This window comes from Corallococcus sp. AB018 (genome assembly GCF_003986945.1).
Taxonomy (GTDB): Bacteria; Myxococcota; Myxococcia; order Myxococcales; family Myxococcaceae; genus Corallococcus; species Corallococcus exiguus.
Genome location: NZ_RAWR01000072.1, coordinates 1 through 42,654 on the forward strand (window position 1 = coordinate 1; position 42,654 = coordinate 42,654).

At 69.9% G+C, this 42,654-nt stretch carries 36 protein-coding genes; 12 read left to right on the forward strand and 24 right to left on the reverse strand.

Going from position 1 to position 42,654, the window contains the following annotated elements; all coding sequences use genetic code 11:
* Positions 1 to 1,121: dihydroxyacetone kinase subunit DhaL (dhaL, locus tag D7Y11_RS16795; RefSeq protein WP_126934195.1), on the forward strand; the 1,121-nt coding region annotated here is incomplete at its 5' end.
* 6 nt (positions 1,122 to 1,127) lie between these two features.
* Here dhaL and D7Y11_RS16800 read toward each other — a convergent pair.
* The 17 genes from D7Y11_RS16800 to D7Y11_RS16885 all read right to left on the reverse strand — a co-directional run bounded on the left by D7Y11_RS16800 (position 1,128) and on the right by D7Y11_RS16885 (position 20,547).
* Complete coding sequence (locus D7Y11_RS16800; protein ID WP_126934196.1) at positions 1,128 to 1,598, reverse strand: NUDIX hydrolase; 471 nt, start codon at positions 1,596 to 1,598, stop codon at positions 1,128 to 1,130.
* A complete protein-coding gene (locus D7Y11_RS16805; protein WP_126934197.1) occupies positions 1,595 to 3,016 on the reverse strand; it encodes a DUF2380 domain-containing protein in 1,422 nt (473 codons plus the stop codon). The genes D7Y11_RS16800 and D7Y11_RS16805 overlap by 4 nt, the downstream gene beginning before the upstream one ends.
* A gap of 21 nt (positions 3,017 to 3,037) precedes the next feature.
* The gene (locus D7Y11_RS16810; RefSeq protein ID WP_126934198.1) at positions 3,038 to 4,549 is read right to left on the reverse strand and encodes a PH domain-containing protein; all 1,512 of its coding nucleotides are present in this window, start codon (positions 4,547 to 4,549) and stop codon (positions 3,038 to 3,040) included.
* Positions 4,539 to 5,024, reverse strand: coding sequence for a PH domain-containing protein (locus tag D7Y11_RS16815; protein ID WP_120579581.1), 486 nt, complete (start codon positions 5,022 to 5,024; stop codon positions 4,539 to 4,541). The genes D7Y11_RS16810 and D7Y11_RS16815 overlap by 11 nt, the downstream gene beginning before the upstream one ends.
* 65 nt (positions 5,025 to 5,089) lie before the next feature.
* The gene (locus D7Y11_RS16820) at positions 5,090 to 5,782 is read right to left on the reverse strand and encodes a VOC family protein (protein WP_120579580.1); all 693 of its coding nucleotides are present in this window, start codon (positions 5,780 to 5,782) and stop codon (positions 5,090 to 5,092) included.
* Positions 5,783 to 5,826: 44 nt separating this feature from the next.
* Entirely contained in the window at positions 5,827 to 6,126 is a 300-nt protein-coding gene (locus tag D7Y11_RS16825; RefSeq protein WP_169820054.1) for a PRC-barrel domain containing protein, read from the reverse strand.
* Between the two features lie 138 nt (positions 6,127 to 6,264).
* Positions 6,265 to 7,956 carry an ATP-binding protein gene (locus D7Y11_RS16835; RefSeq protein WP_121754803.1) on the reverse strand — a complete coding sequence of 564 codons (1,692 nt, stop codon included), beginning with the start codon at positions 7,954 to 7,956 and terminating at the stop codon, positions 6,265 to 6,267.
* 199 nt (positions 7,957 to 8,155) lie between these two features.
* Positions 8,156 to 9,529: a multicopper oxidase family protein gene (locus tag D7Y11_RS16840; RefSeq protein ID WP_120579578.1), complete on the reverse strand. Its 1,374-nt coding sequence runs from the start codon at positions 9,527 to 9,529 to the stop codon at positions 8,156 to 8,158.
* On the reverse strand, positions 9,507 to 10,925 hold the full coding sequence (locus tag D7Y11_RS16845) for a TolC family protein (protein WP_233607314.1): 1,419 nt from the start codon (positions 10,923 to 10,925) through the stop codon (positions 9,507 to 9,509). The genes D7Y11_RS16840 and D7Y11_RS16845 overlap by 23 nt, the downstream gene beginning before the upstream one ends.
* A gap of 135 nt (positions 10,926 to 11,060) precedes the next feature.
* Entirely contained in the window at positions 11,061 to 11,714 is a 654-nt protein-coding gene (locus D7Y11_RS16850; protein ID WP_121754805.1) for an isoprenylcysteine carboxylmethyltransferase family protein, read from the reverse strand.
* A gap of 65 nt (positions 11,715 to 11,779) precedes the next feature.
* A complete protein-coding gene (locus tag D7Y11_RS16855) occupies positions 11,780 to 12,325 on the reverse strand; it encodes an RNA polymerase sigma factor (RefSeq protein WP_120579576.1) in 546 nt (181 codons plus the stop codon).
* Complete coding sequence (locus D7Y11_RS16860; RefSeq protein WP_126934199.1) at positions 12,322 to 15,450, reverse strand: efflux RND transporter permease subunit; 3,129 nt, start codon at positions 15,448 to 15,450, stop codon at positions 12,322 to 12,324. The genes D7Y11_RS16855 and D7Y11_RS16860 overlap by 4 nt, the downstream gene beginning before the upstream one ends.
* Complete coding sequence (locus D7Y11_RS16865; RefSeq protein WP_126934200.1) at positions 15,440 to 16,630, reverse strand: efflux RND transporter periplasmic adaptor subunit; 1,191 nt, start codon at positions 16,628 to 16,630, stop codon at positions 15,440 to 15,442. Before D7Y11_RS16865 ends, D7Y11_RS16860 begins: the two co-directional genes overlap by 11 nt.
* Complete coding sequence (locus D7Y11_RS16870; protein ID WP_121754807.1) at positions 16,627 to 17,856, reverse strand: TolC family protein; 1,230 nt, start codon at positions 17,854 to 17,856, stop codon at positions 16,627 to 16,629. The genes D7Y11_RS16865 and D7Y11_RS16870 overlap by 4 nt, the downstream gene beginning before the upstream one ends.
* Before the next feature lie 105 nt (positions 17,857 to 17,961).
* Positions 17,962 to 18,279 carry a hypothetical protein gene (locus D7Y11_RS16875; protein ID WP_120579573.1) on the reverse strand — a complete coding sequence of 106 codons (318 nt, stop codon included), beginning with the start codon at positions 18,277 to 18,279 and terminating at the stop codon, positions 17,962 to 17,964.
* A gap of 76 nt (positions 18,280 to 18,355) precedes the next feature.
* Entirely contained in the window at positions 18,356 to 19,225 is an 870-nt protein-coding gene (locus tag D7Y11_RS16880) for an N-acetylmuramoyl-L-alanine amidase (RefSeq protein WP_121754808.1), read from the reverse strand.
* 218 nt (positions 19,226 to 19,443) lie between these two features.
* Positions 19,444 to 20,547 carry an ornithine cyclodeaminase family protein gene (locus D7Y11_RS16885; protein ID WP_126934201.1) on the reverse strand — a complete coding sequence of 368 codons (1,104 nt, stop codon included), beginning with the start codon at positions 20,545 to 20,547 and terminating at the stop codon, positions 19,444 to 19,446.
* A 217-nt stretch (positions 20,548 to 20,764) separates the two neighbouring features.
* Here D7Y11_RS16885 and D7Y11_RS16890 point away from each other — a divergent pair, with 217 nt between their 5' ends.
* The 3 genes from D7Y11_RS16890 (at position 20,765) to D7Y11_RS16900 (ending at position 25,144) form a co-directional block, all read left to right on the forward strand.
* Positions 20,765 to 22,033, forward strand: a complete 1,269-nt coding sequence (locus D7Y11_RS16890) for a response regulator (protein ID WP_233596807.1) — start codon at positions 20,765 to 20,767, stop codon at positions 22,031 to 22,033.
* Between the two features lie 201 nt (positions 22,034 to 22,234).
* Entirely contained in the window at positions 22,235 to 23,422 is a 1,188-nt protein-coding gene (locus D7Y11_RS16895) for an alpha/beta fold hydrolase (RefSeq protein WP_167547961.1), read from the forward strand.
* A 189-nt stretch (positions 23,423 to 23,611) separates the two neighbouring features.
* Positions 23,612 to 25,144 (forward strand): methyl-accepting chemotaxis protein, encoded by a 1,533-nt coding sequence (locus D7Y11_RS16900; RefSeq protein ID WP_126934202.1) that lies wholly within the window; start codon positions 23,612 to 23,614, stop codon positions 25,142 to 25,144.
* On the opposite strand, the gene D7Y11_RS16905 is transcribed toward D7Y11_RS16900, so the two are convergent.
* Entirely contained in the window at positions 25,092 to 26,624 is a 1,533-nt protein-coding gene (locus D7Y11_RS16905) for an MFS transporter (protein WP_120576240.1), read from the reverse strand. The two genes, D7Y11_RS16900 and D7Y11_RS16905, sit on opposite strands and share 53 nt — an antisense overlap.
* 166 nt (positions 26,625 to 26,790) lie before the next feature.
* Between D7Y11_RS16905 and D7Y11_RS16910 the strand changes: the two genes are divergently transcribed.
* The 3 genes from D7Y11_RS16910 to D7Y11_RS16920 are packed head-to-tail and all read left to right on the forward strand — an operon-like array spanning position 26,791 to position 28,930.
* Positions 26,791 to 27,789, forward strand: coding sequence for a polyprenyl synthetase family protein (locus D7Y11_RS16910; RefSeq protein WP_120576239.1), 999 nt, complete (start codon positions 26,791 to 26,793; stop codon positions 27,787 to 27,789).
* Positions 27,786 to 28,385: a GbsR/MarR family transcriptional regulator gene (locus tag D7Y11_RS16915; RefSeq protein ID WP_120576238.1), complete on the forward strand. Its 600-nt coding sequence runs from the start codon at positions 27,786 to 27,788 to the stop codon at positions 28,383 to 28,385. The genes D7Y11_RS16910 and D7Y11_RS16915 overlap by 4 nt, the downstream gene beginning before the upstream one ends.
* A gap of 17 nt (positions 28,386 to 28,402) precedes the next feature.
* Positions 28,403 to 28,930, forward strand: coding sequence for a gamma-glutamylcyclotransferase (locus D7Y11_RS16920; RefSeq protein WP_120576237.1), 528 nt, complete (start codon positions 28,403 to 28,405; stop codon positions 28,928 to 28,930).
* A 16-nt stretch (positions 28,931 to 28,946) separates the two neighbouring features.
* On the opposite strand, the gene D7Y11_RS43325 is transcribed toward D7Y11_RS16920, so the two are convergent.
* A complete protein-coding gene (locus tag D7Y11_RS43325; protein WP_158629214.1) occupies positions 28,947 to 30,323 on the reverse strand; it encodes a sorbosone dehydrogenase family protein in 1,377 nt (458 codons plus the stop codon).
* Between the two features lie 369 nt (positions 30,324 to 30,692).
* Between D7Y11_RS43325 and D7Y11_RS16935 the strand changes: the two genes are divergently transcribed.
* The 3 genes from D7Y11_RS16935 (at position 30,693) to D7Y11_RS16945 (ending at position 32,199) form a co-directional block, all read left to right on the forward strand.
* Positions 30,693 to 30,956, forward strand: coding sequence for a hypothetical protein (locus tag D7Y11_RS16935; protein ID WP_120576236.1), 264 nt, complete (start codon positions 30,693 to 30,695; stop codon positions 30,954 to 30,956).
* The gene (locus tag D7Y11_RS16940; RefSeq protein ID WP_120576235.1) at positions 30,953 to 31,744 is read left to right on the forward strand and encodes a heme oxygenase (biliverdin-producing); all 792 of its coding nucleotides are present in this window, start codon (positions 30,953 to 30,955) and stop codon (positions 31,742 to 31,744) included. Before D7Y11_RS16935 ends, D7Y11_RS16940 begins: the two co-directional genes overlap by 4 nt.
* 104 nt (positions 31,745 to 31,848) lie before the next feature.
* Positions 31,849 to 32,199, forward strand: a complete 351-nt coding sequence (locus D7Y11_RS16945) for a PilZ domain-containing protein (protein ID WP_233596806.1) — start codon at positions 31,849 to 31,851, stop codon at positions 32,197 to 32,199.
* Positions 32,200 to 32,205: 6 nt separating this feature from the next.
* Here the strand turns inward: D7Y11_RS16945 and D7Y11_RS16950 are convergent, their stop codons facing one another.
* From D7Y11_RS16950 to D7Y11_RS16970, 5 genes are read right to left on the reverse strand one after another with little or no spacing between them, the layout of a single operon-like run.
* Positions 32,206 to 33,171: an aldo/keto reductase gene (locus tag D7Y11_RS16950; protein WP_121754432.1), complete on the reverse strand. Its 966-nt coding sequence runs from the start codon at positions 33,169 to 33,171 to the stop codon at positions 32,206 to 32,208.
* A gap of 32 nt (positions 33,172 to 33,203) precedes the next feature.
* Entirely contained in the window at positions 33,204 to 35,408 is a 2,205-nt protein-coding gene (glgB, locus tag D7Y11_RS16955) for a 1,4-alpha-glucan branching protein GlgB (RefSeq protein ID WP_126934204.1), read from the reverse strand.
* A complete protein-coding gene (locus tag D7Y11_RS16960) occupies positions 35,405 to 36,739 on the reverse strand; it encodes a phosphotransferase (RefSeq protein WP_120576231.1) in 1,335 nt (444 codons plus the stop codon). The genes glgB and D7Y11_RS16960 overlap by 4 nt, the downstream gene beginning before the upstream one ends.
* Positions 36,740 to 36,745: 6 nt before the next feature.
* Positions 36,746 to 38,395, reverse strand: a complete 1,650-nt coding sequence (treS, locus tag D7Y11_RS16965; protein WP_120576230.1) for a maltose alpha-D-glucosyltransferase — start codon at positions 38,393 to 38,395, stop codon at positions 36,746 to 36,748.
* 17 nt (positions 38,396 to 38,412) lie between these two features.
* Positions 38,413 to 40,407 carry an alpha-1,4-glucan--maltose-1-phosphate maltosyltransferase gene (locus D7Y11_RS16970; RefSeq protein WP_120576229.1) on the reverse strand — a complete coding sequence of 665 codons (1,995 nt, stop codon included), beginning with the start codon at positions 40,405 to 40,407 and terminating at the stop codon, positions 38,413 to 38,415.
* 211 nt (positions 40,408 to 40,618) lie between these two features.
* On the opposite strand from D7Y11_RS16970, the gene D7Y11_RS16975 reads away from it, so the two are divergent.
* Together D7Y11_RS16975 and D7Y11_RS16980 are read left to right on the forward strand one after the other, a co-directional pair.
* A complete protein-coding gene (locus D7Y11_RS16975) occupies positions 40,619 to 41,224 on the forward strand; it encodes a sigma-70 family RNA polymerase sigma factor (RefSeq protein WP_121754429.1) in 606 nt (201 codons plus the stop codon).
* A 128-nt stretch (positions 41,225 to 41,352) separates the two neighbouring features.
* Positions 41,353 to 41,946 carry a hypothetical protein gene (locus tag D7Y11_RS16980; protein WP_120576227.1) on the forward strand — a complete coding sequence of 198 codons (594 nt, stop codon included), beginning with the start codon at positions 41,353 to 41,355 and terminating at the stop codon, positions 41,944 to 41,946.
* Positions 41,947 to 42,654 lie beyond the last annotated feature (708 nt).

Consider the following 42,654-nt stretch of genomic DNA (forward strand, 5'->3'; position numbering starts at 1 on the left):
CGTTGGGGCCGTGCACGGTGCCGGCAGCGGGCCGGCCGGGCTTCACGTTGGGGGAGGGCGAGGTGGAGCTGGGGCTGGGCATCCACGGCGAGCAGGGCGTGCGCCGGGTGGCGTTGCAGCCCGCGGACGCGCTGGCGGACACGATGTTGTCGACCATCGTGGAGGACCGGAAGGTGGGCCGGGGCGACCGGGTGGCGTTGATGGTGAATGGGCTGGGAGGGACGCCGCCCATGGAGCTGGCCATCGTGACGCGCCGGGCGCTGGCGTTCCTGGCGGAGCGAGGCGTGACGGTGGAGCGCGCGTGGCAGGGCACGTTCCTATCGGCGTTGGAGATGCCGGGGTGTTCGCTGACGTTGCTGAAGGTGGATGACGCGCGGCTCGCGCGGTTGGACGCGCCGACGGAGGCGCCAGCGTGGCCGGGTCGGGGGCGGGTGGTGACGCGGCGCCAGGTGGTGCCCACGCGCGCCGCGCTGCCAACGGTGAAGGGGCATCCGAAGCCGCAGCCAGAGATGCCACAGGTGCGGGCGGCGGCGCTGGCGGTGGCGGACGCCTGGGACGCGGCCGAGGCTCGGCTGACGGAGCTGGACAGCAAGGCGGGGGACGGGGACCTGGGCTTGAGCCTGGCGCGTGGCGCGGCGGCGATCCGCGCGTTGCCGGAGGGGGCGTGGGCCACGCCGTCGGGTGCGTTGACGGAGCTGGGACAGGCGTTGCGCCGGAGCATCGGCGGCAGCTCCGGGCCGTTCTATGCGACGGCGCTGCTGCGAGCGGCGCGCTTCCTGGCGAGCAAGCCGTCGGACGCGGCGGCCTGGGCGAAGGCGTTCGAAGTGGGTGTGGAAGCGGTGTCGGAGCTGGGTGGGGCGCGGCCGGGAGACCGGACGATGGTGGATGCACTGCACCCGGCGGCGGTATCGCTCGTGCGCGCGGTCCGGGAGGGGAAGACGCTGGGGGAGGCGTGGGCGGAGGCGACGCACGCGGCGGAGCAGGGCGCGGAGGCGACCGCGAGCATGTCGCCGCGACTGGGCCGGGCCAGCTACCTGGGTGAGCGCGCGAAGGGGGTTCCGGACGCGGGGGCGGTGGCGGTCGTGATCTGGATGAAGGCGCTGGGTGCGCGCGCGGGGTGACGCAGGTCAGGCTTCGTTGTCGGGCAGGAGCGTGAGGAGGAGTTCGTCGTCGGGGCCAAGCGGGCGCCAGCCGGGCGGAGGTGGTGATGCGAGGAGTGAGTCTCCCGCGCGGCTGACACGCGCCTCATGGGTTTCTGGCGTGAAGGCGCCCAGTCGGGCAAGCAGCTTGATCACCTGGAACCGGGTCGCCTCATCCGTGATGACTGGCCAGCCCTCGGGAAAATCCCCTGCCAACTCGCGCGCGAAGACATCACGCAGGAGGCGAGTCACCTGCCGACGCTGCGCCGCCTCGGAGAGCAGACCGTGGAAGACCTGAATCGCGGCAACATCGTCCTTTCCGAGCTCCGCGGCGAGCTTCAGCAAGGGAACGGTGGGACGCGAGTTGGCGAAGTCCGTGAGCGAAGTGTGGCCGCGTTCGCGGACTCGCTCATACATTCGAACCTTCCAGTTTCCCTGCCACGAGCGTCCGTCGGTCATCGTCGTCTCGAGGGAACGAAGCGCACCGGAATGTCATAGATGTTCATGTACTGCGCCACGATGTCCAGGACCTCGTTTCGCGTCAACGTCCGGCCGAAACGGGTTTCCGCTTTGCGGAGTTCACTCATGATCAATTGGTTCCACTCCCTGGGCCACGTGCGTCCCAGTTTCCAGTCTCCGCCGCCGTGAATCGCCTCGTGGTGTGACTGCTCCAGACGGACGCAGAACTGGTCGATGCTCATCTCGCCCGTGAATCCGCGCTTCTCGAACCACTCGCGATGCTCCTGCGGCAGGACGTGGTGCTTCGGTGCGCTGGACATCCCGGCTCCGGCCCTGCCGGTCTCGTGCATGGCGCGAACTTCGGGGCTGTCTCCCAGCGCCTCGCGCACACCCTTGGGCAGGTCCTGCTTCGCCTGCGCCATCAGCACCTGACCCGCGTGGATCCGGACCGCCGCGCTGACGACAGGCGCGGAGATGACGCCCGCCTGCACCAGCCTGCGCATCCGCTCGACCCACTCAGCGGTGACGACGATGCGCGAGCCCAGCATCACGCCTCCCGAGCCCATCACGAGCCCGACACCGAGCGTGACGGGAGCGGCGGGGGGCGGCCTTGGCAGCGTCGCCTTCAGGGCTGAAACCAGCGTGAGCATTTCGAGGAACTGGGCCGCCGCGACGACCCGCCCGCCGCGCTCCATTGCTCCGCGTGCACCTTCTTGGATGGACTGAAACTCCCGGGTGAGTTGCCCCATCAGTTCGGGCATCGCGGTCGCAGTGGCCTGCACCTTGTCGGGGTCCATTGACGCGAGCGACGTCATGGCGGGCTCGATCCGTTTCCGCACACGGTCCAGGTCCACGAACAGCCGCTCGACTCCGTAAAAGGGGCACTCCCGTTGGATGACCTCCGCGAGCCGCAGGAAGTCGAGCCATGTGGCCAGCAGCATCGCTCCTGACATGACGGCCTCGATGCGCGGACCCGTCAGGCGGAGGATTCCTGCTCGCATGTCCTCGTCCTCGATCGTCTCCGATGCGTCCGCGAGCGAAGTGACTCTCGCCGTCGCGCCCCGCAGCCATGGCACCTGGATGGAGCCATAGTCGGTGTACCGGGTGAAGACGCCGTCGGAACCTCCCAGACCCTTCGTGTTAGCAGCGAGCCTGGGGAGCGTCCGGGCGACGCCATCCACGGTGTCCTGCACTTCCCCAAGGGCTTCGATGACTGCCTGATGGGTGAGCGGATCGAACGAATCCCCACCTGCTCGGGTCCGGGGGGCAGGGAAGCGCCGACGCTCCGGCGAGTCCGTTGGTGCGAAGGCCGCCCTCTGGCGAAGCACACGCGAACCGCTACGGCGCTCAGGCGCCTCCACGCCCGCGCATCCTGAGACAATCAACACCGCGCACAACGACAAAACCCAATCGCGCATGGGCCCTCCCTGTGTCGAGGCCTATCCGGGAAGCCGTACAGGCGACACGCGGCGCGCGGGACGCCGGGCCGGGAGCACGTCGATGAGCGACTGTGCTTCCTCCCAGCCCACTCCAGGCAGGATGACGTGCGAACCCGCCACGTCGATGCGCACGTGTCCGATGCCGTAGCCGCGCTCCAGCGGCCCCTGCCTCGCGCGCACGGACTGGATGCGAGAGCGCTGCACCACCGTCGTGCGCCTGCGCCAGAAGCCCTGGCGCACCACCACCAGGGCTTCCGTGAGGAGCCATCCCTGGAAGCGCCAGTCGAACCAGGCTCCCAGCAACTGCGCGGGCAGCAGCAGCCAGGCCACCGCGCCCCAGGCTCCCCAGAACCAGGTCGCTGGCGCCGCCACCAGCACGCTCAGGCCCACCGCGCGGACGCGTGCCCGCAGGAGTGCCTTGGGATGCGCTTGCTGGAATGGCATCGCATCAGGCAGCTCAGGCACGAACTCCCGCAGCAGCTCCGGCATGCGCGCCGTGGGCACCACCGGCACCAGCAGCTCCGCGCGGTCCGAGGCCTCCTTGCCCGTGCGAACGCCCGCTGTCTCCACCTCCACCGAGCCGAAGCCCAGCGTGCGGCGCAGGAACGGTTCATCCAGCACCACCTGCTGGATTCGCGCACGCCGCACCGTCACCTGCCGGCGGGTGATCAGCCCTCCCACCGCTCGCAGGTGCGTGCCCGTGTCCACCAGCCGGAAGCCGTGGAACCGCAACACGGCTCGCGCGCCACTCACCAGCCACAGGCCGAACAACCCCGCGAGCGCCGCCACCGTCGCGGCCAACCAGCCCATGCCCGGCGCCGCCACCGCGTCCCAGTGCGCCTCCATCCACGGCAGCAGCAGCTTGTGGAAGGTCTCGGTGATTTCGTGCAACGCGCCCATCACCACCGCGATGACGCCCAACCCCAGCGCGGTCGCGCCGTAGAGCAGCAGGCCTCCCAGGTGGGCTTCGGAGAGGACGCGTTCCTCCGGCGCGGCTTCGCCGGGCAGGAGCACCGTCGCCGTGCTTTCGCCTCGCACAGTCTGGAGCGCGTGGATCAGCGCCTGTGCATCCTCCGGCGTCAGTCCTCGAAGGTGGCCGTCCGCCTTGCCGCCGGAGGCGGTCTCCACCTTCACCTCCACCAGCCCGAGCAGCTTCGACACGAAGGGCTGCAAGACCTCCGTGTTCTGCACCCGCGCGGCTTCGATGAAACGTGAAGTGCGCGTGAAGACGCCGGATCGGATCTCCAACTGGGCATCCACCACGCGGTAGCTCGTCGTGGCCACTTCATAGAGCATGGTGGCGAGCAGCAGCACGGCCGCGCTCAGCACGATCACCCAGAGGACCACCGGCAGGCCGCGCTCACCCGCGAAGTACGTGGGCAGCAACGCGCCCAGGAGCATGCGGCCAATCGTCCCCGACAGGGGTACCAACGCCGCGAGCGGCGCCTTCGCGCTCAGCCGCTTCCAGGACACCTCCTCCGGCGTGGCCAGCGCCACCGGCTCAGACGACATCGTCGGCCTCGCGCCGCACCAACCGCTCGCGCAGGGCGTCCGCGGTCTCCCGCGTCAATCCGGGAATCTCTCCGTCCGCGCCACTGCCCGCAGCCGTGTAGATCTGCAGGCGCGCGAGCCCCAGTGACCGCTCGATGGGGCCCTGGTGCACGTCCACGTGCTGGATGCGCCCCGCCGGGATGGACACCACTTCGTGCAGGAGTACGCCGTGGGAGATGACCAGGTCGTGCTCACGCAGCGCCCAGCCCCAGCGCTCGTGCGCGCGTTGCGGATACCACGACGTCAACACGCTCAATCCCAGCACCACCGCGCACGGCAGCAGGAACGGCCAGTGCTCGTTGCCAGCGAAGCTCAACCCCAGAGCCACGGCGAACGCGATTCCACCGTAGATGCCCATGCGCAGGAGCGCCCGGATGCGGAACAACGTGAGCGCTCCACGAGGAAGGCGTTCCAGCGTCGGCAGAGGGGCGGTCATGGGGAGCCTCCGAGGGGACCGCGAATCTACTCCATCAAGCCTGTAAAGCTGAACAGGGCTTCATGTTACGGCGCCTGACGCAGGCCGAACGCGGCGCGGTGCGGGTCCTCACACGGCGCGACGCGTGCTCCATCGGGCATGACGTGCGTGCCGTTGGCCACGAGCCCTCCACCCTCGACGACCGCGGCGAGGGCGCGGTCCAGGTCGTCGACAGCGAAATAGAAGAGCCAGTGCGGATGGATGTGCGGGAGGCGCGCGGTGCTACAGGCCGCCCCCACGCTGCGCCCATCCTCATGCCAGGTGAACTGTTGATACGTCCCGACCTCGGGGGACAACTGGAGTGCTTCCGTCGGCCGCCAGCCGAACAGGCCGCTGTAGAGGCCCAGGGCGCGGGCATGGTCGGCCGTGTGCAGTTCGTGCCACGCCAATTCCGCGTGTGTGTTCCGCCCGGCCCGGGAGGTCATTGCGACCACCGCGCCCAGCGGATCCCGCAGCACGGTGGAGGCGATGCCTTCCGTGGACCGCCTCGGCGGCCCGAGACGCTCCGCGCCGAGCGCGACGAAGCGCTCCACGGAGGACTCCAGGTCGGAAACGTGGATGTGTCCCAGCCAGTGACTCGGAGCACCACGGGCGGCGGCGGCTTCGGGCAGCAGGGAGACTTCCCACGCGACGTCCATTCCCAGGACGTCCAGGTAGAAGCGCCGCGCCTCGCCGGGCCTGGGGGAGCGCAACTCGTACCAGCAGAAGCCGTTCTTCATCGGGCTTCTCGTAGTGGACGGGCCCGGAAGAAGTAAAGCCGTGCTCAGCTGGGGGCGCTGGCGGAGTCCTGGGAGAGCACCTCACGGAGTTCATCGATGCTGACGGAGAGGAGCACGGTGTCACTCACCGAATGCACCAGTCGCGTCGGCACGTAGATGCGCCCCGCGTGGAAGTAGTTCCAGTAGACGCCGAACTGCTCGGAAGCTTCCGAAGTCAACTTCACCTGGATGGTGTCGATCTTCCAGGTCTCGCTGTCGATGGACAGGGTCTCCACGTTCCCGAGCGCCTGACCTCCGGCCGTGACGACCATACGGCCCTGGGTGACGCTTTCCGCGAATTGCATGGGGGTTGTTCCTCCGTTCGCTCACAAAGGTGGGGATGCCGCGAGTGAAGTGCCGTCATCCATCCGCACGGGTGACGGACGGGGCTCCGCATGCCTGCCCAGCGAAGCAGGCGTGAGCCGGATGAGCTTCATCTCCTGTCAGGGGTGGCCCGAAGCCCGTCCGGCGAGCTCCGCCCCGTTCGGGTCCGCCTGGAACGGGCGGGCGTCCCAGGGCAGCATCAGGCGGAAGGTCGTTCCGGTGCCGGCGTCGCTCGTCAGCTCGACCCTTCCACCGTGCGCCTGGGCGCACCCCCACACCAGCGTCAGTCCCAGTCCCCAGCCCTTCGACGGCCCCGTCTTCGCGGAGCGGGTCCGGATGAAGGGCTTGAAGATGGCCTCCTGGTCGGCACGCGCGATCGCCGGCCCCTGGTTGTGCACGGAGGCTTGCGCATGCGCGCCGGTCGCCGTGACGGTGAAGGTGATGCGGCTGTCGGCCGCTCCGTACTTGAGGGCGTTGGTGCCCAGGTTCCACAAGGCTCGACGCAGCTCTTCGGCGCTCCAGATGCCCCGGACGTGCTCCTCCGCCTCGAGCACGAAGCGCCCTCCATGGAGCATCGTCAGCTCCTCGACGACGTCGTGGGCGATGCTCCCCAGGTCACACGTGTCGAGCCGGAGCGGCAGCCGTTGGCCCGCTTGGATGCGATTGGCGTCGAGCAGGTCCCGTACCATCTGGTCCGCCCGTTCGATGTTCCGGTCGATCCGCAGCGCCAGGTCGCGTCGCGCCTCCAGCTTCTCCGGATCCCGGAGGAGCGCGTGCGCCCCCATCTTCGCCGTCGACAAGGGGCCACGGAGATCATGGGCCAGGATGGTGACGAACTGCTCGCGGAGGCCGCGCTCGGTCTCGAGCGCTTCGACCTTCTCCTGGAGGTTCGTGTACAGCCGGGCGTTCTCCAGGTGGACGCTCAGGTGCTGGCCCAGCGTCTGGAGCCGCTGCTTCTCCCGGCCGGTGAACTCACGGGTGTTGGTCAGCCCGACGTAGAGCACGCCCGTCAGGGCCCGGTGGGCGGGCAGCCGGACCCCGAGCACGGAGTGGATCCCTCCCTGGCGGAGCGACTCGCTCACCTCGAGCGTCGTGGTCGTGGCGTCCCGGAGGGAGTAGGTCTCCTCGCCCGCCTCCACGATGCTCCCGGGAAAGGACTTGGGGTCCAGGGAGGTCGCGTAGTGTTCCAGTTGCTCGTTGCCGGCTCCCGCGGAGGCCGCGGTGACCAGGCGCTCGTCCTCTGGCGCGTACAGCAACAAGGCGCAGCTCTGGGCGCCCATGGCCTCCAGGATGATTTCGAGCAGCTCCTTCAATTGGCTCCGGCTGCGCGGTTCGTCCAGCCTGAGCGCCTCACTGGCCACCTTCTGGAGGAGCCGCAGGTAGCGCTTCTCCGTCTGTTCTTCCTCCAGCAGGTGTTTGCCGAAGAGGTCCGCGACGGACTCCATGGCGACGTGCAGCTCGGTGTAGAGCTGCTCGACGTCATGCCCGTCGGGCTGCTCGTCCGGAGGCGTGTTGGCCCAGGTCTGGGTGATGCACCGCCCCAGGATGGCGAACTCCTCGACGACCTCACCCACATGGAAGCCCTGGCGAAGCCGTGCGGACACATGGCTTTCAACGTGCTGCCGCTGCTGGTTGTCGCCATCACCGCCCGATGCCCGCGCTTCCGCGAGGGACGCGAGATAGATGGGCATGACGTTCCTGAACTCGGGCTGTTCCAGGCCACGGGCGGATGCGGCCCGGGTCGCCTCGTCCATCCAACACTGGATGATCTCCGAATGATGGCTCCGGATGATCTCCGCGATGCTCGCCATGGTCCTTCCCCTGTCAGCAGAATCCCTTGGGGCCACACAATCCCCGGCGGATTCCAGACACGAGCAGCGCGGCCGCCAGCGGGTATTGCCAGGCAATTGATATAAAGGTGGCCGTCGCGGACCCCTGATGCAACAGAAGGACCGATCGGGGAGGCACCTGCCCCATGGCAGCAGGCAGTCGTAAGGGCGGCCTGGCTGCCTAGACGTCGATGCCGTCCCGCCGCAGCTCGTCCGCATGGGCGAGCTGCGCCAGCGTCCCCGGCGGAGGCGTGTACCAGCCGGGATCGCCCTCTGCCTCCAGCCGGTCGCGGACCTTGAGGATCGTGAACATGCCTCCCATGGTGATCTCGTCGTAGGGGCCCTTGCCGCCGACCATGGGAATGGAGTTCGCGGGCATGGGCATGTGGTGCATGCCCGCCATGTCCCCCATGCCCGTCTGCCCCATCGTCATGTAGCCGGGCAGCAACGGGCGCACCTTCGCGTCCAGGCCTCCAGGCTTCACGCCGACCATGTTCGGCAGGTCGTGGCCCATCTGGTTCATCACGTGGTGGGTCATGTGGCAGTGCATGGCCCAGTCCCCGGGTTCGTCCGCCACGAACTCGATGGTGCGGGTGCTTCCCGTGGGCACGAGCACCGTCGTCTCCGGCCACTGCGCGCTCTCCGGGATGCGGCCTCCGTCCGTGTCCGTGATGCGGAACTGGTAGCCGTGCAGGTGGATGGGGTGGTGGTCCATCGCGCTCAGGTTGCCGAAGCGGATCCGCACCCGCTCGCCCTTGCGCACCACCAGCGGCTCCGTGCCCGGGAACGCCTTCGCGTTCATCGTCAGGATGTTGAAGTCCGTCATCTCGTTGGGGTCCGGACGCCGCGTGCCCGGGTCGATGCGCCACTCGTGCAGCATGATGGCGAAGTCGCGGTCCACTCGCGGCCCCACCGGCTTGCGAGGGTGGATGATGAACAGGCCCACCATGCCGAGCGCCATCTGCGTCATCTCGTCGTGGTGCGAGTGATACATGCACGTCCCCGACTGACGCACCGTGAACTCGTAGCGGTACGTCTCGCCCGGCGCGATGGCCTTCTGGTTCAGCCCGCCCACTCCGTCCATGCCGCTGGGGGTGAGGACGCCGTGCCAGTGCACCGTGGTGGACGCGGGCAACCGGTTCGTGACGTAGAAGCGCACGCGGTCGCCCTCCACCACCTCGATGGTGGGCCCGTGCACGTGGCCGTTGTAGCCCCAGCACGTGGCCTTGAGGCCGGGCGCGAACTCGTGCTCCACCTCCTGGGCCACCAGGTGGAACACCTTCACGCCTCCCACGTACTTCCACGGCAGCTTCGCGCCGTTGGGCACGACGACGGGGCGGTAGCCACGGCTCGCATTGCCGCCCGCGTCCGCCGGGGCCTTCGCCACGGGCACACTCGATTGCGCCTGGGCGGCACGGCCGTGCATCAGCAGGGCTCCCGTCGCCAACGTCGCGCCCGTGCGCGCGAGCAGCCCTCGGCGGGTGAGCGAGGGAGATTCGGACCGCGTGTCCTCGACGGGGCCCTGGGGTTCGTCAGTGGGCTTCATGGTGCTCATGGGTGGGCTCGGGAGAAGAAGTGGGAGCAGGGGCGGGCGCGGCGGTGGACGGCAGGCGTCCTCCCACGAGGCGCTCCAGGTCGGCCCGCGCCATCCAGTAGTCGCGGACCGTCTCCAGGTACGCCCTCCAGGCCTCCACCTGCTCGCGTCTCGCGAGGAGGAGGGCGGGAAGGCCTATCTGCATGGCGTTGTACTGGCGTTGTGACTCCTCGACGATGGTGGTGCGCAGCGGGAGCACGACCTTCTGGTAGCGCTCCGCCATGTTCCGCAGCGTCACCAGCTTCGCCCTCGCCGCGCGCACTTCCGAGCGGGCGTGGACGGCCAGCTCCGTCAGCCGGTTCTCGCCCTGGCGGTGCTGCGCCTCCAGCTTCGCGATGAGCGCCTGACGTTGATCGAAGATGGGCAGCTCCAGCGACAGCGTGGGGCCCAGCAGGCGCGGACCGTTCGCGTCGCGGTGCGTGTGCACTCCCACCTCCACGCGGCCGAAGTAGCGCGTGCTGCGCGCCAGCTCCAGCGCGTTCCACAACAGCGACGTCTGCTTGCGGGCCGCGTCGATGTCCAGCCGCTGCTCGATGGCCAGCGTCTCCAGACGCTCCAGTGAGGACTCGGCGGCGGGGACCTCCGGCAGCTTCCGCGCCAGCGTCCACTGGACCCTCGCGCCGTACAGGCCCATCAGGCGGGTGAGGTGTTCGCGCGCTTCGACCAGCGCCAGCTCATCCTGGGCCAGCTCCAACCGCGCCTGCTCCAGCGAGGCCTGTTCGGTGGCCAGGGCCAGCACCGTGATGTTGCCCGCGGCGCGCTGCCGGTTGGACAGGTCCGCCGCCGCGTCCGCTGCCTGGAACACCTCTCTGCGCAGCGCGACCAGCTGCTGCCGGGCCTGCACCTCCGTGAACGCCTGTCGGACCTCCGCCGTGGTGGCCAGCGCCTCGTGCGCCACGCGCAGCGTGTCCGCCTGGAACTGCTCCTTCGCCACGCGCTTGCGCAGCGGCAGCGTGAAGAGGTCCACGAAGCTCTGGACGATGGAGAACTCGGTCTCGGTGATGCCGTCCGAGGACAGAGGGAAGCCGATGCTCCCGTCGAAGGACGGGTTGGTGAGCAACCCGGCCTGCACCATGTCCGCCTGGGACACGCCCAGGTCCTCGTACGTCGCCTGGAGCGCGGGGTTGTTGAGCAGCGCCACCTCCACCGCACGGTCCGACGTGAGGTCGCCGGCCAGCAGGGCATCCAGGTGTTGCTGCACCTGCTCATCCTCCGGCGTCCCCTGATTCCATCGCGTCTTCAAACCCGTTCGCTCCTCCACGAGTGCCGCCACTTCCATGTGGCCGCGCTCCTTCTGGATGGACGCGCAGCCACCGAGCAGCAGAACCACGAAGAGCCAGGGGGATTTCCAATGCACTCGAGACCTCGAAAAGGGATGTGCCCTGTTGAGCAAGGGTCGGGCCATCGCGTCAGGTAGCGCAACCCCACGGAATGACGGCGTCCGGAGGAACACGCTCGCATGGGCACTTCGTGCGAGGTGTGACCGCCAACGTCACACTGTGATGCGCGGCGCGGCGTCCAGGCCGGGCGCTTCGAGCCGCCCCACACCGGGGATGAAGCGGCCCACGCGCGCCGCGTAGCGCTGATAGGTGTCGGCGTGCAGGCGCAGCAGGTGCTCCTCCTCCAGCCGCACCTGGAGCGACACCAGCAGCACGTAGTCGAGCCAGCCCATCACGGTCCACGCGCTCGGGGTCGCGAGCGCCATGCCCGTCACCACGACGAGCATCCCGCTGAAGATGGGGTTGCGCACGACGCCGAAGAGGCCTCCCGTCACCAGCTCCGTCCGGTCCGAGTCGATGCCGATGCGCCACGACGCGCCCATCTCCACCTGGGCGCGCACGGTGAAGATGAACCCCACGGCCACCAGGGCCCAGCCCGTCCACCGGAGCGCGCCAGGGACCTGCCACACGCCCAACGCTTGCTCCCCGATGGCCAGGTGCGCCGCGCTCCAGAGCACGATGGCCCCCATGAACAGCGCCATGCCCACGCCGATGACCCGCTGGAGCGGCGGGCCGGAGCGGTGCAGCACCAGCGCCGGGCGGCCCGTGCGGCGGCGCAGGCGCACCGACGGCAACACCATGGCGAAGAGGAGGAAGGCGAGGGTGGCGGCGGGTAGGGCCGGCCGGGTGAAGGTGGCGACGTCCATGGGAGACCTCCAGCTGCGTTCCCCCAGGCTGACGCCCGGCCCCGCGCGCTCTTACACCTGGTTTTTCACGCGGGCGCGCAGTCGCAGTCCACGCAGCCCTGCGCGCAGCAATGGCCGCACAGCTCCACCAACTGCTCGCCCAGGGCCTTCCGGGCGCGGTGCAGGCGCACGGCGGCGTTGTTGGCGGAGATGCCCGCCTCCCGCGCATACGTGGCCACGGTGAGCCCTTCCAGGTCCACCCGGCGCACGGCCTCCGCGTACTCGGGCTTGAGCGTCCCCGCGAGCCCCGCCACGCAGCCGCACACCGTCGCCTCCAGGCCGTTGGCGTCCTCGGTGGACAGCGGCTGCTCGTGGGCCAGGGACTCCAGCGTGGTGACCTCCCGCTGGCCCCGGCGGTGGCGGTCCACCAGCGCGTTGCGCAGGAGCCGGTAGAACCAGGCCACCGCGCTCTGCTCCTCGCGCAGCGCGCCTCCCTGTTCCATGCCCTTCACGAACGCGGCCTGCAGCACTTCGCGCGCCGCCTCCTGGCTCCCCACGCGCGGCGTGAGGAACGCGAGGAACGCGTGGTGATGGCGCAGCAGCGCGTCCATCGCTTCCGGTGACAGGCTCATGCCGGGACCTTTCGCGCGGCCCTGCGCGCCTTGATCCGCTCCTGGAACCCGTGCACCAGCGCGTAGAACGTGGGCAGGGCCAGCAGCGTGAAGAGGGTGGACGTGACGAGCCCGCCGACCATCACCACCGCCAGCGGACGTTCAATCTCCGTCCCGTGCAGCGGCAGCACCAGCAGTGGCAGCAGCCCGAGGATGGCCGTGCCCGCGGTCATCAGCTTGGGCCTCACGCGGCCGATGCTCGCCTCGCGGACGGCCTCCGCGAAGGGCTTGCCCCGGCCCATCAGGTCCTTCGTCTGCGCCACGAGCACCAGGCCGTTCTGCACCGCGATGCCGAACAGGCCGATGAGGCCCACCAGGCTGGACACGTTCCACGTCTCGCCCGCGATGAGCAGCGCGAGGATGCCACCCACGAACGCGTCCGGCAGCGTGGCCAGGATGACCAGCGCCTCCGCCACGGAGTCCAGCGCGAGGTAGAGCAGGACGAACACCGCCATCAGCGCCAGGGCGATGGCCACCGTCAGCGCCTGCGCCGCGCGCTCCTGGCTCTCCACCTTGCCGCCCACGTCCACGAAGTAGCCCGTGGGCAGCTTCAGCTGCGTGGCCAGCACCTCCCGTACCTCCGCCGCCGTGCTGCCCAGGTCGCGGCCGGACACGCCCGCCTCCACCGCGATGCGCCGGCTGCCGGCCTCGCGGCGCACGCTCCCCGCGCCGGAGGTCTCCTCGATGGTGGCCAGCTGACTCAGCGGGATGCGCGTGCCGTCGTGTCCGTCCACCAGCAGGTTGCGGATGGCGTTCACGTCGCCCCGGCGGTGGTCCGCCAGCCGGAGCACCAGGTCGTAGCGCCGCTGGCCCCGCCAGATCTGCGCGGACTCCTCACCCACGAGCCCCACGCGGACGGCCCGGATGACGTCGCCGGGCGTCAGTCCCACGCGCGCCACCGCCGCGCGGTTCACCGCGATGCGCAGCTGCGGCAGGCCGCTCAGCCGCTCCACCCGCAGGTCCTCCACGCCGTCCACTTTCGACATCAACGCGCGCGTGCGCTCCGCGAGCTCCGAGAGCGTGTCCAGGTCCGGCCCGAAGACGCGCACGGAGAGGTCCGCGGGGCTGCCTCCCAGCCCCTCGTCGATGCGCATCCCCAGCGGCGTGGTGAAGAGCACCGACACGCCGGGCACCTTCCCCACCGCCTCGCGCATCCGCGACTCCAGCGTCTCGCGGCCTCCGAGGGTGTCCTTCTTGAGGACCACCAGCACGTCGGACAGGGTGTGGGGCATCGGGTCCTCGGTGCGCTCGGCGCGGCCGGTGCGGCGCACCACGTCCTCCACCTCCGGGAACTCGCGCAGCACGTCCTCCACGCGGTGGTTGAGGCGATCCACCTCGTCCAGTGACGCCTCCGCCGGCAGCACCGTCTGGAGCAGGAACGCGCCCTCGTCCAGCCGGGGCATGAAGTCGCTGCCCACCATGAAGGCCAGGCCCAACGCGGGCACGGTGATGGCCAGCGCCACCACGCGCACCAGGCCCGCGTGACGCATGCACTTGTCCAGGATTGGCGCGTACGCGGCCTTCACCTTGCGGATGATCCACACATCCTCCGGTGAGTCCTCGCTCGGCGCGCGCAAGAGCAGCCCCGACACCACCGGCACCAGCGTGAGCGCCAGCGCGAGCGACGCGGCCAGGCACGCCACCACCGCCGCCGCGAGCGGCTGGTACATGCGGCCCTCGATGCCTGACATCGCGAAGAGCGGGATGAACACCGCGACGACGATGAGCGTGGCGTAGGCGATGGGGCGGCCCACTTCCATCGCCGCCGCCAGCGCCTCGTCGCGCACCGAGCGGCGGCCCTTGCCCTCGCGCAGGTCGTGGATGACGTTCTCCACGACGATGATGGCCGCGTCCACCAACAGGCCCACCGCGATGGCGAGGCCTCCCAGCGTCATCGTGTTCAACCCGATGCCCGCCGCCTTGAGCAGCAGTCCCGCGAGCGCCAGCGACAGGGGCAGGGTGAGCGTGACGATGAGCGCCGCGCGCCAGTCCCCGAGCAGCAGGAAGAGCACGCCCACCACCAGGAACGCGCCCAGCAGGATGGCCCGGCCCACGCCTCCCAGCGCGGAGCCCACCAGCTCCGATTGGTCGTAGACGACGCGCAGGTGCACGCCCGGCGGCAGCGAGCGTCGCAGCTCGTCGATGGCCGCGCGCACGCCCTCGGCGACGAGCACGGTGTCCGCGCCGAACTGCTTGCTCACGCGGCAGCTCACCACCTCGCCATCCAGCCGGTGCGCCATGCCCCGGCGCGGCGCGGGGGCTTCGCGTACGTCCGCCACGTCTCCCAGCAGCACGGGCGTTCCGTCCCGCAGCGCGACCACGGTGTTGTTCAGGTCCTCCACCGTCTCCGCACGGCCCACGGCGCGCACGGCCCACTCCATGGGGCCCTGGGTGATGAAGCCTCCGGAGGCGTTGACGCTGGCGCCCTCCAGGCCGTGCTGCACCTCGTCCAGGGTGATGCCTCGCGCCACCAGTTGATCCGGATCCAGCAGCACCTGGAACTGGCGCAGATAGCCGCCCAGTCGCTCCACGCCCGCGACGCCGGGCACCGCGAGCAGCCGGTTCTTGATGTCGAACTCCCCCAGGTCGCGCAGCGCCATCAGGTCCGCGCTGCCGGGCTCCGCCTCCAGCGTGAACTCGAAGACCTCATTGAGCCGGCCGGTGAGGCTGGACACGAGCGGCGTATCGGTGCCCGGTGGCAGCTCGCCCGCCGCCTGCGCCACGCGCTCCGCGACGTACTGGCGGCTGCGGAAGTAGTCCGCGTCCGGTTCGAACTCCACCGTCACCTGCGTGACGCCCAGCTGCGAGGTGGAGCGGATGCGGCGCACCTCCGGCAGGCCCGCCAGCGCCACCTCCATGGGGATGGCCACCGCCGTCTCCAGCTCCTCGGCGCCCATGGCCGCGTTCTGCACGATGACGTTGAAGATGGGCGCGGACAGATCCGGGAACACGTCCTGGCGCAGGTTGCGGAGCGCCATCGCGCCAAAGGCCGCCAGCGCCAGGACGACGAGCACCGTCAGCCCGGGCCGAGAAAAGGACGCGCGGAGGATGCGCCCCGGCAGCGTCGTGCGCGGATCAGTGGCCATGCTCATCGCCTCCGCCCTGGGACTTCTCCACCTCGGCCTTGAGCAGGAACGCGCCCTCCACCACCACCTCGTCGCCCACGGCGAGCCCCTTCAGGACCTCCACCTGCGTGCCCAGGCTGCGGCCCCGGCCCACCTCGCGCTGCTCGAAGACGCCTGCCTCCGGCGTGGGCAGGAACGCCACCCAGCCATTCTCCAGCCGCTGGAGCGCCGCCGCGGGCACGGCCGTGAGCGTGGCGCCCGGCTCTCCCAGCGGGATGGACGCGGACGCGGACATGCCCGGCCGCAGGAGCCCCTTGCCGTTGTCCAGCTCCAGGCGCACGGGGATGGTGCGGCTGTGGGGATCCACCCGCTGCCCCACGTGGCCCACCTTCGCGGTGAACTCCTGGCCGGGGAACGCGGCGAAGGTGACGCGCGCGTCCGCGCCGGGCTTCAGGCGCACGGCGTCCCGTTCGAACGCGTGGACGATGAGCCACAGCGACGACAGGTCTCCGACGCGGAAGAGCGGTTGAGACGGGTCCGCCATCTGCCCCAGCCGCGCGGCGCGCTCCACGACGGTGCCGTCGATGGGCGCCTTGAGCACGAAGCCGGACGTGCCCTCACCGCTGGCGCTGCCCGCGCCCAACGCCGCGAGCGCGGCCTTCGCGGCGGCCACCTCCGCCTCCGCGGCGGCGGCGTCCGCTTCAGCGGCCTGCGCGTCCTTGCGCGCGACGATGCGTTCCTCGGCCAGCGTGCGCTTGCGGTCCGCGGCCTGCCGTGCGGCGGTGGCTCGGGCCTGGGTGGCCTGGAGGTCCGCGCGGGCACGGCCCAGCTCCGGACTCTGGAGCTCCGCCAGCCGCTGGCCCTGCTTCACGGCCTGGCCCGTCGTCACGGCGACGGAGGCCACGCGCGCGGAGACCGGCGAGGACACCTCCGCGTAGGCGTCCTCGCTGAAGGTCAATTCGCCCAGCGCGGTGACGCTCTCTCCGCCCGGGCGGGCCTCCACCTTCGCGGTGGTGACGCGCAGGTCCCGGAGCATCTCCTGGGGCACGTGCACGTGGATGACGTCACCGGACTCGACGTGGAGCTTCTCCTTGGCTTCCTCGTCGTGGCCGTGTTCGTGCGCGTCGTCGTGTTCCGCCTTGGAGGACTTGCAGGCGGTGAGGCCCACGAGGACGGACAGCAGCAGCAGCGTGGGCTTCATGGCAGGACTCCCGTTTCCACTTCCAACTGCACACGAGCAAGGGCCAATCGCAGCAGGCCGTCGAGCCACGCGGCCCGCGCCTCCAGCGTGTCGCGACGGACGAGGAGGAAGGCCGCGAGGTCCATCTCCCCAGCGTCATAGGAGCGCTGCGCCAGCGCCTCGTTGTCATCCAGGAGCGGCAGCACCTGCTCCAGGGTCCCGAGGGCGCCGAGGCTCGCGCGGTAGCGATACTTCGCGGCCTGGACCTGGGCGGGCACGACGGTGCGCGCGGCGGCCAGCTCCTGCTCGGCGCGGCTTGCATCCGCTTCACCCACGAGGCGCGCTTCCTGGCCGCGAGCGAAGACGGGCAGGGGCACGCTGAGCGTTCCCAGGAACACCGTCTCGTCCGCCTCCTTCTGGTAGCGCGCGCCCACCGTCACGTCCGGCAGCACCTGGCGCCGGCCCAGCGTCGCGGCGGCCTTCGCCTGGACCTGCTCCTGCTCCAGGGCCACCAGGTCCGCGCGCGCTCCAGCGCCGTCCGTCACCTCGCGGACGGGCGCCCGCGCGAGTGAGCGCAGATCATCGTCGTAGGTCACCATGGGCCTCGCGCGGTAGCCCACGCGGACCTCCAGCTCCTCTCGCAGCGCGAAGATCTCGCCATCCGCGACCTGGAGCTCCGCGCGCGCCCGGGCGTGCGCCACCTTCGCCACGTTCACGTCCACGGCCGGAACGTCACCGGCCGCGTAGCGCTGCTCCGTGGCCTTGACGGTGCGCACCGCCGCTTCCGCCGCGGCCTCCACCAGCTTCTTCCGCTCCCCGGCTTGCAGGAGACGCAGGTAGGCGGCGGCCACGTCTCCCAGGAGGAGCCGCTCCGCGTCGCGCAGCCGGGCCTCCTCCATGGACAGGCCCGCGCGCGCCGCATCACGCCGCAGGCCCTGCTTGCCGCCCAGCTCGAAGGGCTGCGACAGGCCCAACGCGAGGTCCAGGCCGTAGACGCCATTGGGGAGCCGGCGCGGGCCTACCTGAACGTCGAGCTGGGGGTTCTCGCGCAGGAGCGGCGCGGCGCTCGCCAGGGGTCCCTGGGCTGCGCGGACGCGGGCCCGGGCCTCGACCAGCGCCGGGGCGTGCTCGCGCGCCAGGGCGAAGACGTCCTGGAGGGTGATGCGGGATGGATCCGCGCCACCAGGGCGCGGCCAGAGCAGGACGGCGGCCAGCCCGAGGGCGGCCGTCGCGGAACGGATGGGCACGGAAGAGGACCTCTGCGGAAGGCGGGCCGCGCGCACCCATGCACCCGGGCAGGAGGCCGGGCACACCGGTGGCGGGGCGCGTGCGAACGACGATGGACGCGGGCCTTAAGCGAGAGGAACTATGGGGACGTGCAGGATGTCATCCGCGTCGGCGGAGGACGGCTCCGAGGCTTCGGGAGTGATGGGAGCCTCCCGGAACAGGGAGCCCATGAGGCCCGGCAGCGGCACGGCGACGGCCAGGGGCTTCGCGTGCGTGCAGCAGGCGCAGTCCACGCAGGTGGGAGCGCACTGGCCCTGCGCGTCGTCATCCGCGCAGCCCGTGAGGCACGTCTCCGCCTGCTGCGCCGGCCCGAAGGCATGCGCGAGCCCGCCCCCGATGGGAGCGAGCAGCATCAGGCAGATGAAGAGCCAGAGTCGGAGCACTGGAGCGGTCTTCTAGCACGCTCCGGTGGAGGTGCGCACGTCGTGAGGGCAGGGCGGGCGGCGCGAGGAGCGCTGCTCAGCCGCCAATGCCCTTGCGCAGCCGGGACCAGTCGAAGTTGGCCGCCGGATCGTCCTTGCGGCCCTTGGGCACGGCCACGTCCTTGTGCCCGACGATGTTCTTCGCTGGCACGTCGTACTCCTGCTTCAGGTAGCCCACGAGCTTCGTCAGCGACTTGTACTGCGCCTCCGTGAAGGCCGTCTTGCCGCTGCCGTCGTTGACGATCTCGATGCCGATGGAGCGCGCGTTCACGTCCGTGGGCACGCCGTGCAGCTCCCCCTTGCCCGCGTGCCACGCGCGCTTGGTGTCGCCGACCAGCTGGTAGATCTTCCCATCGCGGTCCAGCATGTAGTGCGCGGACACCTTGCTGTCCGGGTTGCGCATCCACGACAGGTCCCCGGAGCCGTTGTTGGTGCCGGTGTGGTGCAGCACGATGGTGTCGATGTCCGCGCCGTTGCGCGAGTCGTTGTTGGGCGAAGGCGCGCTGATGACCGCGGGCTTGGTGAACTTCCCGGGCTCGGTGGGCGGAGGCGTCGTCGTCGGCTTGAGTGCCTTCGTCAGCGCCGCCGCAGTCTGCGCCCCGTAGTAGCCGGTGGCGGAGATCTTGTTGGCCGTCTGGAACTTCTTCACCGCCGCCTCGGTCTGCGGCCCGAAGGAGCCGGCGCCCGAATTCATCTGCGCCTGCGTCATGTAGCCCAGCTTCACCAGCCCCTGCTGAAGCTGCTTCACCTTCGCCCCGGAGTCACCCTTGCCCAGGCCCGCGGGCGGCGCCGTGAGGGCCGTGGACGCGGCCGCCGCGCGCGCGGGAGCGGCGGTGCGGGGGGCCGTGGCGGCGGTGCTCGCGGGCGCGGTGGCGGTGGCACGGGTGGAGGGGGTGCGGACGGTCATGGTGTACGATTCCAGGAATAGTGGATAGCTGGTGCTTTCGCGATTATCGGCGGCGTGTGCGGGAAGTTGTGTGCCGGGAGTGAAACGAAACCGCCCCGACATCCGGCGTGGGGGCCGGGCATCGGGGCGGCGTCTTCGTCCGGTGCTACTCGAAGAAGGCGGGTGTCCCCCGCTGGAATGGCTGTCGTCCGGGCGGGCGGGTCGCCCTCTGGAGAACGTCAGCTGCCGGTGGCGCGGCGCGGCGACTCGGCGCGTCCGGCCACGTCACCCCGCACCAGCGAGTACGGGTCCAACGGGTCTCCACCCAGCGCCTCCAACGACACCAGGGTGCCCAGACCCATGCGCCGCGCGTGCTCCAACAGCAGGCGCGTCACCACGTGGTCCTCCAGCGCGTGGCCGGTGGAGTCGAACACGGTGTTGCGCTCGCGCCAGCCTTCGAACTCCTCCGGCTGCTGCACCACGGTGGCCAGGTCCGGGCCAATCTGGTCCGGGTGGAGCTGCTGACACTCGCCCTCCTGGCGCGCCTGGGCGGGAAAGTCCGGCACGACGAGGCTGCGGCGCAAGAGCGCCAGGGGCAGCTCCGCCTTGCCCGGCTGGTCCGAGCCCACCGCGTTGACGTGCGCATGCGGCTGGAGCGCGTGGCCGGAGATGACGGCCCCCGCGCCCGGGGCGACGGTGGTCGCGGTGCTGAGGATGTCCGAGCGCATCTCCAGGTCCGGCAGCAGCGTGGGCCGCACGTCCAGCCCCAGGAACGCCACGCGCCGCACGAAGGAGCGCGCCGCGTCCGGATCGATGTCGTGCACCAGCACCTGCTCCAACCGGAACACGCGGCTGAGCGCATGCAACTGAGACACGGCCTGCGCACCGCAGCCCACCAGCCCCAGCACCCGGCTGTCCGGAGACGCCAGGTAGCGGCTGGCCACCGCCGACGCCGCGCCGGTGCGCAGTGCCGTGGCGAACACCCCGTCCATCACCGCCACCAGATGGCCCGTCTTCACGTCATAGACGCTGTGGGATGCGACGAGCGTGGGCATTCCCGAGTCACCCCGGTTGCCGGGGAGGGAGGCGGACACCCTCATGGTCAGGCTGTCCCCGCGCCGCAGGGCGGGCATCCAGCCCATCGTCCCGGAAGGCCGCGAGTCGCTCACCACCTGGAAGCCCTCCCGCTTGGGGACCTGCAGGACGGACTCGTCGAACTCCCTCAATGCCACGGTGAGTGCGTGGATGAGCTCGTCCATCAGGACGTCCAGGCCCACGCCTTCCACGAGCGCGCGTAAGTCAGTGGGGCCGAGCAGCAGGGTGCGAGGAGCCGGGAGCGTCATGTACGCGGAGTCTACGCCCCTGACAGGAATTGCAACGGGTCAGTTTTGATTGTGAATTCCTGTCTTGCTGTGGCTTTTGAATACAGGTGCAGGGAACAAGGCGGAGAAGGGGCTGTGTTGGAAGCGGGCGCCCGACATCCGGCGGACACCTAGGGGGCCCCGGCCTCGCGTCCGCCCGCTGAGCCGCTCCACCCCCAACGCCCGAGTGAACGCCTCCTTGAAGCCCCCTGTTCCCAGGACGCCCGTACTCACCACCGTCCCCGACCTGTCTCACCGCCGCACCGATGACGCGCCCGGTGCGCCCCGCGCGCGCGTCCTCCTGGTGGACGACACGCCGGCGAACCTGCTCGCCCTGGAGGCCATCCTGGAGCCGCTCGGTCAGCAGGTGGTGTCGGTGCGCTCCGGCGACGAGGCGCTGAAGGCTCTGCTGTTGGACGAGTACGCGTGCGTGCTGATGGACGTGCAGATGCCGGGGCTGGACGGCCTGGAGACGGCGCGTCTGGTGCGCACCCGCGAGCGCACGAAGCACCTGCCCATCCTCTTCATCACCGCGCTCAGCCGCGAGGCGGCCTACGTCACCCGGGGCTACGAGTACGGCGCGGTGGACTACCTGCTCAAGCCGGTGGATCCGAACATCCTGCGCGCCAAGGTGTCCGTGTTCGTGGAGCTGTACCTGCGCGGTGAGAAGCTGCGGCAGCAGGCGCTGGAGCTGGCGGAGCGCCGGCGCGTGGAGGAGGAGCTGCAACGCGCGACGGAGCTCGAGCAGCAGTTGGTGGGAATCGTGGGGCACGACATCCGCACACCGCTCGCGGCCATCCTCACCACGGCCAACGTCCAGCTGTCCCGTGAGGTGCTGCCGGACGCCCAGCGCAAGGCCTTCGAGCGGGTGGCCCGGGGCGGCGAGCGCATCCAGGGCATCGTGGATCAGCTGTTGGACTTCACCCGTGCGCGCGTGGGCGGCGGCATCCCGGTGGTGCCGGGCGCGGGCGACCTCAACGAGCTATGCCGCAAGCTCGTGGACGAGCTGCGCGCGGCGAAACCGGAGCGCTCCATCCTGTGCGACTTCGCCCGCGACAGCCTCCCGGGCGTGTGGGACCTGGACCGGCTGGCGCAGGTGGTGGCCAACCTGCTGGACAACGCGCTCAAGTACAGCCCGCGAGACACGCCCGTGCGCCTGCGCACCTTCGAGCAGGGCGTGGACACCGTCTATCTGGAGGTCCAGAACGCCGGGGCCCCCATCCCCGCGCACCTCCTGCCCACGCTCTTCCAGCCCTTCCGACGCGGCGACGGCCCGGGCCAGCGCGAGAGCCTGGGCCTGGGGCTCTACATCGCGCGCAGCATCGTGGAGGCCCACCGCGGCACCCTCCGGGTGGAATCGACCCCGGACGTCGGTACGATCTTCTCCCTGTGTCTTCCGCGTCAGGCTTTGGTTGAGACACGCGCGCACTCCGCGTGCGCGGGCGTCTCCACGCCGATGACGGCGTGAGACACAAGGCCGTTCGCGTCACGGATGTTGCATTGCAGTGGTGGCTGATTACTCCACATAAAAGGCATACAACAATCCATCCACATCAAAACCTCTCATAAGATGAGGCAAGCATGTGGAGGGTTTGCTACAATGCCAGACGCCCGGGAGGCAGTCCGTCCGGGCGTGAAATGTGTCCGCTTTGGGGAGGGTGCGCGACAAATGAACGACAACTCGACGTGGATTCCCGTGGAAGGAAGCGACCCGATTCGTGCGTGGGTGCGACGCCCCGCCTCTGGAACGGGTCCGGCCCTGCTGCTGCTGATGGTGGAGGCGTTCGAGGGAAACGCCCACCTGAAGCTGATGGCCGAGCGCTTCAGTGAAGAGGGCTACGTGGTGGTGGTGCCCGACCTCGCCTCACGAGGAGAACCGGAAGAGGTGGACCTGAAGCCGGTGGTGGCCTGGGCGCGCTCGCTACCGGAGGTGGTGGGACTGCGGGGCAAGAAGCAGGTCGGCGCGCTGGGCTACGGGCTGGGTGGGACGCTGGCCGCGCAGCTGGCGGCGCACGCGCACGTGGACTGCGCGGTGGCCTACTGCGCGCCCGGCATGGAGGACGTGCTCGCGCAGGGCGGTGAGAACGCGGCCCCCATGGTGGTCCACTACGCGGAGTGGGACGGCTTCGTGCCTCCGGCCGCGGTGGCGCGGGTGAAGCAGCACGTCAGCGTCGACGTGGAGCTGTACGTGTACCAGGGCGTGCGCCACGGCTTCTTCCGCGAGGGCTCACCGGCCTGGAACCGGCCCTCGATGATGACGGCGCACACGCGCACCCTCGCGCTGCTCAAGCGCGTGATGGGGCCGCGCTACGACCTGGCCGCGCTGTGGGACAAACACACGGAGCTGGAGTTCGCCGCCCGCGACGCGGACGCGACCATGAAGACCATGGTGTCGCACCCGTACGTCAACAGCGTGCCGGTGATGACGGGTGGCGTGGGCGCGGAGTACCTGCACCGCTTCTACGAAAACCACTTCGTGCACGCCAACCCCAAGGACACGAAGATGACCCTGCTGTCGCGCACCGTGGGCGCCGACCGCGTGGTGGACGAGTTCATCTTCAGCTTCACCCACGACATCGAGATGGACTGGATGCTCCCCGGCATCCCGCCCACCGGGAAGTACGTGGAGGCGGCCTTCGTCGCGGTGGTGAACTTCCGCGGCGACAAGCTCTACCACGAGCACATCTACTGGGATCAGGCCGCCGTGCTCGTCCAGCTGGGCCTGATTGACCGCAAGGGCCTGCCCGTCACCGGCGCCGAGGCCGCGCGCAAGCTGCTGGATGAGACCCTCCCGTCCAACACCCTGATGGAGAAGTGGGACGAGAGCGCGCCGTCCAACAACCGCAAGGCCGGCTGACTCAAGCCGGGATGACGCCCGCGCCCCGGGTTCGTCGCTACCCAGGGCGCGGTGTCTGACTTTCACGGGCTTTCGATGCGCGGAGCCATTGCGCCGGCTCCTCTGGGATGTCCACAATGCAGCACCTCGCTGGATGGTCCAGAGGGGCTACGTTTCCCAGACTTCCTCTGGATTTGGCGCCGCTCCCGGATGCGACTCTCCCTTTCGCAGAAGCTCACGCTGGCGCCGCTGTTGGTGGCGCTGTTCTTCACTGTCCTCTTCTTCGGCTACCTCATCCCGCGCGTCAGCTCCGCCTTCGAGGCGCAGGGCCGGGACGTGGGAGGCGCGTTGCCCGCGGCGCTGGCGGCCACGCTGCCCGCGGCGATGCCCGGGGGCCAGACGGAGGCGCTCCAGGCGGTGCTGGAACAGGCGGTCCGCCACCACCAGGTGGCCTACGTGGCCGTCTTCGACGGGACCGGGCAGCTGCGCGCGGTGGCGGGCGAGTACGCCACCGCGATGCGGGAGCTGCGCGACCGGCTGGCGCGCGCGCAGGGTGAGGCGACGTTCTACGTGCGGGACGCGGAGCTGTTGGACGTGAGCTCGCGCTTCGCGAACGGCGCGGGCACCGTGCACGTGGGCTTCAACCGCACGTCGGCGCGCGCGCAGGTGCGGGCCATCACCACCGGGGTGAGCGTGGTGATGGTGCTGGCGCTCGCGCTCTTCGTCGTCGTGGGCATCGTGCTGGCGCGCCGGGTGGCGGCGCCGCTGGTGCAGCTGACGGCGGCCGCCCAGCGCATCGCGGAGCACGGCGACCTGCGCGAGACGGTGCACGTGGAGGGCTCGGACGAGGTGGCCCAGCTGTCAAAGGCCTTCTCCCTGATGGTGTCCAAGGTAAAGGACCTCTTGCAGCAGCTGCAGGGCTCGTCGGACCTGCTGCGCGGCTCGGTGGATCACCTGAACGACTCCGCGGGCCGGCAGAACGAGATGGTGTCCCGCCACGCGGCCGCGCTGCAGGAGACGCAGGTGACGGCGCAGGAGATCCGCCAGACGTCGGTGGTTGCGTCGCGTGCGGCGGAGACGGTCATCGACGTGGCGGAGCGCGCGGAGGTGCTGGGCAAGACGGGCGAGATCGCCATCACCGAGAGCATCGAGGGGATGGTGGCGCTGCGCGCGCAGGTGGAGCAGATCGCCGAGCGCATCATGGCCCTGGGCGAGCGCACCGAGCAGATCTCCGGCATCACGGAGACGGTGAAGGACCTGGCGGACCAGTCCCACCTGCTCGCGGTGAACGCGGCCATCGAGGCGGCGCGCTCCGGGGAGCACGGCAAGGGCTTCGCGGTGGTGGCCCGGGAGATCCGCGGCCTGGCGGACCAGTCCATCCGCGCGACGAACCAGGTGCGCGGCATCCTGGCGGACATCAGCACCGCCATCTTCGCCACGGTGGAGATCACGGCCGCGGGCACGCAGCGCATGGAGACGGGCCTGGCCCAGGTGCGCACGTCCGGGGACACGCTGCGCCAGCTGTCCTCCATCGTGCGGGACAGCGTGGTGTCCGCCCGTCAGATTTCGCAGACGGTGAACCAGCAGGCCACCGGCATCGAGCAGATCTTCACCGCCGTGAACGAGCTCAACACGGTGATGGGCGACACGGTGAAGCGCATCGCCACCACCAGCGAGTCCGCCGTGTCGCTCAAGCTCCTGTCGGAGCGCGTGGCGGCGATGGTGCGCGACTACCGGCTGTAGCCGGGCGGAGGCGGGGCGTAAACCGCTCCACCACCTGGGCCACGGTGCGCGTGGTGGCGGCGCCGGGTTCGTTCACCCGGGCCGCGAGGAAGGCGGCCCCCAGCCGGGCCACCGCCGACACGACGAAGAGCACGTGCAGGTTCACCCAGAGGTGGCCGCCCAGCATGAACTGCTGGGGCACGCGCGCCGCCAGCGCCCCGCCCAGGGCCGCCGCCGCCGCGTAGGCCAGCCCGCCCGCGGTGGCGAAGGCCGCCAGGTAGAAGGGCCGGCCGCGGCGCGGCGCCACCGTCAGGGGCAGCGCGAAGATGGCCAGGCCGTGGCCGCTCCACAGCGCGCCCGCCAGGAGCACGTCGAACAGCAGCGGCCAGAGCGTCCCCGCGGAGGGCAGCAGCCACAGCATGGGGATGGCGCTGATGCCCAGCGAGCAGAGCATCAGCACCGGCTGTGCGCCCAGCTTGTCGATGGCGCGGCCCCACAGGGGCGCCGTCAGCACGCGCACGCCCGCCACCGCCGCCGCGTGCAGGGCCATGATGACGAAGGTCATCTTGAGGTTCTGCAGGCTGTGCAGCGCGAAGAAGGGCGCGGACACGCCCACCGCCGCGTTCCACGCCACCTGGTACAGCAGCACCCGCCGGGCCCCGTCGTCCTTCCAGGGCAGGAGCGCCGCCTTGAGCTCCAGCTTCGGCGAGCTGCCCGGGGGCGCCGGGTCATGCTGCGCGGCCATCATCAGCGTGGTGACGACGCCCATGACGCACGCGGCGAGCGCCAGCAGCGGCAGCGCCATGCCCACCCCATCCAGCCCCTTCAACCGGTCCATCAGCAGGCCCGCGGTGAGCGACGCGCCCGTGCCCATCAGCGTGGTGAGCGCGGTGCGCTTGCCGAAGAAGCGGCCCCGCACGGCGCCCGGGACGAGCTCTCCCATCCATGCCACCCATGCGTTGTTGCCCACCACCGCCAGCAGCGCGGACGCCCCGGCCACGGCGAGCAGCAGGTGCTGCTGCCCTTCCAGGGACAGGCCCAGCCACGGCAACAGCGCCATGGGCAAGAGGGCCAGCCGGGACAGGCACACCGCCGTCAGCGCCACCCTCCGGTGGCCGAAGCAGAGGGTGAGCCACGCGGCGGGGAACTGCACGAACTGCGCGAAGAACGGCAGCGCCGTCATCACGCCCACCAGGAAGGGGCCCAGCTTCAGCGCGATGGCCCACGCGGTGAGCACGGTAGGACCCGCGCACGCGGTGAACACCTCCGCGAACATCCCCTCCACGATGGAGACCTTCAGCGACGCACGGAGGCGCCGGTGCAGGGGCGGGCCGCGGTGGCCATCCAGGGGCGGAGGGGCCCCCAGGAGGGGCGCGGACGCGCCGGGCAGCGAGGCGCCAGGGCGGAAGAGCGGGACGCCGGTGGCGAGGGAAGCGAAGCTCTGGACGAGGCGGCGACGGAAGGCGGCGGACACTGCGATTCGTTTCCCACGGCCTCGCATTCCCTCTCAATCGGACCTCCAAGGACTCCACCGAGCCCGGCCGGACACCAACCGGGCTTATTCGTCGCTTTCCGCTGACTGTCCGCTCGCTTGGAGGGCAGAAGGGATTTCGGTGCAGTTCACGCGGTCTTGAACTATATGAACGGCCCGGAAGGAGACCGCGCACATGGATGTCGCTCACGAGCTGACGGAGTTTCTGGGGCAGGTGGAGCAGCGTCTGACCGAATTGCTCGCGGATGGCGACGTCGGCCCGGACGTGAAGGGTGACACGCTGATGGATGCGGCGCGCCACCTGTGCCTGGGGGCCGGGGGCAAGCGGGCCCGCCCCATGCTCGTCCGCCTGTTCGGTGGCGTGGTGGGGGTGCCGGCCGCACGGCTGGTGGATGTGGGTGTGGCGGCGGAGATGATCCACTCGGCCAGCCTGCTGCATGACGACGTGGTGGACGCGGGCATGTTCCGCCGGGGCCGCCCGACGGTGAACGCGCGCTGGGGCAACATCGTCGCGGTGATGAGCGGCGACCTCATCCTGTCCACGGCGCTGTCGCGGCTGTCCCTGCTGGACGCGCGACTGGTGCAGAGCGGCCTGGCCATCGTCACGGAGATGACCCGCGCGGCCATCGCGGAGGTGGAGGCGCGCGGCGACATGAACCTGCCGCTCACCCGGCTGCGCTACATCGCCGAGGGCAAGACGGGATCGCTGTTCGGCTGGTGCGGCAAGGCCGCGGCGACGCTGGGGGAGCAGCCGGAGGCGCAGGCGCGCTTCGACGCCTTCGGCCGGCACCTGGGCGTGGCGTTCCAGATCGCCGACGACATCCGCGACATCCTGGGCACGGACGTGGGCAAGCCCCGGTACGCGGACGTGCACTCGCGCACGCCGTCGCTGCCCATCCTTCTGGCGGTGTCGCGGGACGAGTCCCTGCGCCGCAAGCTCAAGGACGCGTGGGCGTTCTCCGTCATCACCCCGGAGCGCACCCGGGAGATTGGCGCCGCCATCGAGGCCGCCGGCGCGGTGGAGGCGTCCATGGAGATGATGAACGTCGAAATCGAAGCGGCGCTCGACAAGCTGGGGCCCTTCGCGAACGACGCCGCGGGCGCGGAGCTGATGAGCTGGGCGCACCGGCTGTCGGAGGGCATCGCGGAGCAGGTGAAGGGACGCGCTGCATGAAGGGCTACCTGTGGACGGGGGGGGATCCCGGGAGCCAGAAGACCGTCGCGCCGCCGGAGAATGGACGGCTGGCGCCATGGGAAGCCATCGCCGTGGAGGCGGTGGGCAACGTCATCGAGTTCTGGGGCTTCAAGCGCAACCAGGGCCGCGTGTGGGGCCTGCTCTACCTGCGCGGCGAGCCGCTGACAGCCGGTGAGATAGAACGCGAGCTCGACCTGTCCAAGGGCGGCGTGTCCATGCTGCTGCGCGACCTGGAGCAATGGGGCGTCATCCAGCGGGTGCGCGTGCCGCGGGACACGGTGTGGCGCTACGCGGCGGAGACGGACCTGGTGCGGATGGTGACGCACGTGGTGGAGGAGCGCGAGGCGGCCTTCGTCACCCGCATCCGCGCGGACCTGTCCGAAGCGCGCCGGCTGGCGGAGGGTGCTGCCGGCGTGCAGGCGGAGAAGCTGCGGCGGCTGGAGCGCATGGCCGTGCTGGCCGACCACGTGGAGCGCGCGCTGCGGCTGTTCATCAAGACGTCCCGCCTGGACGTGGGCGGGGTGCTGGGCGCGTTCCGCGACGGCGCCCTGTCGCGCGGCAAGGGCGAGCGGTAGAGGCGGGAGGACACACAATGGATTCGCACTACGACCAGGTGATGAAGGCGCGCGAGCAGGCGGACGCGAACGCGCCCCGGCGCTACTTCGCGTACTCGACCATCCTGGACCGGGCCGCCTTCGAGGAGTGGAGGCAGCAGCACAGCTACGGCTTCTTCGACCTGCCGGAGGGCCAGCTCGCCGAGGCGCTGGACGTGGACCTTGTCTACGACTTCCCGTCGCGCTGGTGGGGCGGCCGGGTGGCGGGCCTGACGGACGCGCCGGGCGCGCGCGTGTACGGGCGGCTCTTCGAGATCCCCGGCAAGGACTGGCCCATCGTCCAGCACAAGGAGGGCTTCGTCACCAGCATGTGCGTGGAGCGCACGGTGCGCGTGCGCGTGGATGGCCAGGAGGTGGAGGCCACCGCGTTCGTGACCAACCCGCGCCGTGCGTCGTCGGACGGGCCGGTGAGCCCGCGCTTCGTGGAGGCGCTGGTGCGCGGCGCGAAGAGCGCCGGGCTGCCCGCGGACTACGTGGAGAAGCTGGCGCGCGGCGAGTCGCGCTGAGTCGCTCGCCGCCGGGCTACGGCCGGGCGGTGGGGGCGATGCGATAGAGAGCACCGGCGGCGTCGTCGCTGACGATGAAGCCGCCGCCCGGGGCCAGGGCCACGTCCACCGGCCGGCCCCACACGCTCAGGTCCGGGTTCTTGAAGCCCGTGACCAGGTCCACCTCCTGCATGGGCTGGTGCGTGGCCAGGTCCCACGGGAAGACGGTGACCTTGTAGCCGGTCCGCTCCGTGCGGTTCCACGAGCCGTGGTAGGCGACCAGCGCGCCGCGCTTCCACTCCGGATTGAGCTCCCCATGGTCGAAGAACGTCAGGCCCAGGGGCGCCGAGTGCGCCTGGATGCCCTGGTCCGTCTTGTCCAACGCGGCGCAGTCCGCCTTGGCGCCGTCCCGGTTGAGGTTGTAGTCGCGGTCCAGGGGCATGTGCTTCAGGCCGCTGGGGGAGTCCGGGTTGGAGTTGCAGAAGGGCCAGCCGTAGTGGCCGCCCTGCCGCACGGAGGTGAGGGCCTCTGGCGGGTGGTTGTCCACGTACTCCGGAATGACCTTGCCGTACTTCCCGGTGCCGTCGTCGAACGGGTAGGGCGTGTTGTCGCGGTTGTTGACCGCCACCCACAGCGTGTCGGTGCCCGGCTCCCACGCAAGGCCCTCCGCGTTGCGCAGGCCCCGGGCGAACAGCTCGCGTGAGCCGCCGCTCCAGTCCCACCGGTAGATGGCGCCGCGCAGCGGGTCGCTGGTGGTGTCGCTCAGGCACACGTTGCAGGTGGACGCGATGGCCACGTACACGCGGTGCTGTGAGTCCACCGCCAGGTTCTTGAGCTCGTGGCCGTAGGCGCCGTGCAGCTCCGGGAGGGATGCGTCCGGCAGTCCCGTGACGACCGTCTCCACCGTGCCGCGCGCCGTCTCACCGGGCGTCCAGCGCGAGCGCGTGACGCGGTCCTTCTCCGACAGGAAGACCCACACCTGCCCGTCGCGCTCGTGGAAGACGAGGTCGTGGGGCCGGCCCAGGCCGCCTGCCCACTCTGTCACCTCCGGCGCCTGGCCCTCGCGGGGGCGCACCTGCATCACCTTGTTCTGGCCGGGAACGGAGACGAGCAGCGTGCCCTCCGGCGAGAATGCGATGAAACGCGCGCCCGGCACCCGCGCCCAGACCGCTACGGACATGCCTGCTGGGATGTTCAGGGAGTGCGGCACATCGAACGGAGCGCCCCTCATGCCCTCCGGAACCTGGACCTGGGCCGCCTGGAGGTTCCAGGAGACAGGTTGCTGACCCGCGTCCACCACGCCTGAGTCCCGGAGCGAAAGGGAGGGCTCCGGGGCGTTCGTCGAGTTGGACTTGCAGCCGGCCAGGAGGCACGCCAAGCCCAGGAAGGTCGTCAGCACGAGGGGTCGCCGCATGGTCGTCTTTTCCTAACCGCGTTCTCCGACTGCACGCGACCTGAACAAACCTTCAGCCGTTTTTCCCGTCGCCCCGAGCACCCCTGAACGGGCCTGAACAAACATTCAGGTAGTTTCGCCGCGTCGGAAAGGGTCGCGCCTACATGAACAAAAAGGCAGCCAGCGGCATTGGCGTGAGACATGAAACAAATAAATGCAGACATATGTAATTGACTGTGATGCTTGTCTTTGTCTGGTGTTTTAATGTCTGTCTTTGAGGTGTTGACCACCGGTCTCCGGATCAGAACGGGGTGGACCGGGCTTGACGGCGGAAGGGTGTTGTGGCTTCATGATTTTGATTTCGATAATCAAAATCATCTGGAGAACGCGATGCTCGGTCAGGGATGCTGCAGGGCGGTGCTGGCGCGAGGCCCGTGCGCTGAAGTGACGCGGTGCAGCTGTGGGCACATCCACCTGGCGGTGGGGCCGGTGACGCTGCGCCTGGAGGAGGACGTCCTGCGCGCGCTGGGTCACACCCTGGTGGAGGCCATCCACCAGTTGGAGATGCCGCACGCGCCCGCGCACGAGGCGGAAGCGCAGGAGCCGGCTCCCGCCGCCGCCCACGGGGCGCCCACCGGCGGGTGGAAGCAGTGAGCACCGTCCGGGGGACGATCCGCTGGGGCGGCTTCGAGCGCTCCGCGAGGGACAAGCGCCTGTCCTCCGCGTCCACGGCCCTCGAGGCCCTCCCGTCCACGCAGCGGCTGTCGCTGCGGCTGGAGGAGGGGACGGGGATCGCCCGGCGCCAGGCGGAGCAGTCCACCTTCCTGGAAGCGCTCTTCAACGGCACGTGGAACGGCGGCGTCTATGGCCAGTTCGTGCGGGCGCGCCATTACGTGAACCACCTGCGCCAGCTGCACGTCGTCTACGAAGCGCTGGAGTCCGTGTTGCCGGCGCTGAAGGACGGCCCGCTCACGCGCGTGCTGCGGCTGCCGGAGCTGCGGCGGGCCTCCGCGTTGCTGGCGGACCTGGACTGGTTCTGCGGCGACACGCGCACGAAGCCCTTCGCCTGCACGGAGACGCGGCTGCACGCCGAGCGGATCCGCGAAGTGGCGGCCGAGGCCCCGCACCTGCTCATCGCCCATGCCTGGGCCCGCTGCGTCCAGGACCTCTACACCGCCCCCCAGCGCTCGGAGCTCATCGCGCAGGCGTTCGAGCTGGAGAACGGCCGGGGCACGGCCTTCTACAACGCGGTGTCCGCCGCGGAGCTGCTCGCCTTCCAGAGCCGGCTGGTGGCCCGGCTGGACGAGGTGCCGCTGACGGAGGGCGAGGCCCAGGAGCTGGTCCAGGAGGCGCGGCTGGCCTTCCGCATCCAATCGCTCATCTGCGACGAGCTGGCTCGGGACGCACCGGAGCTGGAGGGGCTGGGCGGTACTCCTGGGTAGGGTTGCCACGAACCCACGGAGGAGGTGGTCCGACCCACCGGCCCGCCTTCTCGCCTGGGAGGGCGATGTGCCGTTTCGTGACAGGCACGTTAGGATGGCGGAACGTGACACTCCAGATGACCTCTCACATCGATCGCCGCGCCTTCCCCCGCATCCACGCGCCCCTCTATTCGCGCCCCGCGCGCATGAAGGTGGGCGAAAAGAAGCAGGTGCTCGACGTCAGCCTCGGGGGCGCGCGCATCTATTCGGATGATCCGCAGGACGTGGGCTCGCGGCTGGATCTGGAACTGTTCCTTCCGGACGGCAGCTCGCTGGAATGTACGGCGCGCATCGTCTGGGCCATCAAGTTACCCAAGGACGCCGTGGCCCGCTTCGAGGTGGGCCTGTCCTTCACCGACGTGCCAGAGCCCGTCCTGGCACGTCTGAAGACCGTCCTCGTCACGGACGAGGGCTAGACGGCGCTACTTCGAAGACGCGCTGTCCAGCTCGCGCAGGTCGTCCGCTTCCAGCTTCAGGGAGAAGGCCCCGAGCAGCTCCTTCACCTGCGGCACGGACGTGGCGCTGGCGATGGGCGCCTCCACCGTGGGCCGCGTCGAAAGCCACGCGAGCGCCACCTGCGACGGCGTGGCACCCCGGCGCTCCGCCACCTTCTTCAGCGCGGCGACGACGCCCCAGCCCTGCGCGTTGCCGTACTTCTTGAGCACGTTGCCCGCGCGCGGTGACGCCGGTGCAGGCTGTCCCTCCTGGTACTTGCCGGTGAGGAAGCCCGCGGCGAGCCCGAAGTAGGGCGCCACGGCCAGGCCTTCCTTCTCACTCACCTGCTGGAGCGCGCCCTCGAACTTCGGACGCTCGACCAGGTTGTACTCCGGTTGGATGACCTGGTAGCGCGCGAGCCCCAGCTTCTTCTGCGTGTCCAGGGCCTCCTGCGCGCGCTCCGCGGTGTGGTTGCTCAGGCCCAGCGCCTTCACCTTGCCCGCCTTCACCAGCGCGTCGAAGGCGCGGAGCGTCTCCTCGAAGGGCGTGTTCGGGTCGTCGTAGTGCGCGTAGTACAGGTCGATGCGTTCCACGCCCAGGCGGCGCAGGGACGCGTCCACGCTCTTCTCGATGTGCTCGCGCGTGAGGCCCTTGCCCAGCGCCGTCTCCGCGCCGACCTTCGTGGCCACCACCAGGCGGTCCTTCGCCTTGCGCGAGGCGATCCACTTGCCCAGCACCGTCTCCGACTCGCCGCCCACGTGGCCGGGGATCCACCGCGAGTACACGTCCGCGGTGTCCACGAAGTTGCCGCCGCCCTCCACGAACGCGTCGAGCACGGCGAACGAGGTCGCCTCGTCCGCCGTCCAGCCGAAGACGTTCCCGCCCAGACACAGCGGGAACACCTCCAGGCCCGACGTTCCCAGCTTCCGCTTCGCCGCTGCTCCTGCCGCCATGCCCCAAATCCTTCCGGTGAGGCCGGGGCGTGCTACCCCGGCGTGAACCACACCACCGACAGCGGGGGCAGGGTGAGCGTCGCGGACGCGGGCTGGCCGTCCCAACCCGTGGGCTCCGTGTGCACCTGGCCCCGGTTGCCCATGCCGCTGCCGCCGTACTCCCCGGCGTCGGTGTTGACCAGCTCCACATAACGGCCGTGGAGTGGGAAGCCCACGCGATAATCCTCGCGAGGCACCGGCGACATGTTGGCCACGCACACCACGTGACGGCCGGGCGTGCGCGAGCGGCGCACGAAGGCCAGCACGTTCGCCGCGGACGCGTCCGGCTGCAGCCACTGGAAGCCCACGGGCTCGCTGTCCGAGTCGTACAGCGCGGGCAGGTCGCGGTAGATGCGATTCAGGTCGCCCACCAGGTTCTGGATGCCCTTGTGGCCCGGGTCATTGAGCAGGTGCCAGTCCAGGCTCTTGTCGTGGTTCCACTCCGCCGGCTGGCCGAACTCGCCGCCCATGAAGAGCAGCTTCTTGCCCGGGTGGGCCCACATCCACGCGAACAGCGCGCGCAGGTTCGCGCGCTTCTGCCACGCGTCGCCCGGCATGCGCCCGTAGAGGCTGCCCTTGCCGTGGACCACCTCGTCGTGGCTCAGCGGCAGCATGAAGTGCTCGCTGAACGCGTACAGCAGGCCGAAGGTGAGCTGGTTGTGGTGGAACTGCCGGTAGACGGCGTCCTTGGAGAAGTACGACAGCGTGTCGTGCATCCAGCCCATGTTCCACTTGAAGTGGAAGCCCAGGCCGCCCTCGCTGACGGGCTGGGACACCTTGGGCCACGCGGTGGACTCCTCCGCGATGACGACCACGCCCGGGTGCTTGCGGCGGATGGTGTCGTTGAGTTCGCGCAGGAACTGGATGGCTTCTTCGTTCTCGCGGCCGCCCCAGCGGTTGGGGACCCACTCGCCGTGCTTCCGGCTGTAGTCCAGGTAGAGCATGGAGGCCACCGCGTCCACGCGCAGCCCGTCGATGTGGTACTCCTCCAGCCAGAACAGCGCGTTGGCGATGAGGAAGTTGCGCACCTCGTTGCGGCCGAAGTTGAAGACGAGCGTGCCCCAGTCCGGCTGCGAACCCTGGCGTGGATCCGAGTGCTCGTAGAGGGACGTGCCGTCGAACTGGCCCAGCGCATGACTGTCGCGCGGGAAGTGGCCCGGCACCCAGTCCACGATGACGCCGATGCCCTCCTGGTGCAGGTAGTCCACCAGGTAGCGGAAGTCGTCCGGGTGGCCGAAGCGCGAGGTGGGCGCGTAGTAGCCACCGACCTGGTAGCCCCAGGAGCCGCCGTAGGGGTGCTCGGACACGGGCAGCAGCTCCACGTGCGTGAAGCCCAGCTCCTTCGCGTAGCGAGACAGCTCCGGCGCCAGCTCGCGGTACGTCATGGGCCGGTCGCCGTCCTCCACCACGCGGCGCCAGCTGCCCAGGTGGACCTCGTACACGCTCCACGGGTGCTGGGCCGCGTCCACGTGCTTCTCGCGCGTCTCCAGCCACGCGCTGTCGCCCCAGGCGTAGCGCTGCAGGTCGTGCACCACGGACGCGGTGGCGGGCGGCGTCTCCGTGCGGAAGGCGAAGGGGTCCGCCTTGAGCAGCGGGCCGCCGCCGTGGCCGGGCCGGATTTCGAACTTGTAGCGGGTGCCCTCGCCGACCTCCGGGACGAACAGCTCCCAGATGCCGGAGGACCCCATGCGCCGCATGGCGTGCAGGCGGCCGTCCCAGCCGTTGAAGTCACCCACCACGGACACGCCCCGGGCGGTGGGGGCCCAGACGGCGAACGACGTGCCCTTCACACCGTTGTGGTGGATGAGGTGCGCGCCCATGCGCTCCCAGAGCCGCTCGTGGCGGCCCTCGCCGGCGAAGTACAGGTCCATCTCCCCGATGGTGGGCAGGAAGCTGTACGGGTCGCGCAGCGTGAAGACCTTCTTGCCCGGGTACTCCACCTCCAGCAGGTACCCGAAGGGCTCCGTGCGGCCGTTGATGCGCGCCTCGAAGACGCCGCCGGTGCGGTGCTGCATGGGCACCTTGCCCCCGAACTCCGGCAGGACGTGGACGGCCACGGCCTCCGGGCGGTAGGCGCGCACCACGACCGCGTCGCCGTCCGGGTGGACGCCCAACATGGAGTGGGGCTCCGGGTGGCGCAGCTCCACCACGCGTTGCAGCTCCGCGTCCACCTGTGCTCTGTCCGCAGGCTTCCTCACTGGGCATCCTCCATCCGCAACAGGGCCTCGACGGGGATGCGCACCCAGTCCGGCCGGTTGGCGAGTTCGTAGCGCACTTCGTACAACAGCTTCTCCAGTTCGAAGGCGCGCAACATCACGTTGAAGGCTTCATCGTTGTCGGGCAGGAAGGTGGCGCCGCGCGTCGCCTGGCGGTAGCCCTCCAGGAACGCGTCGCGGGTGGGGCCCACGCGCCCGCGCGGCTGGCCGCCCTCCAGCGACACGGTGGCCTCCGCGTAGTCGAACGAGCGGATCATCCCCGCCACGTCGCGCAGCGCGCTGTACTTCTCACGGCGCGCGGTGAAGGAGCGGGACGGCTCGCCCTCGAAGTCGAAGAACAGCCACTGGCCCTCCGAGCGCAGCACCTGGCCCAGGTGCAGGTCGCCGTGGATGCGGATCTTCTGGCCGGAGGGCGCCACCTGCGCCAGCCGCTTCGCGTACGCGATGAGGCCGTCGCGTTTGTTCTCCAGGTCCGCGTGCAGCCGGCCGGCGTCCGCCAGCGTCACGCCCAGCTCGCCCACGATGGACGCGCTCCAGCGCTGCAGGTCCTCCTGGAGCAGCGGCTCCGGGGAGAACGCCAGGTCCTCCGGCTCCGCGGAGGCGAACGCCTTGTGCAGCTCTCCCAACCGCGCGCCCAGGTCTCGCATGTCCCCGAGGAAGCGCTCGCTTAGCGCCTTTTCCTGGCGCAGCCGCTCCAGCGTGTACTTCCAGCCGTCCACGGCGTCAGGCACGAAGCGGTGCGCCAGCGCGAGCGTCGCGCCCGCGGGGCCCTCCAGGTTCAGCGCGCCCACCAGTTGCGGCGTCGCGCGGAAGGACGTCTTCGTCGCGAGGAAGCGGCCCACCTCGTATTCGGGGTTCACGCCGGCCTCCAGCTTGCGGATGACCTTGACGATGACCCGCTCGCCCAGCACCAGCGAGGTGTTGCTCTGCTCCACGTTGAGCCGGCGCACGGAGAGCGGATCCGGCAGCGCCACGCCGCTGTCCGTGGAGGCGATCCATTCACCCACCACGCGGCCGGAGCCGGACACCACCTGCCGGCCCTCGCGCGCGAGGTTGAAGACGGCGCGCACGCAGTCGTCATCCTCCAGCGCGCTCACCAGTCCGTCGGCCGTGTGCCGGACCTGGAGCTGGTAGCGCTCCGGATTTCCCAACTCGTAGACGACTTCGATGATGGCCAGGGTGAAGGAGCACGTGCCCAGGTCCATGTTCACGTGGTCCGCCACGCTGACACTTTTGATGGGCCACGCCTTGCCGGCGAACCAACGTTGGGCCTTGAGGAAGTCTGGCAGCTTGGTCAGGTCCAGGGGGGTCACGCGGGGTTACTCCTTCGCCTGCAGCGGCTTGTCCAACCGGAACCACAGGAACATGTAAGGCCCCATCGACAGCTGATAGGGCAGGTCGCTGATGCGGGGGAATGGCGTCTCTCCAATCAACTCCACGGGGATGCTGCCTTCGAACTCGCGCAGGTCCAGCACGCCCGGCTGCGCGAAGCGCGACAGGTTGCACACGACGAGCACCGTCTGGCCCTCCCACTCCCGCACGAAGGCCAGCACCTTGCGGTTCTCCGTGGTGAGGAAGCGCAAGGTGCCCATGGCGAACACGGGGTAGCGCTGGCGGATGCCAATCATCCGCTTCACCCACTGGAGCAGGCTGGACTTCTGCCGCTCCTGGGCCTCCACGTTGATGGACTGGTAGCCGTAGACGGGATCCGCGATGACGGGCGCGAAGAGGCGCGCGTAGTCCGCGCGGCTGAAGCCCGCGTTGCGGTCGCCGGTCCACTGCATGGGCGTGCGCACGCCGTTGCGGTCGCCCAGGTAGATGTTGTCGCCCATGCCAATTTCGTCCCCGTAGTAGAGGACCGGCGTGCCGGGCAGGGTGAAGAGCAGGCTGTGCATCAATTCAATGCGGCGCCGGCCGTTGTCCATCAGCGGCGCCAACCTGCGGCGGATGCCCAGGTTGATGCGCATGCGCGGGTCGGTGGCGTACTCCCGGTACATGTAGTCCCGGTCCTCGTCCGTCACCATCTCCAGCGTCAGCTCATCGTGGTTGCGCAGGAAGATGGCCCACTGGCAGGTGTCCGGGATGTCCGGCGTCTGCTGCATGATTTCGACGATGGGCGTGCGGTCCTCGCGGCGCACCGCCATGAAGAGGCGGGGCATCACCGGGAAGTGGAAGCCCATGTGGAACTCGTCGCCCTCGCCAAAGTACACGCGCACGTCGGCGGGCCACTGGTTCGCCTCCGCGAGCAGCACCTTGTTCTGGTACTCGGAGTCGATGGTCTTGCGCAGCTTCTTCAAGAACGCGTGCGTCTCCGGGAGGTTCTCGCAGTTGGTGCCCTCGCGCTCGAAGAGGTAGGGCACTGCGTCGCAGCGGAACCCGTCCACGCCCATGTTGAGCCAGAAGCGCATGACGTCCAGCATGGCTTCCTGCACTTCGGGGTTGTCGTAGTTCAGGTCCGGCTGGTGGCTGAAGAAGCGGTGCCAGAAGTACTGCTTGGCCACCGGATCCCACGTCCAGTTGGAGCGCTCCGTGTCGGTGAAGATGATGCGCGCGCCCTTGTAGGCTTCGTCCGTGTCGCTCCAGACGTACCAGTTGCGCTTGGGGCTCTGGGGATCCCTGCGCGCCTCCTGGAACCAGGGGTGCTGGTCGCTGGTATGGTTCACCACCAGCTCGATGATGATGCGCAGTCCGCGCTTGTGGGCCTCTTCCACCAGCCGCTGGAAGTCCGCCAGCGTGCCGTAGTCCGGGTGGATGCCGTAGTAGTCCGCGATGTCGTAGCCGTCGTCGCGCAGCGGAGACGGGTAGTGCGGCAGGAGCCACAGGCAGTCCACGCCCAGGTCCTGGAGGTACGGCAGCTTTTCAATCAGGCCCGGGATGTCCCCGTGGCCGTCCCCGTTCGAGTCATGGAATGCGCGGATGTGCAGCTCGTAGATGAGCGCTTTTTTGTACCAAAGCGGATCCAGGTCCATACGCCTCTCGGAGGGAGTCACTCGAAGTAGTCGAACGCGTGTTCGGTGCGGCGGTAGCGGTACACGGCCCAGATGGCCGCGGGTTGTTCGGGCGTCAGGCGCACCTGCACGTCCGGGCCCTGCCAGAGCGAGCGCTGATCAGCCATCAGTTCCTGCACCTGATAGGTCTCCTCCGCGGTGACGCCCAGCCATTCCATGGGCACGCGGAGCAGGGCTTCTTGTGGCGCGTACGGATCCAGGCTCACCGCCACCAGCACCGTGCTGAGGCCGTCCGGTGAGCGCTTGCCATAGAAGAGGACGCGGTCGTTGTCGGACTCGAAGAAGCGCAGCGCCTGGTAGTGCTGGAGCGCGGGGTGCGCCTTGCGGATGGCGTTGAGCCTGGAAATCCATCCAGAGATGTTGCCCGGCCGGTCCCAGTCCCAGGCGACGAGCTGGTACTTCTCCGAGTCCAGGTACTCCTCTTTGCCCGGCACGGGGCGGCCCTCGCACAGCTCGTAGCCCGAGTACATGCCCCACACGGACGACAGCGTGGAGGCCAGCGCCACGCGCACGCGGAAGGCGCCGGGCCCCGCGTTCTGGAGGTTCTCCGGGAGGATGTCCGGCGTGTTGGGCCAGAGGTTGCCGCGGAAGTAGTCCGCCACGGGCGGCTGGGTGATCTCCTCCAGGTACGTGCGCAGCTCGTCCTTGAAGAGGCGCCAGGTGAAGTACGTGTACGACTGGGTGAAGCCCACCTTGCCCAGGGCCTTCATCACCTTGGGGCGGGTGAACGCCTCGGACAGGAAGAGCACGTCCGGGTGCAGGTCCTGCACGTCCCGGATGAGCCAGTGCCAGAACTGCATGGGCTTGGTGTGCGGGTTGTCCACGCGGAAGGTCCGCACGCCGTTGTCCACCCAGTGCAGCACGACGGACTTGAGCTCCTTCCAGAGGGCGTCCCGAGCGGGGCCCATCCAGTCGAAGTTGACGATGTCCTCGTAGCGCTTGGGCGGGTTCTCCGCCGTCTTGATGGTGCCGTCCGGGCGGTGCTGGAACCACTCCGGATGCTCCTTCACGTACGGGTGGTCCGGCGAGCACTGGAAGGCCAGGTCCAGCGCCACTTCGATGCCGTGCGCCTTCGCCGCGTCCACGAACGCGCGGAAGTCCTGCAGCGTGCCCAGCTCCGGGTGCACGGCCTTGTGGCCGCCCTCCGTGGCGCCAATGGCCCATGGGCTGCCCACGTCGCCGGGCTCCGCGCGCAGGCTGTTGTTCTTGCCCTTGCGAGCGGTGCGCCCGATGGGGTGGATGGGCGGCAGGTAGACGGTGTCGAACCCGAGCTTCTGGATGTATGGCAGCCAGGCCTGCGCGTCCTTGAAGGTGCCGTGCGTCTTGCCGTCGCGCTTCGCGGAGCGGGGGAAGAATTCGTACCAGGCGGCGTTGCGCGCCTTCTCCCGGTCCACGAACACCTCCAGCACCTTGTCGTACTTGCTGGCGAGCGTGCGGTCCGGATGCCGTGACGCGGCGTCCGCCAGCTCGGAAGACAGCGCGGCGAGGAGGTGGTCCGGCGTGGGCGGCGTGCGCAGGCGGGCCCCTGCCTCGGCGAGCAACCGGTGGTCCTCCGCGGACTTGCCCTTGGCGCGAGCGGCGGCGCCTTCCAGCAGGGCAGCGCCCTCCAGCAGCTCGCTCTTCACGTCACGGCCGGCGTCCACCTTGCGCTTCAGCTCGTGCGCCCACGTGCGGAAGAGATCCGGCCAGGCTTCAATCGTGAATTCGTAACGGCCGTTCTTCGCGAGCGGGATGGAGCCTTCCCAGGCGTCGTTGTTCTTGAAGGCGAGAGGGACCTCGGCCCAGTCCGTCTTCTGGGCAGCAGGGGTGACCTGGCGCCAGCGGGCGACGGCCACGAGGACGTCGTGGCCTTCCTTGAAGATGTCCGCCCGGACGGTCAGGCTCTCCCCGGCGACGCGCTTGATGGCGTAGCGCCCCGCGTCCAGTTCCGGCTGGACGTTCTCGATGAACACGCTTCCGAGTCGTTCGGTCATATCGGCTGGCGGCCCCTTATAGGACTCTGAGTCAGTGGCTCCAGGCGGCATTGCGCGGGTGTTGATGATTGAAGATGGCCGCCGCCTGGTCGCGTTGGCCTGTCAACGTTAGGAACGGAGGGAGCGGTCGCCCAGCCCGAGGAACCGGGTAGACGGGCCCTGATAGTTGAAGCTGGGATCCGCCCCTCCGGTTGCGGTATCCGGGACGAACATGGCGCCCAACGACTCCGCTGCTCAGCAAGCGAGTGACCAGTCGGCCGACCGCGACCTGTTGAAGCAGGTGGCACTCGGCAGCGCCGCGGCCATGCGAGATGTCTACGCGAGGTGTTCCGCGCGGGCGTTCGCCATCGGGGTGCGGCTGTTGCCCACGCGGGCGGACGCGGAAGAGGTGCTGCAGGAGACCTTCCTGGAGGTCTGGCGGCGCGCGCGAGAGTTCGACCCGGCGCGCGGCGGACTGGAGACGTGGGTCACGACCATCGCGCGCACGCGGTCCATTGATCGACTGCGTTCATTGGGCACGGTGTCGCGGATGGTGGATGGGGTGGCGCAGCAGCCGCCCCCGGTGAGCGCGACGCCGCCGTCACCGGATGACTCCGCCGCCGCGGCGCAGGACCAGGCGCGGGTGCGGGCGGCGATGGCGCAGTTGCCGCCGGAGCAGCGCGAGGTGGTGCTGCTCGGGTATTTCGACGGGCTGTCCCAGAGTGAGATCGCGAAGAAGACGGGCCAACCGCTGGGGACGGTGAAGACGCGTGCGCGGCTGGCGCTGGAGAAGCTGGCGGTGCTGCTGGACGCGCCTCCAGTGAGCACGTCCGGCTGAGTGCAGGACAGCAGCCCTGTTCCGCGGGGACGGGCGGTGGGGCAGGCCCCGGCCACGTCCTCCTTGCCGCTGTCGGGTGGGGCCCCAAACGTTGCGACTGTTTGGCGAACCCGAGGGAGGGGGCGGACATGCGCAAGATGCGGGAGACGGGGACGGCGTTGATGAACGCGCGGGAGATGCGGCTGGTGCTGGCCAGCGCGCCGCGCAACTTGATGGAGCTGTCCCGGCGCGAGCTGATGGGGATGGTGCGGCGCGCGCGCGGCATGGTGGACCAGTACGAAAAGCTGGCGCGCCGGCTGCGCCGTGAGGCCATGCGCGTCCCCATGGGGAGCCGTGTGATCGGCGGGCGCATGGACACGCGGCGCAAGGCAGCCCTGTTCCGCAAGGCGCTGACGCGCTTCGAGTCGCAGCTGCGGCGGATGGAGATGGTGCCGGCGCGGAAGGCGAGGCCGACGATGCGCAAGCGGCCGGCGGTGAAGAAAACGCTGCGGCCCGCGGCCCGCGCCACGGCGCAGCGCAAGAAGGCGGTGGTGACGAAGAAGGCGATGCGGCCCGCGGGCTATGCGCGCCGGGGCCCGGTGAAGGCACGGGCGCACAAGGCGCGGCGCATGCCGGCGGTGAAGGCACGGGCGCACAAGGCACGGCGCATGCCGGCGATGAAGGCGCAGGCGCACCGGACCGTGAAGGGGCGGACGCCAGCGCGCCGGGCCGCGACGCGGTAGCGGATTTCGGGGGAGGGAAGCCGGGTCGCGTCCAGCTCGTGGCCTGGCGAGGGGGAGGGGAGCTGGACTGTGTCCGCCCCGCATTGGGGCGGACACAGTGGGCGTGAGCGGAGCCCATCGCCAGAAGGTCGCCGACAAAGCCGGCGCGAAAGTCCGGAGCGAGCGGCGGAGTCCAGGTCCCACCGGCACCAGCGTTCCAACTCAAGGGCCAGCGTACGGAGCTTCATGGGCGAGAGGGGACGCGAAGGGCCCTCGCCGCACACGACGCAGAATCGTCCTGCACGGTGGCTGACACGGAGCCGCCGGCACCACGCTCTTCGCCGCGGAGGTGCAGCTCCGTCGCTTCGTCATGTGCGGGAGCTGATGAGGAGGCGCTGGCACCACGCTCTTGGCCGCGGAGGTGCAGTTCCGACGCTTCGTCATGTGCGGGAGTTGATGAGGAGGCGCTGGCACCACGCTCTTCGCCGCGGAGGTGCAGTTCCGACGCTTCGTCATGTGCGGGAGTTGATGAGGAGGCGCTGGCACCACGCTCTTCGCCGCGGAGGTGCAGTTTCGACGCTTCGTCATGTGCAACGGCTGATTGAGCCTGGCCCGGTTCCGTGGACACCCGAGATGTGATGGAAGGAGCACGGGATGTCCGCGACTGACGAAAAGCAGAGGAAGCCCCGCAGGCCGCGCCGGGAGTTCACGGCGGAGTACAAGGCCGGG

Excerpts from the sequence above, each read along its gene's own strand:
- D7Y11_RS16975 (WP_121754429.1), top strand. The coding sequence starts at position 40,619 with ATGGCGCCCAACGACTCCGCTGCTCAGCAAGCGAGTGACCAGTCGGCC.
- D7Y11_RS16840 (WP_120579578.1), bottom strand. The coding sequence starts at position 9,529 with ATGAGCACCATGAAGCCCACTGACGAACCCCAGGGCCCCGTCGAGGAC.
- D7Y11_RS16905 (WP_120576240.1), bottom strand. The coding sequence starts at position 26,624 with ATGCGAGGCCGTGGGAAACGAATCGCAGTGTCCGCCGCCTTCCGTCGC.
- D7Y11_RS16980 (WP_120576227.1), top strand. The coding sequence starts at position 41,353 with ATGCGCAAGATGCGGGAGACGGGGACGGCGTTGATGAACGCGCGGGAG.
- D7Y11_RS16895 (WP_167547961.1), top strand. The coding sequence starts at position 22,235 with ATGAACGACAACTCGACGTGGATTCCCGTGGAAGGAAGCGACCCGATT.
- D7Y11_RS16835 (WP_121754803.1), bottom strand. The coding sequence starts at position 7,956 with ATGGCGAGCATCGCGGAGATCATCCGGAGCCATCATTCGGAGATCATC.
- D7Y11_RS16915 (WP_120576238.1), top strand. The coding sequence starts at position 27,786 with ATGAAGGGCTACCTGTGGACGGGGGGGGATCCCGGGAGCCAGAAGACC.
- D7Y11_RS16810 (WP_126934198.1), bottom strand. The coding sequence starts at position 4,549 with ATGTCGTCTGAGCCGGTGGCGCTGGCCACGCCGGAGGAGGTGTCCTGG.
- D7Y11_RS16825 (WP_169820054.1), bottom strand. The coding sequence starts at position 6,126 with ATGCAATTCGCGGAAAGCGTCACCCAGGGCCGTATGGTCGTCACGGCC.
- D7Y11_RS16935 (WP_120576236.1), top strand. The coding sequence starts at position 30,693 with ATGCTCGGTCAGGGATGCTGCAGGGCGGTGCTGGCGCGAGGCCCGTGC.
- D7Y11_RS43325 (WP_158629214.1), bottom strand. The coding sequence starts at position 30,323 with ATGCGGCGACCCCTCGTGCTGACGACCTTCCTGGGCTTGGCGTGCCTC.
- D7Y11_RS16970 (WP_120576229.1), bottom strand. The coding sequence starts at position 40,407 with ATGACCGAACGACTCGGAAGCGTGTTCATCGAGAACGTCCAGCCGGAA.
- D7Y11_RS16815 (WP_120579581.1), bottom strand. The coding sequence starts at position 5,024 with ATGACCGCCCCTCTGCCGACGCTGGAACGCCTTCCTCGTGGAGCGCTC.
- D7Y11_RS16865 (WP_126934200.1), bottom strand. The coding sequence starts at position 16,630 with ATGAAGCCCACGCTGCTGCTGCTGTCCGTCCTCGTGGGCCTCACCGCC.
- D7Y11_RS16800 (WP_126934196.1), bottom strand. The coding sequence starts at position 1,598 with ATGACCGACGGACGCTCGTGGCAGGGAAACTGGAAGGTTCGAATGTAT.
- D7Y11_RS16805 (WP_126934197.1), bottom strand. The coding sequence starts at position 3,016 with ATGCGCGATTGGGTTTTGTCGTTGTGCGCGGTGTTGATTGTCTCAGGA.
- D7Y11_RS16850 (WP_121754805.1), bottom strand. The coding sequence starts at position 11,714 with ATGGACGTCGCCACCTTCACCCGGCCGGCCCTACCCGCCGCCACCCTC.
- D7Y11_RS16820 (WP_120579580.1), bottom strand. The coding sequence starts at position 5,782 with ATGAAGAACGGCTTCTGCTGGTACGAGTTGCGCTCCCCCAGGCCCGGC.
- D7Y11_RS16860 (WP_126934199.1), bottom strand. The coding sequence starts at position 15,450 with ATGGCCACTGATCCGCGCACGACGCTGCCGGGGCGCATCCTCCGCGCG.
- D7Y11_RS16880 (WP_121754808.1), bottom strand. The coding sequence starts at position 19,225 with ATGACCGTCCGCACCCCCTCCACCCGTGCCACCGCCACCGCGCCCGCG.
- D7Y11_RS16910 (WP_120576239.1), top strand. The coding sequence starts at position 26,791 with ATGGATGTCGCTCACGAGCTGACGGAGTTTCTGGGGCAGGTGGAGCAG.
- D7Y11_RS16855 (WP_120579576.1), bottom strand. The coding sequence starts at position 12,325 with ATGAGCCTGTCACCGGAAGCGATGGACGCGCTGCTGCGCCATCACCAC.
- D7Y11_RS16885 (WP_126934201.1), bottom strand. The coding sequence starts at position 20,547 with ATGACGCTCCCGGCTCCTCGCACCCTGCTGCTCGGCCCCACTGACTTA.
- treS (WP_120576230.1), bottom strand. The coding sequence starts at position 38,395 with ATGGACCTGGATCCGCTTTGGTACAAAAAAGCGCTCATCTACGAGCTG.
- D7Y11_RS16900 (WP_126934202.1), top strand. The coding sequence starts at position 23,612 with ATGCGACTCTCCCTTTCGCAGAAGCTCACGCTGGCGCCGCTGTTGGTG.
- D7Y11_RS16950 (WP_121754432.1), bottom strand. The coding sequence starts at position 33,171 with ATGGCGGCAGGAGCAGCGGCGAAGCGGAAGCTGGGAACGTCGGGCCTG.
- D7Y11_RS16920 (WP_120576237.1), top strand. The coding sequence starts at position 28,403 with ATGGATTCGCACTACGACCAGGTGATGAAGGCGCGCGAGCAGGCGGAC.